The organism is Bacillus sp. JHAA (assembly GCF_036961585.1).
GTDB lineage: Bacteria > Bacillota > Bacilli > Bacillales > Bacillaceae > Bacillus > Bacillus velezensis.
Genome location: NZ_JBAMDE010000009.1, coordinates 1 through 57,671, shown reverse-complemented (window position 1 = coordinate 57,671; position 57,671 = coordinate 1). Strand labels below are relative to the sequence as shown.

Here is a 57,671-nt window from a genome sequence, read left to right as displayed (position 1 = left end):
TGTACCTAATGTGGCGGGGAATGGAAAGGGAAGCGGCCTGATTTGCCGTCCTGAAGTTGCAGCCGAATTAATACAGGCGGCGAAAGCAGGAGGTCTGCCGGTAAGTGTGAAGACCAGACTTGGCTACACGGATATAGACGAATGGCGCGGCTGGCTGACACACATACTGAAACAAGACATTGCGAATCTTTCCATTCATCTGCGTACAAGAGCGGAAATGAGTAAAGTAGATGCGCATTGGGAGCTCATCCCGGAAATCAAGAAACTTCGTGATGAGATAGCGCCGGATACCCTATTGACGATCAATGGGGATATTCCTGACCGTGAAACCGGCTTGAAACTCGCTGAACAATACGGTGTTGACGGGATTATGATTGGACGAGGCATTTTTACTAATCCATTCGCCTTTGAAAAGGAGCCGAGAGAGCATAGCAGTAAGGAATTGCTTGATCTTTTGAGATTGCACCTGGATCTTCATGATGAATATTCAAAAGCAGATGCTCGAGCATATAAACCGCTCCCTCGCTTTTTCAAGATATATCTCCGCGGATTCCGTGGAGCAAGTGAATTAAGAAATCAATGCATGAATACAAAGTCAACAGATGAAGTGCGTGCATTGCTCGATGACTTTGAGAGAAAGTATCTTGATAAGATGGAGCAAGAGTGACCTAAACAACTCTTCATCCGGCCCGGATTTCGGTTTGAATTCCGGGTCTTTTTGTGTGCAGTTTTTATCCAGACAGATCCATGGCCAGTTTCGTCATGCAGAAATAAACGAATCATGGTACATTGATAGGACATACATCATAAAGGGGAGAGAAAAATGAAACGACTGTGCATCATCCCCTGCGGCAAGAAAAAAATTTGGGATGTCCATTCAGATACAGGTCCGGTAAGGGCGGAAGACGCTTATCTCAGCCCGTTTCATCAGGCGTGCGAGCGATATGCGAAAGCATTTTTCGATGAGTGGGTGATTTTGTCGGCGAAGCACGGATTCCTTCGTCCGGATGATATGGTTCCCGGAAATTACGATGTCACTTTTGGAACCGGTCATCCGGAGATCATGGCAGCGGACGAGCTGCGCCGTCAATTTCATGAACAAGGCTTTTCCGACATCGAAGAGCTTGTCATGCTTGGCGGGAAAAAATACCGAAGCGTCCTAAACGCCGTCATCGGAGAGCATCAGCATATCACCTGGCCTTTGTCATCGTATAAAGGCATTGGCTACATGCTTCAAGCGCTGAATCGGGCTGTTGAAGAAAAGCATGAACTGCAGCACGTGGATATGAAAAAAAGAGTGTAACCACTCAATCGCCACGATAGACTGTATGCAGAAGAATGAAGCAATAAAAGATTTCCGAGGAAATAAATACGTCGATCATTGTCAAAGACAGGGTGATGCCCGGTCTTTTTTGTATGCCATAAAACGAGACAAAGGGAACAGATCGAGACAAAATGAGACACCTGTCTCAAACTGTCTCCATTGTAAAAATAAAAACATTCATTTTACGGGCTTCAAAGGCTGGCATGCTTCTTGCATTTATAAGTGTGAACCCTAAATAGAAGGAGGCGCACAAAATGGAATTGTTAAAACGAGAAGGCTTGTCATTAACTGAGGAGAAAGCGCTGTGGATGTACCAAAAGATGCTGGAAATCAGGGGCTTTGAAGACAAAGTGCATGAACTGTTCGCGCAAGGAGTGCTTCCCGGATTCGTCCATTTGTATGCCGGTGAAGAAGCGGTAGCTGCGGGGGTGTGCGCTCATTTAGATGATGGCGACAGCATTACAAGCACACACAGGGGACATGGCCATTGTATCGCCAAAGGCTGTGATCTGGACGGCATGATGGCGGAAATATTCGGAAAAGCGACCGGACTGTGTAAAGGCAAAGGCGGTTCTATGCACATTGCGGATCTTGATAAAGGCATGTTAGGCGCAAATGGAATCGTGGGGGGCGGATTCACGCTCGCATGCGGATCAGCGCTCACGGCTAAATATAAACAAACTAAAAATGTAAGCGTTTGCTTTTTTGGGGACGGAGCCAATAACCAAGGGACCTTCCATGAAGGGCTGAACTTAGCGGCAGTATGGAATCTTCCTGTCGTGTTCATCGCCGAAAACAACGGTTACGGCGAAGCCACGACATTTGAGTACGCATCAGCCTGTGATTCAATCGCCGATCGGGCGGCTGCCTACAACATGCCGGGGGTCACGGTGGACGGAAAAGATATTTTAGCAGTTTATCAGGCAGCCGGGGAAGCGATAGAAAGAGCAAGAAACGGCGGAGGCCCGTCTTTGATTGAATGTATGACTTACAGAAACTACGGCCATTTCGAAGGGGATGCCCAAACTTATAAAACAAAGGATGAAAAGACTGAGCATCTTGAAGAAAAGGATGCCATCCAAGGCTTTAAAAACTATCTTCTAAAAGAAACAGATGCAAATAAACTGTCAGACATCGAACAGCGTGTCAGCGAATCGATTGAAAAAGCCGTCTCGTTCAGCGAAAAGAGTCCATATCCGAAAGAGTCTGAGCTGTTGACAGACGTCTACGTGTCATATGAAAAAGGGGGAATGTGAGATGGCGAGAGTCATAAGCATGTCGGACGCGATCAATGAAGCAATGAAGCTTGCGATGAGAAAAGACGAAAATGTGCTTTTGATCGGTGAAGATGTCGCCGGGGGAGCGGCGGTCGATCACTTGCAAGATGATGAAGCATGGGGCGGTGTATTGGGGGTCACAAAGGGGCTCGTACAGGAATTCGGCAGAAGCAGGGTGCTGGACACACCAATTTCTGAGGCTGGCTACATGGGTGCGGCCATGGCTGCGGCATCCACGGGGCTGAGACCGATTGCGGAACTGATGTTTAACGATTTTATCGGAACGTGCTTTGACCAAGTGATCAACCAAGGGGCGAAATTCCGCTATATGTTCGGCGGTAAAGCGCAAGTGCCGATCACCGTCCGCACCACATACGGAGCCGGGTTCCGGGCAGCCGCTCAGCATTCGCAGGCGCTGTATGGCCTGTTCACCAGCATCCCGGGTCTGAAGACGATTGTGCCGTCCAATCCATATGACGCCAAAGGTTTGCTGCTTTCGGCAATAGAAGACAATGATCCGGTATTCTTTTTTGAAGATAAAACGTCCTACAACATGAAGGGCGAGGTGCCGGAAGATTATTATACAATTCCGCTCGGAAAAGCGGATATCAAACGCGAAGGCAACGACATAACACTGTTTGCGGTCGGCAAGCAGGTCAATACTGCGCTTGAAGCGGCTGCGCAGCTTTCTGAGAAAGGCATCGACGCCGAGGTGCTTGATCCCCGGAGTCTGTCTCCTTTAGATGAGGAAGCGATTTTCACATCGTTAGAAAAAACAAACCGGCTGATCATCATTGACGAAGCCAATCCGCGCTGCAGCATCGCCACGGATATTGCTGCGATTGTCGCCGATAAGGGCTTTGATTTGCTTGATGCGCCGATTAAACGGATTACAGCGCCGCATACACCAGTGCCGTTTTCGCCGGTGCTTGAAGATCAATATTTGCCGACACCAGACCAAATTGTCAGCGTCACGCTTGAATTGCTTGGCGAGCCGGCAATGAATTAAAGGAGGGATATAGAATGGCTGTAAAAGTAGTAATGCCGAAGCTGGGAATGGCGATGAAGAAAGGTGAAGTATCCGTCTGGAATAAAAAAGTCGGCGACCCGGTTGAAAAGGGAGAAAGCATCGCCAGCATCAACTCGGAAAAAATAGAAATGGAAATAGAAGCGCCTGAAAGCGGCACGCTTCTCCATATTAAAGTCAAAGAGGGAGAAGGAGTCCCGCCGGGAACGCCCATCTGTTATATCGGGGAAAACGGCGAAGAAGTGCGGGAGAAGGAGGCGCCGGCTCCTGAAAATGCAGGGAAACCGCAATCTGAACCTGAACATATTCCCGCTCCCAAAGCCGTGCAAAAGCGTAAACACCGCGTGAAAATATCTCCCGTTGCCCGAAAAATGGCGGAGAAAGCCGGGTTGAAAGTTGATACGCTGAACGGGACGGGGCCCGGAGGCAGAATCGTAAAAGCTGACGTCATCAAGGCCATGAAGACGGAATCTGAACCGCAGTCTTCGGTTCAGACGGCACAGCCGGAGGAAAAACCGGCTTCAGCGATGAGAAAAGTAATTGCAGACCGAATGCACAAAAGCCTGCAAAACAGCGCCCAGCTGACGCTGACGATGAAAGCGAACATTACGGAGCTTGTAAAATGGCAGCAGCAGCTCGCCGACAGCGCGAAAAAGCGGAGCGGTGTTAAACTGACGGTCACACATTTCGTATCCCGGGCCGCGGTGCTTGCGCTGAAACAGCATCCTGAGCTGAACAGCTCTTATCAAGAGGAGCGGATCATCACCTATCCATATGTCCACCTCGGGATGGCGGTTTCTCTTGAAAACGGTCTCGTCGTGCCGGTGATTCGGGATGCGGAAAAGCTTTCATTCCTTGAGCTTGCGGATCACATCAGCACATCGGCACGCCGGGCGCGGGAAGGCAATGCTTCCGGAGATGATCTGCACGGATCGACATTTTCTATTACAAATCTCGGGGGTTACGGAATTGAGCATTTCACCCCGATTCTTAATCCGCCTGAAGCCGGTATTCTCGGAGTGGGCGCAAGCTATGAAACGCCTGCGTTTAAAGGAGATGAGCTTGTCAAAAGCATCATGCTGCCGCTGAGCCTTACCTTTGACCACAGAGTATGTGACGGCGCACCGGCTGCGGACTTCCTGAAAACGGTCAAAGCGCTGCTTGAAGAGCCGGCCGGATTGATTTTATAGAGAGGGTGAAGAGATTGACACTAGCCATTATCGGCGGCGGGCCTGCCGGATATGCAGCTGCCGTGACTGCCGCGCGGAGGGGAGAAGAAGTCGTTCTGATCGACAAAGGGCCGCTCGGAGGCACTTGTCTCAATGAGGGATGCATCCCGACAAAGTCGCTTTTGGAAAGCGCGAATGTACTCGATAAAATCAGGCACGCAGATACATTCGGCATCGAACTGCCGCAAAACATTACACTCAATTGGGCCCGCATGCAGGGGCGCAAACGGCAAATCGTCAGCCAGCTCGTGCAGGGAATTCAATACTTAATGAAAGCAAATCAGATTAAAGTCATCAGCGGGACAGCCTCATTTCTCACAGAGCAGACATTGCTTGTTGAAGGAGAAGGAGGCGCAAAAGACATTCTGGAAGCGGATCGGATATTGATTGCATCCGGATCTGAACCGGCGGAGCTGCCGTTTGCCCCATTTGACGGCGATTGGGTGATCGACAGCAAAGACGCGCTTTCTTTACAGCAAATTCCTTCTTCTCTGCTTATTGTCGGGGGAGGTGTGATCGGCTGTGAATTTGCCTCTTTATTCAGCCGGTTTAAAACGAAAGTGACGGTGATTGAATCGGCTGACCGGCTGCTCCCGGCAGAAGACGGAGAAATCGCCGCCGTTTTCGAAGACTCTTTAAGAGACAGCGGGGCTGATATTCAGACGAAAGCCGCCCTTCAGCGGATTGACAAAGAAAGGAAAACCGCGGTGTGGACAAAAGACGGCAAAGAAATTGAGGCTCAGGCTGATCACGTTTTGGTTGCAATTGGGAGAAAGCCGCGTTTGCATGGCTTGAATCTGGAGCAGGCCGGCATCCGGTATTCTCCGCGCGGCATTGAAGTCAATGACCATATGCAGACCAATGTGCCTCATATATATGCGTGCGGCGATGCGGCCGGAGGAATGCAGCTCGCGCATGCCGCCATTCATGAAGGAATCACAGCCGCCGCGCATGCCTCGGGAAAGGACAGCAAAGTCAATATGCGGGCGGTGCCCCGCTGTATTTATACATCGCCGGAAATGGCCGCTGTCGGGCTGACGGAAACACAGGCGAGAGAGGCATACGGAGATGTGAAAATCGGAGAATGCTCATTTTCTGCTAACGGAAAAGCGTTAATTAAACATCAGCATGGCGGCAAAATGAAAATCATTGCCGAACCGGAATTCGGAGAAATCGTCGGCGTGTCAATGATCGGGCCGGACGTGACGGAATTGATCGGTCAGGCGGTCATGATGATGAACGGTGAAATGACGGCTGATATGTCGGAGCACTTTATCGCGGCGCATCCGACTCTGTCAGAAACGCTTCAGGAAGCCCTGCTGAATGTCACCGGACTTGCGGTGCATTCCGTATAACCGGAATACCCTTTCTCAGATGAGAAGGGGTATTTTTCGTTGAAAGCGCTTTATTTTTCCCCTACAATATATGAAAAGATGGTCTGAACAGGGGGGAGCGAATACAATGAATGTCATTCGGAATGATTTTAAAACCTGGAAGCGCTTTGTGAAAGAAGGCGTGCTTGATGAATCCCGTATTCAGAAGCGGGTGGCCGCCTCATGGCACCGCTGCAAAAAAGCCGACGTTAACCCTTATCTCGAAAAGGGGCCGAATGTAATGCCGGCAGATCATTTAGAAAGACAGGCCGAAAAGCATGCGTTATTTTTAGCGGCCTCAACGCCGTATGCAGAAAGAATGAAAACGGCGATGCGGGAAATGGAAATGATGGTTCTCCTGATTGATTCAGACGGCGTTGTCCATTCAGTTGACGGCCACCCGCGCACCATTCATGAAGCGAACCGCATCAATTTCTTAAAAGGCGCCCGCTGGACGGAAACAGCCGTCGGCACGAATGCGATCGGGACGGCTCTTTATACAAATGAGCCGGTCATGATACACGGTTCTGAACATTATTCGCTCGCTTCTCATCAATGGAGCTGTTCCGCCGCGCCGATCCGTTATGAAGACGGGCGGCTGGCGGGTGTCATTGATATTTCTTGCCCCGCCGCCCGCGCTCAGCCGTTTATGCTCGGAATTGCCTCCTCCATCGCTTATACGGCGGAACGGGAGCTTGCCCTAAAGATCAAAATGACAGAACTTGACATGATCAGCAAGTTCGCCGGGCTTACCCGGTCTCACGATCCGATCGTGCTTTGCAATGAAATGAGCCGGGTTATCGCCGCAAGCCGTCCCGTTCAGCATTTTACCGGACATATGCTGCGCGAGCTTGAGGAACATGGCTATCACATCAAGCAGGCGAAGCGGGAGGAGAACGGCTTCTCGTGCATTTACTTATCCAAACGAGAAGAAAAGCCGTCTTTTATATTCCATGGTGCGGCAGGCAAAAGCCCGTCATCCCGACATATGCTTCAGCAGCTGGAGCTTGTCGCCCGCACGGACGCAACCGTTTGTCTTACGGGAGAAACCGGGACGGGAAAGGAGGTTGCCGCCCGGGCGATTCATAACAACAGCTCCAGGAAAAACGGCCCGTTTATCGCCGTCAATTGCGGAGCGGTCCCCGAAAAGCTGATTGAAAGCGAACTGTTCGGCTACTCGGAAGGCGCCTTCACCGGGGCCAAACGGAAAGGACATAACGGCGCTTTGCAAAAAGCCGATAAAGGCACGCTTTTCCTCGATGAAATCGGAGAAATAGCACACTCCATGCAGGTCGCTCTGTTACGGGTGCTGCAGGAACGGAAAGTCACCCCGGTCGGCGGGACAAAAGAGATTCCCGTTGACATCAGAATCATCACTGCCACCCACACTGATCTGAGACAGCTTGTCGAGTGCAAAAAGCTGAGAGAAGATTTATTTTACCGGCTTCACGTCTGTCCGATCCACCTCCCTCCATTAAGAGAACGCACCGAAGACATTCCCGGCCTCTTCCTTGAATTTCAGCGAAATCGCGGCTGGCGCGGGGAGCTTCCTGATGACTTTTTAGACCTATTAAAGAGCCGGAAATGGCCGGGGAATATCAGGGAATTGTTTAATGTATTTGAACGTCTTTCCGTCATGTTCCCGGACGGACGGCTGTCAGAACGCCCCATCGCAGCCCTGCTTGAAGCGTCAGGTCTTAAAGAGGCGGCCGAGTCTTATGAACAGGAAGAAGCGCCCCCTGTCTCCATCCGGGAGCACATTCAGAAAAACATCATCGTAAACGCGCTTGAATCGGCGAAGGGGAATGTCACGCTGGCCGCCAAAATGGCCGGAATCCCGCGGAGCACGTTTTACAAACGTCTCAAAAAATTCAAACTCACCGCCGGACAATTGTAAGAAACAAGCATACTTCTCTTGGCTGCCGGACACGTTATGTGTGAGGCCTAAAGGAGGTTTGAGACGTGAATACACAGCGTGCGAAAGACATTTCAGAATCCGCCGCCATGGCGTATGTGACGTACGAAGGAGTTCCGATTTATATTCAGCATGTCAACGAAGACAAGGAAACAGCCAGAATTTTTCCGATCGGAAATCCGCAATTTGAGCAGGAAGTGCTGCTTTCTGATTTACAAGAGCATTTTTGAGAATGGGTCTGCTGATGACAGCAGGCCTTTTTCGTACCTGTGGGAACTTTCCCGCTTTTTGAGAAAAATAACTAAAATTGATTAAATGATCTAACTCCTCCAAACCCGGTACAGATCGGACCTTCTCATGATATAAATAAAATGAAAACGTTATCAGAGGAGGGCTTCACATGACAGACAAATCATTCTCAATCGTTATTGCAGGCGGCGGCAGCACATTTACCCCCGGAATTGTATTAATGCTTTTGAATCACCTGGAAGAGTTTCCGATCAGAAAGCTGAAACTTTATGACAATGATAAAGAAAGGCAGGAGCGGATTGCGGGTGCGTGTGAGGTATTTATAAAAGAAAAAGCGCCGGACATTGAATTTCTGGCGACTGATGACCCAGAGACGGCTTTTACGGATGTTGACTTTGTCATGGCGCATATCCGCGTCGGAAAATATGCGATGCGCGCGCTCGATGAACAAATCCCGCTGAAGTACGGCGTGGTCGGCCAGGAAACATGCGGGCCGGGCGGAATTGCATACGGCATGCGCTCTATCGGCGGTGTTCTGGAGATTCTTGATTATATGGAAACGTACTCGCCCGACGCATGGATGCTGAATTACTCCAATCCGGCGGCGATTGTGGCCGAAGCTACACGGCGCCTCAGACCGAATTCAAAAATATTGAACATCTGCGACATGCCGGTCGGAATTGAGGATCGCATGGCGAACATCCTCGGATTATCTTCACGAAAAGAAATGAACGTCCGTTACTACGGTCTAAATCACTTTGGCTGGTGGACGTCCATCACAGACCGGCATGGCAATGATTTAATGCCGAAGCTGAAAGAGCATGTCCGTGAATATGGCTACGTTCCGAAGACGGAGGCCGAACAGACTGAAGCAAGCTGGAATGACACATTCAAAAAAGCGCGCGACGTACAGGCGGCTGATCCGGATACGCTTCCGAACACATATCTGCAATATTACTTATTCCCGGATGATATGGTGAAAAAATCAAACCCGAACCATACGAGAGCCAACGAAGTCATGGAAGGGCGGGAAGCTTTCATTTTCAGCCAATGCGATATGATTACGCGCGAACAATCGTCGGAGAACAGTGAAATTAAAATTGATGATCATGCTTCCTATATCGTCGACCTTGCCCGGGCCATCGCTTACAACACAGGGGAGAGAATGCTGTTAATCGTTGAAAATAACGGCGCGATCGCAAACTTTGATCCGTCAGCCATGGTTGAGATTCCTTGTCTCGTAGGCTCAAACGGACCGGAACCGCTCTCAGTCGGGAACATACCGCAATTTCAAAAAGGCCTGATGGAACAGCAGGTGTCTGTTGAAAAACTGACGGCTGAAGCGTGGGAAGAGCGGTCATTTCAAAAGCTGTGGCAGGCGCTGATCCTGTCAAAAACAGTGCCGAACGCCCGTGTGGCAAGACTGATTCTTGAAGATCTGATGGAGGCTAACAAGGACTACTGGCCTGAGCTTGATGTAAGTCCGTCTCCTATTTCCTGATGACAATCTTCCCCGTTTTCTTTATCTGTTATTCTATATAATAGAAAGAAAACGGGGGGATTTTTGGGATGAGTCTTGAAGAACTGGTTAATCAGCATTACGCGAAATTAAATGACAACGATTTTTATATTTTAAAATATATATTGAATCATAAGCATACGTGCTATCATCTCGGTATCAATGACATGGCGAAAGCCTGCAATGTCTCTCGGTCTTCCATTCTGCGGCTCGCCCAAAAACTGGGCTTCAGCGGCTACAGTGAATTCCGGGTTTTTCTGAAATGGGAGGATCAGCCTGAAGAGGGCGAGAATATGACATTTGAAAAGCTACTGGATGATATTGAAGCCAATGTAAAATATGTGAAGTCAAAAGATATGACGGAGATGTGCCGGCTGATAGATGAAGCAAAACGGATTTTCGTTTACGGATCGGGGACGGCTCAGAGGGTGTGCGCCCGTGAGCTGCAGCGAATGTTTGTATCCCGGCGGAAGTATCTGATTTTAATTCAGGACATCACAGAGTTTGATATCATGTGTGATGATTTTAAGGTTGATGACGTATTCATCATTATTTCTTTATCAGGCGAAACACCCGAATTAATTCCGCAGGTAAGGACCCTGTCCGCAAAGGGAGTTCCGTTTATTTCAATCACCAATCTGAAAAACAACGTACTGGCGCAAACGACGCCGTATAATCTTTATGCGACCAGCAAGCCGGTGACGTTAAGCGATAAAACGGAAATCGTCGCATTCGCCCCGTTTTTTCTGGTGGGCGAAGCGTTATTCCGTGCATATGTTGATTATAAAGAGCTCGAAAATTTTGATAAATAGCGGGAGGTCACGTGAAATGATGCAAAAAGTCCAGCGCTTCGGCAGCGCGATGTTTGTGCCTGTTTTATTATTTGCATTTTCCGGTATTATTGTCGGTCTGAGTACGCTGTTTAAAAATAAAACGCTGATGGGGCCGCTGGCTGATCCTGACGGGCTTTGGTATCAATGCTGGTATGTCATTGAACAGGGCGGCTGGACCGTCTTTAATCAAATGCCGCTCCTGTTTGCGATCGGCATACCTGTCGCCTTAGCGAAAAAAGCGCAGGCGCGGGCCTGTTTGGAAGCGCTTACAGTTTATCTAACATTCAATTACTTTATCAATGCGATTCTGACGGTTTGGGGCGGGGCTTTTCATGTCGATATGACTCAGGAAGCGGGCGGAACGAGCGGGCTGACGATGATCGCCGGGATCAAAACGCTTGATACGAATATTATCGGCGCCATCTTTATTTCATCTATTGTCGTGTATTTGCACAATCGTTATTTTGATAAAAAACTGCCGGATTTTCTGGGGATTTTTCAAGGATCTTCCTACATCGTTATCATTTCTTTCTTCATTATGATACCGATTTCACTTGCGGTGGCATACGTATGGCCGATGGTTCAGTCCGGAATAGGCTCGCTGCAAAGTTTTCTCGTTTCTTCCGGGGCGATCGGCGTGTGGATTTACACGTTCCTGGAGCGGATTTTAATTCCGACCGGCCTGCATCATTTTATTTACTCTCCGTTTATTTACGGTCCGGCTGTGGCTGAAGGCGGTATCGTCACCTATTGGGCCCAGCATCTCGGGGAATACTCTCAAAGCGTCAAACCGCTGAAAGAATTGTTCCCGCAGGGGGGCTTCGCGCTTCACGGCAACTCGAAAATCTTCGGCATTCCGGGAATCGCGCTCGCTTTTTACGCCACGGCTTCAAAGGAAAAGAAAAAAATCGTCGCCGGCCTTTTGATCCCGGTCACCTTGACGTCCATTGTCGCGGGAATTACAGAGCCGATTGAATTTACATTCCTTTTTATCTCTCCGTTTTTATTTGCGGTTCATGCTTTGCTTGCCGCTTCCATGGCAACCGTCATGTATATGGCCGGCGTCGTCGGAAATATGGGAGGCGGTTTGATCGAAGCTGCGACCTTGAACTGGATCCCGCTGGCGTCAAGCCACGGCTTGACGTATGTATACCAGATCATTATCGGATTGTGTTTTACCGCTGTTTACTTTTTCGTCTTCCGTTTCCTCATTCTCAAATTCAACATCGCCACACCGGGCAGAGAAAAAGAGGAAGGGCAGGAAACAAAGCTCTATTCGAAAAAGGAGTACAGAGAACGGAAGCAGGCTTCAAAAGAAACAGCGGCGGCAGACGAAACACAGCGGGATACAGCCGCTTTGTATATTGAAGCGCTGGGCGGAAAGGACAATATTACGGAGATCACCAACTGCGCCACCCGTCTCCGCGTCACTGTCGCTGATGAATCAAAGGTCAAAAGTGACGCCGATTTCAGAGAGCTGGGAGCCCACGGCGTCGTCAGAAAAGGCAGGGCGCTTCAGGTCATTGTCGGATTAGGCGTTCCGCAAATGCGGGAGCGTGTCGAGAAAATATTGAACGGTTAAAATACTGCAGCAGCAGATTATGTGCAGAGCGCTTGTTAATCCGGCGCTCTTTTTATGTTTTGAAGAAATGTATGAATTTGTCATACCTTTGCCACCTGTACATGCAGGAGTGAAAATGAGAGGGTGCAAAAAACGAAATGACTTCTGCGGTATTTTAAATAGCAATTAACAAATAGGAGGCAAGACAATGACAAACTATACGACTTTCTTAGGACTTTACAAACCCGATAAAGCCGAAGGGATTGAAGTTGAAAGCATTGCTCAAAACTTTGAAGCGATTGACAGCAAAATCGGTGCTGCGCTTAGCAATGGCACGTCAACTTATGAAAATTTAAACGAAAGACTTAAAATGTATGAAAACAGATTTGAACATGTGACAGAGCGGAACGTTATGGATTTTGGAGCTAAAGGTGACGGCGTAACGGATGATACGCAGGCATTTCATGATGCCATGGCCGACGGAGGTTATGTCGTAACAGTTCCCGCGGGTGTATTCAGAACATCGGGATTGTTTGTTCCTTCAAATACAATGCTTGTCGGAGCAGGCAAGAAAAGAACGGTCATTAAATTATTAGACGAAGCACCGGTCGGCCATTCTGTTCTGACCAACAGTGATTATACGAACGGTAATGAAAATATTTATGTCGGCCATCTCACTTTGGATTGGAACAAGGATACGCGTCCTTCCGGCTGGAAGATTCCGAAAGGTCCCACTTCAAGCTGTTTGCTTTTTGCGAATGTTGACTATTCTTTTGTCGAGCATGTGTTTGCGAAGAACGCCGGCCTGCACGGCTTTGATTCTACAAGCCCGAACTATAACAGACATGGAGAAAAAGATGATCCAACTTATTATCAGCCCAACGGCTGTAACTTTGTAACGTTTTCACATTGTGAAGCAACAGGGTCCGGGGATGATAACTTTACTTGTCACTTTGGGAAACACACGACTTTCAGTCATTGCCTCTCTTATCATCCTATGGGGCTAAACGATGGAACTTCTAACACGAACTGTTTTGAAATTGATGACGGCTCTCAAGACGTAATGATTGATAGTTGTATCTCAATTGGAGGAGTCCGAGGCTTTGAGATTAAGGCACACGGTTATGCACCGGCTGCGAAGAGAGTACAGCTTGTTAACTGTCGCGCATACGAAAATGCCATTGGATATAGCATTCGCCATATCGGTCACCACACAGCAAGCGATCCTCAGTCAGCGACAGCCCATGATGTGCAGCTTGCGAATTGTATCGCATATAACCCTAAGCCGAATGATCTTTACAAAGGGGCGGGTCCAAACGCGTTGCAAATCTCCGGATATGATGGTGTGAGTGTTGTGAATTTCCATGCTGTTTGTGATGATAGTTCAATTGATTATAAGGGTAATTCGGTAGTCAGCGTATTTTATAAAGGACGCTTAATTAGCTTAAAGAATATAACCATTCGCGGATTTAAGACTGCAGACAATGATTTATATATTGTCGGCGGGGATAACTCAGTAGGGAAAGTAATGGTGGATGGTGTCACCTTGATTGACTCCGGAAAAAAAGGAGTTGCATTTGGCAGCGGAATGTACGAGTCTGTTGTTAGTAATGTTTGGGGACAGAGATCTCCAAAAAATAATAGCGGGACAGTTGGAATTTATTCCTCAGATCCAGATCTTAATGTATCCAATTGTGATTTTTCAGGTTATGAAACTGACTTTAACATTGGAGGAGCAGTCACTCCTTATTTCTTATTCAAACATAAAGGAAGCGGGGTCATTGGCTCCCGTGAATCTCACGCTACAGGCAATAATAATTTTGTGGCTGGTTCTGTTCGGGGAAGAGCAACCGGAGCGGCTCAATCTTCAGTGCTTTCTTCGTACAATACAATTAATCCGAATTCAGATTCTGTAGCACTTGGCTGGGGTGCCGGCAGCACTCCGTCATCAGCCAACAGAAAAATTGAGCTTCACGCAAAAGAAGGAACAATTAAGGCTACGGGAGGTGTAACAGGTTCCTCGACATTCTCTGACTACGCCGAGTATTTTGAAAGCCTGAGAGGGGAAAAGATTCCGACGGGAACACTTGTCACACTTGAAGGTGATAAGATCAGACCGGCTGAAAAAGGTGACCTCATGCTTGGGGTCATTTCCGAGACCGCCGGAGTGATTCTTGGTGAGTCGAGTTTTCACTGGTCGGGACGATACGTAAAGAATGAATTTGGCGGCTATGTTTATGAAGAACAGAAAGATGCGAATGGCCATACGGTCATGGCGCCAAAGGAAAATCCGGACTTTCGGCCTGAAGAAGACTACGCTTCAAGAGAAGAGAGAGACGAGTGGAACATTGTCGGACTCATCGGCCAGGTATATGTCAGATGCGATGAGACTGTGAAAGCGGGAGATTTTATTCACGCTCATAATGGGATTGCAACAAAATCTGATGCTCCAAACCAGCGCTGGCAGGTCATGAAAGTGATCAATGAGTTTGATGCTGATAAAGGATTCGGGGTCGCTCTCGTTTTTATTCGTTAAATGAAATGACACGGTATGAATGATCATCTGACTAGCGGACGTCTTTTAAAGGCTCCGCTAGTCATTTTAAAATAAAAGGCTCCGGTTCAGGAGCTGGTAAAAAGAAAAGATAAGACAGTCTCCATATATCTGCACGCCTCATTCCCACAATTTTTATCCTCAATGATATTTCCGTTTTTTTTACACAAAGTACATAATAAAAGTGCAGGTTCAAGGGTTAATCCTTTATTCATTTAAGACAAACAAATAAAATAAATATACATACATATTGAACAAAGGATTTGGAGGCTTACACATGTCAAAGGCTTTATCATATGTAAAACCGTATTCTCTTTTGGCGGGAATCGCTCTGTTTTTCATGCTCATCGAGCTTGCGGTAGAGCTGATACAGCCCCTGCTGATCGGGAAAATCATTGACGAAGGAATTTTAAAGCAGGATCTCGGAACGGTTTGGCTGTGGGGCGGCGTGATGATCGGACTGACCGCTGTTTCATTCGCATCGGGCATTTTAAATTCATTCTACTCCGCCCACATCAGCCAGAGCTATGCGTATGATACGCGAAAAGGGCTTTTTCAAAAAATTCAATCCTTCTCCTATTCGACGTTTGCGCAATTCTCATCCACATCGTTTATCACCCGGCTGACAAACGATGTGACACAGGTTCAGAATATGCTTTTCATGAGTCTCCGGTTTATGCTCCGGGCGCCGTTAATGATCGCGGGGGGCATTATTCTCTCGCTGACCGTCAATGCGAAACTCGGTTTTTTTCTGCTGATCACGGTGCCGATTTTGCTTTTGTTTTTGCTGTGGGTGCTGAAAAGAGGCGGCGCGCTGTTTCGGTCTGTGCAAAAGCGGCTTGATCAGGTCAACACGATCATGCAGGAAAACCTGACGGCGATCAAACTGATTAAAGCGCTCCTCCGTGCAAACCACGAAGTGAAACGTTTTTTGAAATCGAATACGAAGCTGATGGAAAAAACGGTCTCCGCTTTTCGTCTCGTGGAAGCGGCGATGCCGATTTTAATGCTGCTGATGAACATTTGTATTTTGTTTATCTTATGGTTCGGCGCCAAAAGCATTGCTCAGGGCGGAGCGCAGGTCGGCGATGTCGTTTCCGTCATTAACTATGCGACGCGGATTACAGGCGCGCTGTCCGTCCTTCCTTTTCTCATCATGGTATTTTCCCGGGCGAAGGCTTCCGGAGAAAGAATCGGCGAGGTGCTGGAAACAGAAGGCGGCGAGGGAACGGGGCAGGACCCGGCACGGGCGCTTGCAGGCGGGATTGAGTTTCGCGAAGTGTCCTTCCGCTATCCGGGCATGGAAAAAGACGCGCTGCATCACGTGTCCTTTTCTGCCAGCCCAAAAGAGACGGTTGCCATTATGGGCGCGACAGGCTCAGGAAAATCAACGCTTTTTCAGCTGATTCCGCGCCTGTACACGGCTGATTCGGGCAGTATTTTCATAGACGGCAAACCGATCGGTGAATTCTCCGCTTGCGGGCTGCGCAGGGAAATCGGCTATGTTCCGCAGGAAGTGCTTCTGTTTTCGGGCACCATCCGTGAAAATATCGCCTGGGGGCGGGAGGATGCTTCACTAGATGAAGTAATGGAAGCGGCCAAAGACGCGCAAATCCATGACACGATTATGAAGCTGTCAAACGGATACGACACGGTGCTGGGACAGCGGGGCGTCAATTTGTCAGGCGGGCAGAAGCAGCGGATTTCCATCGCGCGCGCTTTTATCAGAAAGCCGTCCCTCCTGCTGTTAGATGACAGTACGAGCGCGCTTGATCTTCAAACGGAAGCGAAGCTTTTACAAGCGATCAGATCCTATGAATGCACGACACTGATTATTACGCAGAAAATAACGACTGCGATGAAGGCTGACACCATCTTATTGCTTGAAGACGGAGAACTGCTGGCCAAAGGCACGCACAAAGAGCTGATGGCACAGTCTCATCTGTACCGGCAGATTTATGAATCACAATTCGGAAAGGAGGGAGCTGACAATGCAAAAAGACATTCGTAAACCTTTCCGATATCCAAAAATACCGCTCAAATCGAATGAAGGCGGCAGAAAACGCGCGAAAGCAAAAGATACAAAAGGCACGCTGCGCAGAATCTGGTCTTATGTAGCCGAGAAAAAAGGGCTTTTAACCCTTGTGATCATCATGGTAGTCATAAGCGCCATATTCGGCCTGCTCGGACCGTTCGTCATCGGGAAAGCGATTGATCATTTTATCGTCGGACAGACGACAGACGGATTGGCGGGGGTGCTGTTCATCCTGTTTGGGATTTACCTCGTGCAATCATTGTCCTTATGGTTTCAAAACTATTGGATGATCAATATCTCGCAAAGCACCGTGTTTAAAATGCGGAGCGAGCTGTTTACCCATCTGCATGAGCTGCCGATTCCGTTTTTTGATAAACAGCGGCTCGGGGACTTAATGAGCCGGGTCACCAATGATATCGAAAATGTCAGCTCCACTTTAAATACATCCGTCATTCAAGTGCTGTCGAGCGTCATTACATTCGTCGGCACAATCTCCGTCATGCTGTACATGAGTCCGCTTTTAACATTGATCACGCTTTTGATTATTCCGATCATGCTTTTGAGCATTAAATGGATCACCAACCGGACGGGATTGCTGTTTAAGCAGCAGCAGAAAAACCTCGGCGAGCTGAACGGTTTTATTGAAGAGTCGATATCAGGGGCGAAGGTCATTAAAGCCTATTCGAGGGAAGACCGCGTCATGGAACAATTTTTAGAAAAAAACGCGGCGTTACAATCATCGGGGTTTTGGGCGCAGACGATTTCGGGATTCATTCCGAAAGTAATGAACTCTTTAAACAATTTAAGCTTTACGATTATAGCGGCGGTCGGCGGGCTGTTTGCGCTGAAGGGGTGGATCTCGATCGGTTCCATCGTCGTATTCGCCGAATATTCGCGGCAGTTCACGCGTCCTTTAAATGATTTAGCCAATCAGTTCAATACGATGTTATCGGCCATCGCCGGGGCTGAACGGGTGTTTGACGTGCTTGATGAAAAGGAGGAGCGGGAAGATGAAGAGCATGCGCTGTACCAGCCGATCAAAACGGGAGAGATTGAATTCCGAGATGTCTCCTTCGGCTATCAGGAAGACAGCCTGATCTTAAAACACCTGTCCTTCAGCGTTCCGAAAGGACAGTCCATCGCCTTCGTCGGACCGACCGGAGCGGGTAAAACAACCGTTACGAGCCTGATCGCCCGTTTTTACGAGCCGAATAACGGAAAAATCCTCATTGACGGAACGGACATCAAAAAACTGACGAGATCCAGTCTGAGAAAAAACATGGGGTTTGTCCTGCAGGATTCCTTTCTCTTTCAGGGCACCATCAGGGAAAATATTCGTTACGGCCGTCTGGATGCATCTGATCAAGAGGTGGAGGCAGCCGCAAAAGCCGCCAATGCCCACGGATTCATCGAACGGCTCCCGAAAGGCTACGATACCGTCCTTACCCAAAACGGCGCGGGCATCAGCCAAGGACAAAAACAGCTCATTTCCATCGCGAGAGCTGTGCTGGCGGACCCGGTGCTGCTCATTTTGGATGAAGCGACGAGCAACATTGATACAGTGACCGAAGTGAAAATACAAGAAGCGCTCGGCCGTTTAATGACGGGCAGAACAAGCGTCATCATCGCTCATAGGCTGAACACGATTCAAAAAGCCGATCAGATTCTTGTGCTGAAAGACGGCGAAATGGCTGAAAAAGGAACCCACGCCGAACTTCTCAGCCAGAACGGGTTTTACCGGGAATTATATGAAAGCCAGTTCCGGGAATCGTAGATAGGGAAAAAGACCTCCGACAGAGTGCGGAGGTCTTTTTTTCGCGAAGGCAAATAGTACTTTTAAGTTATTTTCGTTAAATGTAACAAAATTACTTGACGTAAATAAGTTATGTATATATACTAGCTTACATAAAGTAAGTGATAATAATTTTCAAGGAGGATTTTATGAATAAATCATTCGAAACAGGAACACTGCTTTTAAGGGTTGTAACAGGTATTATCTTTTTTGTTCACGGTTTATCCAAGTTTCAAGGGTTGGAAGGAACTGCGCAATTTTTCCAGAGCATCGGGATTCCGGCCTTTATGGTCTATGTCATCGCGACGATTGAGCTTGTCGGCGGGGTTCTGATCTTTTTCGGTTTGGCAACGCGCATTATCGGCGTTCTGTTTGCCGTCACATTAGTCGGCGCCATCTTCACGGCGAAGCTTTCCTCACCATTTATGGGCGGATCGGAATTTGATTTCATCTTACTGGTTGCGTCAATTCACTTAGCGCTTTCAGGAAGCCGTCTGCTTTCATTGGATCAGCTCCTTTTCAAATCAAAAAAGGGAGAAACTTTTTCAGCATAAGAAAGAAGGCGTTCAAATGACCGGCATTCATCAAGATACGGCAATCGGTTATGTCAAATTGACCATTAAAAATATGGAACGCTCGCTCGGCTTTTACCGGAATGTAATCGGCCTTCAAGTCATCTCGCAGACAGATCGTTCAGCAAGACTGTCAGCAGACGGAAAACGCGTCCTGCTGGTGCTTGAAGAAAATCCAGGCGCCGTCGTTCTGCCGGAGCGGTCTGTCACCGGCCTTTACCATTTCGCGATACTTTTGCCTGACCGGAAAGAACTCGGCATCGCATTGGCCAGGCTGATTGAAAACGGCATCGCGCTCGGTCAGGGGGATCACGCGGTCAGTGAAGCTCTTTACCTGTCTGATCCGGACGGCAACGGTATTGAAATATACGCCGATCGTCCCCGCAGCACGTGGCGCCGGGATGCAGAGGGCAATTATGTCATGCAAACGGCGCCCGTCGATGTGGACGGGCTTTTGGAAGAAGCCGGAGCTGAACGGAAAAGCCGTCTCCCAGAAGGAACCGTAATCGGTCACATCCATCTTCATGTGACGGATTTACAGGAAGCCAAAGCGTTTTACACCGATATCCTCGGTTTTGACATTGTCGGCAATTACGCGGGCATGTCCGCTCTGTTTGTTTCGGCGGGAGGGTATCACCATCACATCGGTCTGAATATATGGGCCGGAAAACATGCGCCGCCGAAACCGGGAAACGCAAGCGGGCTGGATTATTACACCATCGCGCTGCCGCATCAAGAAGAGCTGTCACGTGTGACAAAAGCGCTGACCGATGCCGGCTTTGAGATCGAAGAAAAAGAAGAGGGCGTATTCGTCAAAGACCCTGTATCAGGGGCGGATATCGCATTTACACTGTAAGAAACAAACCTTGCCGTCTAACCGGCAAGGTTTTTTATTTTTCTGAAGTTTTCTTGGGAAGGTTCGGGAAAGAAGAACGTCGATTTGCAATATACACACGGCTTTTGTGTGACTAAAGAGAGCGAACATCTCAGTGAGGCGCAAAAATGACGCGTGGAGCCGCCATCGCCGGCCCGAGCTCAGAGCATCCGCCGGATTGAAAAAGCTGTATGGGCAGGATTTGAATAGAAAAAGGCAAAAGCCGCATCCGGTCACAAGATGCGGCTTTTTATACACAATTTACAATTGTGTGAAAAATGCTCAAAATAAATTGTGCTTCCTGATTCTTCCTGATATGATAAGCCGAAAAAGGAGAACCTGAACAAATGAACTCAAATGCAGCACAGACGGAACAGCCGATGAAACATAACGGAAACCGGATGACGGTCAAGGACTTTATCATTCTTGCCAAACCGGGGATTATCATCTCAAATTCACTCGCCGCATTGGGCGGATTTTGGATCGCATGGATTCAGTCAGAAAGGACGGGCGGAGGGCCCGGGATATTTGCCGCCATGGCGGTTGCCATGATCGGAACGGCGTTGGTCATGGCATCAAGCACTGTTTTTAATAACTTTTTTGACCGCGGCATGGACGCAAAAATGGCGCGAACCCGCACCCGCGCCAGCGTCACGGGAAAAATACCGCCGCCGGTCATGATCCTGTACGGCACATGTCTCGGCGCATGCGGATTCATCATGCTTGCTTCGCTTAATGTACTGACCGCCGTTCTTGGCTTGCTTGCATTTTTGCTGTATGCCGTCGTTTATACGCTTTGGTTTAAAAGACAATCCGTCTGGAGCACATTTGTCGGCAGTTTTCCCGGGGCGGCTCCGCCTTTAATCGGTTATTGCGCGCTGACCGGGTACATTGATATGCCCGCGATTTTGTTATACGCGATTATGTTTTTGTGGCAGCCGCCGCATTTCTGGGCGATTGGAATCAGGCGAAAGGAAGAGTATCGTGCCGCAGGCATTCCGCTTTTGCCGATCATAAAAGGCAACCGCGCCACAAAAATAAAAATGCTGCGCTATATCGCCGTTCTGACTGCGGTTTCGCTGCTCGTTCCTCTTTATATAGACGTCAGCCCGTTTTATACCGCGTCCGCTCTCCTGCTCGGAGCCATCTGGCTGTACCGGAGCGTCAAAGGCTTTCAGGCGGCGGATGACACGCAATGGTCGAAGGGGATGTTTTTTTATTCGATTGTGTATTTCAGTCTGCTTTTTCTTATTTTAATGGCTGATTCGTTTATCAATGCGGTTCTCAGAACGTAAACAGGCGGCTTGCAGATACAGAGCCGCCCCGTTTTGTTTATGCTTTTTTGATGAGAGCCAAAATATCTTCAAGCCAGGAAATATAATTCCGTTCCCGCTCAAGCGCTTTTGTCAGCACGAGATAATGGCCGAAATCAGGAGAAGAAAAAGAATCCGCCTCCGCGGACGATGTCATCAGTTCTTGATAACTGTTTTCCAGATCGGACAATTTCTCCTTCCGCTTTACGAGCTGATCGGTGAATAGCTCATCCGCTTCTTCCTGCGTCAAAGCTGAGATGAAATAAGCCTTCAGCATAAATTCATCCTTGACCGTTTCCGGAATCGGGTCTTTTTTCGTCAGCCAGGCAGCAAGCTCCAGATCTCCCTTGTCAGTCAGCGTGTACATTTTTTTCTCAAGCTTCGTTCCTTGAATCGCAGTGCGAAACGTAATAAATCCCTCAGCCGTCAGTTTTTTTAATTCCGGATAAATCTGGCTGTGCTTTGCGCTCCAAAACTGGCCGAGCTCTTCTTTAAAATAGCTCGATATATCATATCCGCTCAATTCGCCTTTTCGCAAAAGCCCTAAAATCGCGTACTTTAAAATTCTCATGTTGCCCTCCAAGCCATTCATTTGACAGCTAGTATACCATACGGCCGCTCAAAAACGCAGAAGTGCCGGATGCTTGTAATTGAATCTGCGGCGGCAAAATCAGCGAAAATATGCAGAAAGGGGTTATCGAAACGGCAGCAGAACTGGAAAAAGCCTTTCTCATGTCTTTGCCTCATTCATATGACAACATGATATAATCATTGTAAAAATTAAGAAATAATGGGAGGGACATATGAAGACGGTGATTGTGTATGCAAACCCGGATGAGAACAGTTTCAATGCGGCTCTCGTAAAATACGTCGTCATGGCTTTAAAGGACAGCGGCCAAAGCTATACGGTCATTGACTTATACGCCGACCAATTTGATCCCGTGCTGAAGTACGGCGGCGAAAAAAAGCGCTCTGACATGAACCGGGACGCTGAAACGAAGAAATACCGGAAACTGATGAAAGAAGCGGATCATCTCATTTTCATCTACCCGCTGTGGTGGGGAGGCGTTCCGGCGATTATGAAAGGCTTTTTTGACAGAGTGCTTGTCGCCGGAGAAGCCTACACATATGAAAACGGCCGCGTAAAAGGACTGCTCCGGGCAGAGACGGCACAGGTCTTTTATACGGCGGATTCCCCGGGCTGGTACTTAAAGTGGTTCCGGAAAAACTCGGACTGGATTACGCTGAAAAAAGGCATTCTGCAATTTTGCGGCATTCAAAAAGCCGAGCGGAACCTTTTTTCTGTCGTCAAAACGAGCACACCCGAGCTGCGGGAAAAATGGCTGCGCCAAGCATACGCTAAAGTCCGGCGCGCTTGTGAAAAAGGAGCGGCCGCATGCAGATAAAAGAAATTTTCGTGATTCGCTGCCTGTCCTGTTTAAGTGTGGTTCTGCTTCACGTAGTTTCAATGGTGCTGATGATTCAGGAAGAGTCCTTAGCCAGTGCCGCCCATACGGTTGATGCTTTTCGGACCCTGTTGATGTTCAGCACGCCGGCGTTTATCTTTATTTCGGAATTTCTGCTTGCCAGGTCATACCCGGGAGGCGTTCCCGCGGGTTTTTTAAAGAAAAGGGGCAAAGTCATTTTCGTGCCGTTTCTGTTTATTGCCGCGGTGGATGCCATTTTAATGAAAAGCGTGGCGGAAGAAGGAGCCGGCTTCGTTTCAGTGATCGGTAAATTTTTAGAAAATGTGTTTTTAGGAAACTTCATCGGCTACTTCATTCTTGTGATCTTTCAATTTTACATTCTCCATATGCTGCTGCACCGCTGGCTGAACAACAAATCTCCCATGTGGGTGCTGTCTGTGTCGTTTATCATCAACGCCGTCTATCTGGCTTACTTTTCCATCTTTCATCCGCCGGCATCATCGGGGCTTGATTCTATTTTTCCGTTCTTTTGGGTTCCGTTTCCGGGCTGGGTGTTTTATTTCTGTCTGGCATTTTATTGCGGAAAGGAATATCCGCGTTTTTTATCGCTAATCAATCAGTACCGTTATGCGGTTTACTTCAGTGCGGCCGTATCGGCACTATTGATTGTGGCCGTTTCATATATCAGCGGCGGCTCCATTTCCTCTAAGCGTCCGGATATTATGATTTACGCGGTCAGTATGATCTTTCTGTGTTTTCATCTGTTTTCAAAGCTCAAAAAAGTGCCCGCGATTGTGATGATGATCAGCAACTATTCGTTTTCAATCTATCTGCTGCACTCCTACTTTTTAATCAGCGGATATCTTCTGGAAGGCTATTTGCGATCAATGCCTTTGCCGGCTGCCATCCTTCTTTTATTTTTGATCTGCACGCTCGGTCCCATTTTCGTATCTTGGGTGTGCAACCATTTCAGATACGGATACCTGTTTGTCGGGAAAGTGTATCAGCCGAAGCAGACCAAAAGAAATACGGCGGCGCATCAAGGCCGCACAGTCTGAAAAAAAGGCGGCGTTTCAGCCGCCTTTTTTGATACGGAAGTTGTACATAACCTGCAAACGAAACCCCCCGCGGCAAGCCGGAAGCGAATGCCAGGCAAGCAGTATCGGGCAGCCTATCTCTAATTTTAATAGCGCTTTCACTGTAAGGCTGAAGACCACGCTGCGGCCGTTTTGACGGATGCATTTATGACAACATAACGCCATCGATTTTCTCCCTTGTGAAGACCGATATATTGTATACTTATAGGAAATACTTTCAAAAAAAGTGAAAAAGAGAAAAACTGTGAGCTTGGATGAACGACTAAAAAGGAGCGGGGACATTATGAATGACTGTGTCAAAACATTCGGAGAACTTCCGGACGAACTTTATTCCTTTGCGGGAGGAAAAGGAAGCATTCTCTCTAAAATGTATCAAAGCGGGTATCCTGTGCCTGAAGGGTTTGTGATTTTGCCGTCTGCCTTTCAGGACGGACAGCTGCGCCATCAGGCGAGAGAGGCTGTTGATCAATATGTGAAATCCATCCGCAGCCGCCATGCATCTGCGTTGTTTGCCGTACGATCATCCGCGCTGAGCGAGGATTCCGCTCAGGCTTCCTTTGCCGGAGAATTCGATACGGTGTTGAATGTCAAAACAGATCAAGATATGTCCAGGGCGATTGATGAAGTCCGCCGATCGGCACAGTCAGAAAGGGTAAAAGCGTACAGCGCCGTTCAGGGAATGGAAGATGAGCATGAAATCGCAATCGTCATCCAGCTGATGATACCGTCTGAGATATCCGGAGTGCTGTTTACCGCAGATCCGATTACGGGGAGCAGGCGGGAGATGACAGGCAATTACGTCTACGGTCTCGGGGAGCAGCTCGTTTCCGGGGAAGCCGATGCCTATTCTTTTAAACTGGCACGGCCTAAGAAAAAATATGACGGCCCCGGGGAATTTCGCAAATATGCGTCAAAGCTCTATAAACTGGCGAAAAAGCTGGAAAAAGATCTCGGAGGGCCGCAGGATATTGAATGGGCCGCCGCGGGCGGGACATTGTATATTCTTCAATCCCGCCCGATTACGACCTTACAAGCCGGAAATCTGGAAACCTATGAATGGAATGATTCTTTCAGCGGTGATTTTTTATGGACAAACACAAATATAGGAGAAGCGATTCCCGATGTGATGACGCCGCTGACATGGTCGCTCCTCCGGAATCTGGATGAAGAGTCGGGCATCATTCCGGGCTATTATGTCTGGTCCGGCAATATTTGCGGCAGAGCCTATAACAATATGAGCCAGCCTCTTTCCGTTCTCGCCGCTTTCGGTCTGAATCCGAAAGGCGGAAAAATAGGAAAAATGATGAGCGATACATTGGGAGAAATCCCGGCGGAAATGAAAATTCCCTTATATCCGTTCTCAAAGTATGAACTTTTGAAGATCATCTCGAAAAAACTGAAACCGTATCTGTCGAAAATGAAGCACGCGAAAAAAAACATGTCCTCCTACTTGGACGAATCGCCGGAGTGGTGCCGGAATATTGAGGAAAAGCTGAAACGGGCCGAAACGGAGCGGACATTATTAGCGATATGGAACAATGAGATCTATCCGTATTTATGCAACGCGTGGTTTGCGTTAATATCCGGCGGGCGTGATTCTGCGCAATCCTCTTCGTCGTTAACCTCTCAATTAACAAAACTCGCAGGGATAGAAGATGCGAATCTCCTGCTCTCCAATCTGAGGGGAAAAGGCGGCCTGGCCAGCCTGGAGCCGATTATCGGCATTGATCAAGTCATGAAAGGCCGTATGAGCGAGGAAGAATATCTCAGGAACCAAGGCCACCGTGGCCCGCATGAATACGAACTTTCCATACCGCATCCGGGAGAAAACCGGGATTGGCTGACGAAGCAGATCAAAGAACACAAGGAGTCGGGTATTGATGCCGAACAACTGCTTTTGAAACAGCAGCGGGCGCATGAACAGGCCTTCCGAAGATTTGAAGAAAAGTTTCCTCATAAGGTCAAATGGCTCAAAGCCAAAATGGAAAAAGCGTCAGAATACGCGAATATTAGAGAAACAACCAGATCCGAATTTGTCAGGGTGTACCGGACAGCCAGAGCATTCGCGCTCAGAGCGGCGGAAATGACCGGCATGAAGGACGATATTTTCTTCTTGTATCTGCATGAAATAACCGATCTGCTCGCGGGGAAAGAGCCGGCGGTTGCGTCGATTCAAGCGAGAAAGCAAAACTATGAAACCTATAAAAAACTGCCGCCGTTCCCATCCGTTATTAACGGAAGGTTCAATCCGTTTAAATGGGCTGAGGATCCTGACAGAAGAGCGGATTATTACGATGCTTTTATGCCTGCGGAAACTGATGATGCGCATACTTTAAAAGGTTTCGCGGGAGCGGCCGGGAGAGTGGAGGGCATTGTCCGTGTCCTTGATGCTCCGGAAGACGGGGATTCTTTTGCGGCGGGGGAAATTTTAGTGACGTCGACAACCAATGTAGGCTGGACCCCGCTTTTTCCAAGAGCGGCTGCTATCATAACGGACGTCGGCGCCCCTTTGTCCCACGCGGCGATCGTTGCCCGGGAACTGGGAATTCCTGCCGTTGTCGGGTGCGGAAATGCAACGTCAAAACTGAAAACGGGGGACAGGGTGGCCGTTGACGGCGGGCAAGGCATTGTCCAGCTGGAACCGCGGCAGACTCCGGTCACTTCTGAAGAGGAAAATGGTAAACTGATAGAATAAAAACATGGGAAAGGAGCCGCGCATGAATAAAGCAGTTATTAATGGGGAGCAAATCAGAAGTATGAGCGACCTGCACCAGACATTGAAAAAGGAACTTGCCCTTCCTGAATACTACGGTGAAAACCTTGACGCTTTATGGGATTGTCTGACCGGCTGGGTGGAATACCCCCTCGTTTTAGAATGGAGACAGTTTGAACAAAGCAAGCAGCTTACAGAAAATGGCGCCGAGAGTGTGCTTCAGGTCTTTCGTGAAGCGAAAGCGGAAGGCTGCGACATCACCATCATACTTTCATAATACGATCAACGGGAGAGGGACAAAAATGGAAAAACAAATCCTCAGCTATCCGATTGGAGAGTATCAGCCGGCTGAATCGATTTCGGCCGGACAGAAACAAGAATGGATCAATACGCTCGAACACGCTCCGGCCAAACTGAAACAAGCTGTCAGAGCGATGTCGGACAGTCAGCTTGATACGCCGTACCGCGAAGGGGGATGGACTGTCCGCCAAGTGGTTCACCATCTGGCGGACAGCCACATGAACGGCTATACCCGGTTTAAATTGAGCTTAACGGAGAATGAACCGGAAATCCGTCCTTATGATGAAAAAGGCTGGGCCGATCTTCATGATTCCAAAACTGCCGCTTGCGGGGATGCGCTTGAGCTGTTAACGATCCTGCACAGAAGATGGGCCGCTCTTTTGCGCTCCATGACGGAAGCCCAATTCAAACGGACATACTTCCATCCTGTATCTAAAGAGACGGTTACGCTGGAACAAGCGCTCGGGCTATATGTTTGGCACTCTGAACATCACATCGCCCATATTACTGAGCTTTCCCGGCGGATGGGCTGGCATCTGTCTTAGAGGATGCCGGCTTCCGGAAATACGCCAAAACCGCCGCAGACACAATCGTGCATAATGAAATGACGGCGGCTGCCGTATAAAGATGGTGGTAGCCGCTGGAAATGCCCGCTTCAATTGCATCAGAAACCGCTTTTTTGACGGCGGGAACGGGGATTCGGCTTACCTGCTCCTGCAACGAAGAAAGTCCGCCGCCGATATCGGGCATTTGCGCCTGATCAGCGGGAATGCCGCTTTTCGCTAAACGGTTTTTGATGTCATCTCCGATCCGGTCAAAGCCCGCTGTAATGAAGCCGGCATATAAAGCCGGAGCGAGCGTCAGCCCGACCTGCCTTACGAGTGACAGCGTGCCGAGCGCTGTTCCTTTGTTTTGGCCCGCCGTTTCTGATACAAGCACATTCAGCGGAGCCCCGAGCAGAAATCCGAAACCGATCCCCGCAATGACACTCGCTGTGACAAATTCCCATTTATCCGTCACCCATAACGGAAACAGGCTGAAGCCGGCAAATGCGATGGCGCCTGATACAACCGCGGAAAAGACCGGCCCTTTTTTATCCGTGATCGCCCCGCCGAGCCACGCTCCGATGCCTGACGCCAACGCGAGCGGCGTCATCCAATAACCCGCTTTCTCCGCCGATACGTGCAAATATTGCTCCGCATAAGAAGGAATAAAAATGACCGCAGCGAGCAGCCCTCCCGATAAAAATCCGATGACGAGCGTCCATTGAAACACTTTATTTTGCAGCAGCGAGTAGGCGAGAATCGGATCGCCCCCTCGGTTTTCAACCCGCTTTTCGACCTTAAGCAGCACCAGAAAGAGAAGTGCAGCTCCCAAAAGATACCCGTATACCTTTACGTCCATTATGCTTTCTGACAGCTTCGCCCCATCGAGATTCGTGATACCGATCATACAAGATAAGATCGCAAGAGACAGCAGCATTGTGCCGGCGAGGTCAAGCCGTTTCGCCTCAGGCTCTTTCGTTTCAGCGATAAACAAACCGCCGCACACAACCAAAGCGGCGGCAATCGGCAGGTTAATCAAGAACAGCCAATGCCACGATCCGGTTACATCAAGCAAAAAGCTCCCGATATTCGGTCCGAGGACGGCCGCCATACCGTTCATCGCCCCTAAAAGCCCGAGAGCTTTCCCTTGTTTCTCCTTCGGAAGCACGGCCAGCACATGCGAACTCCCGATAATAAAAATTCCGCCGCCGCCAAGCGCCTGAATGAGCCGTGCCGCCAAAAACATCGGGAAGCTCTGACTGAGTGCGACAAGCAAAGAGCCGAGTCCGAACAGCCCGACTTCAATCATAAACAGCTTTTTCCGCCCGTATCGGTCCGACAGCTTGCCGACAATCGGCACACTGACACTGAGTCCCAATGTGTAAAGGGTCACTCCCCACGATCCCCATGAAGGAGAAACATCAAAAGAGCTGTTAATCGTCGTCAGAGCAGCGGAAATAATTCCGTTGTCCAGCGCCGCCATGAACACACCGATCGTAAAGAGAGTGATGGCCCGGCTCTGGTTTTTTACTGTTTGCAATGGCTCCGGCATACTGATCAATCCTCCTGTTTTTAATTCACTTCGAATATATTATTCACTTCAAGTGAATTAAATGTCAAACAAAAAAAGGCCGCCGATACCGGCAGGCCTTTTTCATCTCTATCCCTGTTTGGAAGAATCAAGCGCTCTTGCCAAAATGGCAAGCCCTTGATTGACCGTTTGTTTTTCTTCAGCGGTCAGTGTTTCCAATGAACGCTTCAATTTTACATGTCCTTTTTGATAAAGGCTGCGGAAAATATCTTTCGCGTTTTCCGTTAATTGAACGACGACTGAACGGCGGTCTTCTTCTGACGGAGCGCGTGTAATGAAACATGATTTTTCTAAACGGTCAAGCAGCCCCGTCGTATTTGAAAGGGAAGCGCCCATTTTCTCCGCTATGTCACTCACCTTAAGCGTCCCGTGGTTGTTCAGAAGCATCAGCACCTTCATTTGCGGCATGCTCATATCAAGCTTCATCCACTCCGACACATCGCCGAGCCCCGCCGATGTCATCACTTTCATGTACAGCACCCAAATATCCCGTTCCTCAGGAGAAAAAATATCGCCGCTTAATACTGTTGTATCATGCAGATTATAATCCATCGTCTCACTTCCTCATTTATACTCCTGCATACCATATTACTGATTTTAATCAGAGAAAGAAAGTTGCAGACGAGTTTTGTTTGAATGTGAGGTGGTAGTGTATAATATGTTGGAGATTATTGGGGGAATTATAATAAATAAGCTATTTTATGATGATTGGAGAGAACATTGCTGACTAAAAAGAATGCCTTATCGATATTAAAAGTATTATTTCCTATTGCAGTTTTGCTTTTAGTCATTTATCAGTCCAAAAAGGAATTGACAGACCTTTCTTTTAAACGAACGCTGTACATTATTAACGGGATTGAGCGTTACGATTTATTTATTCTCGTTCTGCTCGGCCTTCTTGCCGTCAGCGCAATGTCCTTTTATGACTTTGTGCTGAAACGGACGCTTCGCCTCAACATTCCGAATTGGAAAGTATTCAGGGTCTCCTTTATCGCCAATTCCTTTAACAATGTCCTTGGATTCGGCGGTCTGGCGGGTGTCGGGCTGCGGACGATGCTATACAAAGAACATACGAATGACGTAAAACGCCTCGTCGCAGGCATCGCCTGGCTTACGTCCTCAGCGCTGCTCGGGCTGTCCGTCTTCAGTATCCTGACCATCGCCCGGGTTCTGCCGGTTGGAGAGATTACGGGTGAGAAACCGTGGCTGTGGGCTGTTATCGCCGGAGTGGCGCTTATAGTGCCGGCAGCCTTAATCGCCGCTGGGATCAACAATAAAAAAGCTGGCGCAGAAGACGGTGAAGCAAAACCGAGGCATCCGGTTTTTTCTTACATCGGGGCATCGTTTGCTGAATGGTTTGCGGCGGCCGTCGTCATGTATTATTCCCTGTATGTCATGGGGATTCACGCGGATGTCCGCCATGTATTCGGTGTATTTGCCATTGCCGCTATCGGGGGAATCATCAGTCTTGTGCCGGGAGGATTCGGTTCGTTTGACCTTCTGTTTCTGCTCGGCATGCAGAATATGGGCTTTCCGCAGGAGGCGGTTGTGACATCCATCGTCATCTACCGGATTGTGTATTCATTTATTCCGTTTGTGTTCGGGCTGTTCTTTGCGGCTGGCGATTTAACGGAAAATACGCTTAAACGGCTGGAATCAAATCCGAAGATGGCGCCTGCCGTGGAAACGACGAACGTGCTTCTCGTATTCCAGCGCGCTATCTTAATCAGGGTGCTTTACGGTTCGCTGTCGCTTTTGGTTTTCATGGCGGGAGTCGTCGTGCTGGCGTCCGTCGCCCTGCCGATTGACAGGGAGACGGTCATCCCGCATATTCCGCGCCCGGCGCTCCTTGCGTTTAACGCGTTATCGTTAAGCGCGGCTTTGATTCTTTTAATCTTGCCGATTGAATTATACAAACGGACGAAACGTTCTTATTCAATGGCGGTTGCCGCGCTGGTCGGCGGTTTTGTGTTCAGTTTCTTAAAAGGATTGAACATCAGCGCGATCTTTATTCTGCCTGTCGTCATCGTATTGCTTGTGCTGTTAAAGCGGCAGTTTATCAGAGAGCAGGCTTCGTATACGCTCGGCCAGATGATTTTTGCGGCCGCTCTGTTTATTATCGCCTTGTTTAACTACAATCTCATTGCCGGCTTTATTTGGGATAAAATGAATCGGCTGCTGCGCCACGATTATTTCGTCCATAACAATTCGCACATTACATATGCCACGATGACGGCCATTATTGTTGTGCCGCTGTTTTTCCTTTTGTTTACGTTCTTTTATCATAAAAGATCGAAGCCGATCGGAGAAGAGGCCGATCCTGAACGGCTGAAGTCCTTTTTGGCGGAAGAAGGCGGAAATGCGCTCAGCCATCTCGGCTTTCTCGGGGATAAGCGGTTTTATTTCTCAAGCGACGGCAAAGCGCTTTTATTGTTCAGCCAGATTTCCAGAAGGCTTGTCGTGCTCGGTGATCCGTCAGGACAGAGAGACTCTTTTCCGCTTGTGATTGAGGAATTTCTGAATGAAGCGCATAAGCAGGGGCTGAGTGTCATGTTTTATCAGATCGAACGTGAAGATCTGGCGCTGTACCATGACTTCGGCTATAACTTCTTCAAGCTTGGAGAAGAAGCGTTCGTGGATATGGAGGCCTTTACGCTCTCAGGTAAGAAAAAAGCGGGGCTGCGGGCGATTAACAACAAATTTGACCGCGAAGGCTACACATTTCATGTCGGGGAACCGCCGTTTTCCTCCGAGTTTATCGCCAAGCTGAAAGACATTTCGGACGAATGGCTCGGACCGAAAAAAGAGAAAGGTTTTTCTCTCGGTTTCTTCGACCGGGATTATTTGGAACAGGCGCCGATTGCTTACGTGAAAGACGCGGAAGGGGAGATCATCGCTTTTGCCAACCTGATGCCGATGTATCAGGAAGGCGAGATATCCGTCGACTTGATGCGTTATCGGAAAAGCGCGCCGAACGGTATTATGGACGCGCTTTTCATCCGTCTGTTTCTCTGGGCGCAGGAAAAAGGCTATACTACCTTCAATATGGGCATGGCGCCTTTGTCAAACGTAGGAACGGCTTTTACTTCTTTCTGGTCGGAAAGAATCGCGGCCGTCATCTTCAACAACGTCCGGTATATGTACAGCTTCAGCGGGCTGCGGGCCTTTAAAGAAAAATACAAACCGGAGTGGCGCGGGAAATACTTGGCGTACCGCAAAAACAGATCGCTGTCCGTCACGATGATCCTCGTCACCCGCCTGATCGGAAAAACCAAAAAAAGACGCCGTTAAAAGGCGTCTTTTTTTTGAATAATTGACTAAAAATTCTAATTTCACTCTGTTATACTGAATAACATGATCATAAGGTGAAAGGATGGCTGATGAATGAAACAGGCAACCGTGTTTAAATATGAAGCGTTTTCCGATATTCCGGATTTGGGAAATCCCGCGGGAATCGTCTTTAACGGAGATGATTATTCAGATGAAGAGATGCAGATGATCGCCGAAATGGCAGGGTACAATGAAACCTCATTTCTCTGTAAAAGCGGAGAAGCCGATCTGCGCATCCGCTATTTTACACCCGGCCACGAAATGAATTTATGCGGACATGCTACCGTCGCCTCTCTTTACGCATTAATTGAAAAGGGAAGGCTTCAGGCTGATCAGACATATCAAATTGAAACAAAAGCCGGCATTCTTCCCGCAAAAGCCGCTGAACGAAACGGCCGGGTATACATCACACTCGAACAGGCTCCCCCGCAATTTCTGCCGTTTACGGGTGACAAAGAAAAGCTTGCCGCCTCGCTCGGGATTACGGCTGAGGATTTTCACAGCGGGCTGCCGATTGTTTACGGATCAACGGGGATCTGGACACTGATTGTTCCGCTGAGATCACTTAAAGCATCACGGAATATGGTGCCGGACAACGCACAATTTCCCGCTATTTTGCGCGATCTTCCGAAAGCGAGCGTTCATCCGTTTTCTCTGGAAACCGTCCATCCGGAAAGTGATCTGCACGGACGCCATTTTTCTTCCCCTTTCTCCGGAACGACCGAAGATCCCGTCACGGGAACCGCTTCAGGCGTCATGGCAGCCTATATGCGGCAATACGGAGGCTCCGAAGCCGAATGCCTCACGATTGAACAAGGCCAGGAAATCGGGAAAGACGGAAAAGTGGAAATCAGGATCACGGAGGAAAACGGAGAGATGAACATCAAGATGACGGGAACGGCCGTGTATGCCGAAACAATCAATTTTCAGCTTCCGTAACGGTTTACAAAAGCCGGTCGTATCCGTTATATTATAAATGATAATCATTTTCATTTGGATAGGAAGGTGAATCGGCATGCCGAAAACCGAACAATTACAGCAAAACGAAAGTCTTGCACATACAATCAGAAACAGAAGATCCATCCGGTCGTTTAAACCGGAAACCGTACCTTCTGAAGTCATATTAGATATGCTTGAAACGGCCGTTTACGCACCGAACCACAGACTGACGGAGCCATGGCGTTTTATCTACGCAGCAAGCGAAGCGGGAAAAGCAAAGCTTGCGGACAGCTACGTCTCATTTTTCAAAAAGATAAAAGATGATTTCAACGAGGAAAAAGAGCGGAACATGAGAAAAAACCTCAGCGCCGTTCCGGGATTTTTGCTGGTCGTCTTAAAAGAAGATGAAAATGAATTTACGAGAAACGATGATTTTGCGGCGCTGAGCGGCATGATTCAAAACCTTCAGCTCCTCGCACATGAAAACGGCATCGGCATGGTCTGGAAAAGCGGCCGCATTATGTATGACAAACAGGTGCATCAAGACTTCGGCCTTGCTGACAATGAGCGCTTTGCCGCCATCATTCAAACGGGCTATCCGGATGAACAGCCTAAGGCGAAAGAACGGACGCCGGCAAAAAACCTGTTTACCGAACTGTAAAAAAAATCCCCGTCTCTATACAGAGGCGGGGATTTCGTATTAGCGGGTTTTGCTTTTAGCTCTGTTGTCAGCGGCTTTCATCCGCGCCTGCGCTTCACGGTCAGCGGAGTCAGCAAGCTCGCTTGAATATTCCTCATATGTGCCGTCTGTTTCGCGTTTCAAAGCATCCGGAACTTGAGGAAGTTTTTGTTTGTTTTTATCACGGTTTTTGTGAGTATGATTTCTGCCCATATCAATCGCCCCCTGAAAAAAGTGATATCAAACAAACATAGTATCTGCCCAATCCCGATCTTTATTCAGTTTATTTCCGTTTGGCTGCTCTTTCCGCTTTTTTGAATTCACCGGAATAAAGGACTTCCTGCATTTTTTTCAGATTGGCTCCCTGCTGATGTTTTTCGCGCTTCTTTTCCATAAAAGAAGACCCTCCTTCAAAACAGAATACCAATAGGATTGGCTTTTATTTCCGTTTTTATGCAGATAAGAGATCCTTTAAAGCGGAATCAAGTTCTTCATACGTAAATTGAAAACCGGATGTCAGCGCCTGCTTAGGCAGGGCGCGCTGGCCTTTTACGATCAACAGGCTCATTTCTCCCAAGGCCTTCTCCAGAAAAAGTTCCGGTACGGGAATCCAATGGGGGCGGTGCAGGACGCCTGCGATCGTCTTTCCGAATTGCTTCATTTCCACGGGGTTCGGCGATGTCACATTCATGGGACCGGACAAGTCATCATGCTCCGCCGCAAAAGCGATGAGTTCCGCGGCGTCATCCACATGAACCCATGACAGCCACTGCCGTCCAGAGCCGATGGTGCCGCCGGCTAACAGCTTATAAGGGAGAACCATGAGCGGCAGGGCGCCTTTTTCACCGAGCATCACCCCGAATCTGGCATATACCGTCCGGATGCCGAGCGCTTCAATTTTCTGGCCTTCACGTTCCCACATATGAGCCGTATGACTGAGAAAATCTTCATTTGACGTATCTGACTGTTCGGTGAACGTTTTTTCTGTGCTTGTGCCGTAAATGCCGACGGCGCTGGCCTGAATCAAAGCCCGGGGTTTTTTCGGCTGCTGCTTCATAATCCGTCTGACTTCTCTCGTCGCTTCTATTCTGCTTGAGATGATTTGTTCCTTCGTTGTGTCCGTCCAGCGGTCAAAGATGGATTTGCCGGCGAGGTTCACCCATACATCAATAGGGGGAAGCTCGCGCTCAGGCGCCGCGTTTTCGGCCAGCCATTGAACATATGTCACATTTTTTTGTTCGGTTTCTCTCTGTTTTCTTGATAAAATATAGACATGATGTCCCCGGCGGGTAAACACACCTGTCAGATGCCGGCCCAGAAAACCAGTGCCGCCTGTCATCGCGATATTCATATCCATCTCTCCTTACACGTTGATACATATACTGTACCTCATTTGCCAAAAAGAAAAACGCCTGAACATCGGGGCGGGAAAGGAGACCGGGATGCCCTTTATTACAAAAATATCGACCCAAAAGAAAAATACCGAGCGCTTCAACATCTTTCTTGATGAGAAATATGCATTCAGCGTCGACGCCGACGTGCTTGTGCGTTTTGACCTGAAAAAAGGGAAAGAACTGGACGAGCTTGACATTCTTGAAATCCAGTACGGCGATGACGTGAAAAAAGCCTTTAACCGCGCCGTAGAATTTTTATCATACCGGATGCGCTCTGAAAAAGAAGTCCGGGATCATCTGAAGAAAAAAGAAACACCGGACATGGTCATTTCTGAAGTCATCCATAAACTGTACGATTACAGCTACTTAAATGACAAAGAATTTGCCGAAGCCTATGCGAGCACCCACAAAAAAACAAACGGCAAAGGCCCTGACGTCCTGTTCCGCGAGCTGAAAGCGAAAGGAATAGACGACGATACCATCAAGGAGACGCTCAGTGCGTTTACATTTGATGAGCAGATACAAGAAGCGCTGAAACATATCGGCAAAATCCTGAAAAAAGACAAAAAGCTGTCCACAAAAGAGATCAGACAGCGGGCGCAGATGCAGCTTCAGCGAAAAGGTTTCCCTTTCGACGTCATCAATGCCGCTCTGGAGCAGACGGAGTATGAAAATGATGATGAAGCCGAGATGGAAGCTCTGAAGGCTCATGCGGAAAAAGCGATCAGGAAATACCGTTATGACGGCAGTTATGAAAGCGGAATGAAGGTTAAACAGTACTTATTCAGAAAAGGATTCTCGATTGACGATATTGATCAATTCTTGCAGGAAGAGGAGTAAACTGAAATGGACAAACGATACAGTCAAATGACGTCTCATGAACTACAGACAGAAATTGCGGGACTGACGGAAAAAGCGCGAAAAGCGGAACAGATGGGCATTGTAAATGAACTGGCCGTGCTTGAACGGAAAATTACGATGGCCAAAGCTTACATGCTGAACCCGGAAGACTTTCGGCCCGGCGGGGTGTATCAGATAGAAGGTTCTGATGACACTTTCCGCATTGATTACATCAACGGCGTATTCGCCTGGGGACACAGATCTTCCCCGTCTGACGGGGAAGAAGCACTGCCGATTTCCGTTTTAAAAGAAAAAAAATAACAAAAGAGGCCGGTTCCGGCCTCTTTTTCTTTTCGGGCACATTCGTTTCATACTTTCAGTAAAAAATGATTGAATTCATTTTTGATATCTTTTAAGATGGAATTCGTTGTTTTTTAATAAAAAGGAGGCGATTTGCGTTGAATATCAAAATGAAACAGCCATCAGTGAAATTAATGATTTTTGTTTTAATGATTTGCACATTTTCCATCGGGTATACGGAATATGCTGTCATGGGTATTCTGACGTCGATTGCCGATGACTTTCATATACATGTATCTTCAGCGGGCATGCTTGTTACGGCGTACGCGGCGAGCGTCTGCCTGACGGGCCCGATCGTAACCATTATCGCGGTTAAGCTGCCAAGAAAGCCGGTGCTGCTAGGGTTAATGGGCATCTTCGTCCTTGCCAACCTGATGAGCGTCTTTGCGCCGAACTTCGCCGTGCTGGCGATTTCCAGAATTTTATCCGCATCCATCCACGGAGCTTTTTTTGCGATCGCCATGGTGTTTGCGAGTGAAATGGTGCCGCCTGAAAAACGTTCCGCCGCCGCGGCTTCCATGAACGGCGGATTAACCGTGGCGCTGATGCTCGGTGTCCCGTTCGGCTCTTATTTAGGGGATGCCCTTAACTGGCGGGCCGTCTTTTTCATTATTTCCGTTTTAGGCATGATCGGGCTGATCGGACTGATGCTGGTCGTACCGAACCGGAAACCGAAAGTGATTCCGATGCTGATGAATGAATGGAGTGTCTTTAAGCATAAACAAGTGATTTTTTCCTTTGCGATCACCATTCTCGGCTACTCAGGCGTATTTATCGCTTACACGTTTATTGAGCCGATTTTAAGAGATTCAGCGGGGTTCGGCACAGTCGGCATCACAGGTGCGTTATTTGCCTACGGTCTCGGCGGAGTGGCGGGGAATTTCTTCGCGGGGAAAGTGCCGCTCAAACTGCTGACACGCACGATGATCGGTGTGATGATCGGCTTGATCGGCGTCTTGGCGATTTTCCCTTATATCGCTGTTTTTCCCGCCGCCGCCGTTTCAGCGACATTTTTATTCGGCGCATGTGCGTTCGGCACGCCGCCGCTTTTGCAGACCAAGGTTATTTCTTCCTCAGAAAACGGCACGACAATCGCCGCTGCGGTGAGCGTTTCCGCCTTTAACCTGGCAAACGCGCTCGGCGCCTGGATCGGCGGATTGATTCTCGGGGGAACGGGATCTTACTCATGGCTGTTTGCCGGCGGTGCGCTGATGACGGCTCTCGGCCTTGTGCTTTCCACGTTCGCTCATCTGTCTGAGAAGAAAGATGTCTATGAATACCAAGTGCATAAAGGATAACAAAAAGCTTGCAGGGGATATTCCGCCTGCAAGCTTTTTTCAGTGCTTCAATGTAATGCTGATCACCGTATGTTTATCACTCTCAGCTAAGGACATATTCCGGGTTTCCGGTACTCCGTCTTTTTCAAAAACGACGGCATAGGTTCCTTTCGCGCCGCTTTTCCATGCAATCTCGCCGTGGTGATCAGTCTTGCCTATTATCTCTCCGCGGTCTATATTCGGCTGATGATCTGACTCCGCCGCTTTCATCACGGTGACCGTCACACCGGCCGCCGGTGAACCGTCTGCATCCTCAACATGGAGCGTAACGGGCAATGCTTTTTTGGCGGCGGAATCGTCCGCTTTGCCGCATCCGCATAAAACGGCCGCCGCGAGAAAGAAAACAAAAGCTTTATTGATTTGACCAATATTGAATGTTGTCGAATACACTGTTTGTCACCCTTGTTCCCAGATTGTAAGACGACCCGCCGTTTGTATGAATGGCAATGGCGGTCTGGCCGGTGTCGCTGTAATTGCGGTAAACGGGCGATCCGCTCTGGCAGCCGAACGTATCTGTCGTGTAAGTGAGTTTATATGTCTCGGCAGAACGAATCGGCTTGCTGTCCGACCACATGGAACCGGACACTTTGTCGCACGGATATCCTGTCACGGTTGAGGAAAGCCCGGCCGGACTGGAACTGTTGGTCGTCCGGTAGCCGTACCAGCCGACGGTATTCCCGGGCGACCCGTTTACTTTGATTGCGCCGTAGTCGTAGTTTGTGTCACCGTTTTCTGTCCACCCTTTGACACTGTAGAATGTCTTGCCTGAATAAGAGCCGTACGGGTACGATGATCCGTTGCGGCCGGGAGCTGCCGTAATTTTCGATGCCCAGCCGTTTTTCTGGTCATACACGCAATGTCCCGCCGTAACGATCGTGTCGGCATTGACAAAAAAACCGGTGCATCCGTAGGTGCTTGTGCTGCCGCTGTATGTAACGGTCAGCTGTGCTGTCGCTCGATATGGAAATGATGTTGTAGGAGAAATTCTGATTCGTTCGTCTGTCCCAATAATACTGGAAGGCTTTAATGACTTGATGTCAGCTTTGCTGTTTTGTGCAAGCTGTCTTTTGGTGAGGCCCGTTCCTTCATAAGCGGGGGATGTCTGTGTTGTTTGTACAGGCTGATTCTGATGTGCGTCAAACTCCTCACCGCTGTTTGATACAGATGTCTGCGGGCTGCCCGCTGCTTCAGCTGAAACAGCAAATAATGAAACTGACAGTAAGAATGCGGTAAGGCTCAGCAATCGTTTTGAAACTGTCTTCATTTTATAAAACCCCTCCTTTTTTGTCTACCGGCTTTCGTTTTAACATTTAACATATTATGGAATTTATTTAGCGTTATGACCGCAAAAGGATGTTTTTTTCCGCAAAAAAAAAAGACCGGGTCATTCCCGGTCTCTTACGGTGTGTGTGTTATCGTCTGCCTGAAGCTCTCATGCGTTCTTGCGGGTGCGAATTAATTGAACCGTCCGCCCGTTTAGAAGCGTAGTCATCCTTTGCCCGCGGTTCGCCTTCAAACTTATTATTGTTCTGATTAGGAAATCCTTTTGCCTTGTTCCGGACCATTTGTTTTCCCCCTCGGCCAATATCAAAAGGTTGCGCCTTCTGGACTGAAGACGTAAAGTTAGTATATGCCTGTGACAAGCTGCGTAAAAGCAGCAGGTTTTCCCAAGGAAAGGAGACAGAGACATGAATACATATATCGACAAACTGACGAATTTGCTGCTTGAGAAAAATGACATGCTCAGCTATTTGCAAGCGCGAACTTGGGTTGAGCTTTTATGGGGAGATTTCGAAGCGACTTACGCAAAAGCCGGCCGCCCGTATCAAGGAGAGCAAATGACAGAACGCGTCGTCAAGGAATGGATCGAATCATACGGCAGCAAGCTCCATATGTTCCAGAGCGTTCGGGAAGACGTTTCTCATTATTTGGATCAAAGCAGGGGTCTCCTGCATTAACATAGCAGTTCGCCCGCCGGATACAAGTCCGGCGGTTTTTACTTTTTATAAAAGAAATAGAAAAATCATGTTTGGCGACCGGCGGAATGTGGAAATGTGTAATAACTTATAAAATAGCGGGGAGGAACCACAATGAACATGAAAAAGGGGTTAACCGCATTTATTCCGGCCGCAGGACTTTGTTTATTTTTAGCCGCAGGCACCGTTTTTTTCGATCCGGCAGCGAATGCCGCAGCAGTTCACCAGACAAAAATAGACACCGCAGCAGATACATATATCGTGAAAGCAGGAGAACTTAACGTCCGCAAAGAACCAAATAAACAAGGGTCGATTATCGGCACGCTTCGTTCAGAGGATTCCGTAAAGGTTAAACGGCTTCAAGGAGCAGATTGGGCTGAGATTGACTACAAAGGGCACAAAGCCTATATCTCCACACATTTTCTGATGAAGCAGCCGGTGAAGGCGGTGACGGCGAAACAAACCGCTTTTTATACGCCGACTTTGGAAACCGGCAAAAAAGGGTCCGTTAAAGCGGGTGAAACCGTCAATGTGCTCGGCTGGGGGTTCAGCCATGACGGAGGATTTGACCGTAAATGGGCGTACGTCACATACGGCGGGAAAGCAGGTTATGTGAAAACGGCCGACTTAACTCAAAAATAAAGATTCAGGCAGGCGAATGAGCCTGCTTTTTTTCTGAAACCTTCCGTCTTTCCTTTCGTAAAAGATGAAAAGGAGAGTGACGGATATGATAATGGTAATCGGCGGCCTTCTGATGGCTGCGGCCGGCATTTCAGTCACATTTTTTCCGCCGAAGTCGATCAACAGTCTGTACGGATATCGGACGAAGCGCTCTATGGCGGATGAGTCGCAGTGGAAAGAAGGCAATCGATTCAGTGCGCTCCTCATGATTTTGTTCGGCCTTATATCGGCGGCAGCTGGATTTGCGGGCAGCCTGCTTATCCGGCTGACTCAGCCGTTCGCCCTGATCGTTCAGGCCGTATTATTGATTGCGATCAGCGTACTGATCATCGTCTTAACAGAAAGAAGATTGAAACAAAAGGGGAGGAGAATCGATGAATGACATTACGTTTCACATGATCGAAACAAACGGAGTGACGCTGCACACGGCTTCAGCCGGTCCGAAAGACGGTCCTTTGGCGGTGCTGCTGCACGGGTTTCCGGAATTCTGGTACGGCTGGAAAAGCCAGATCAAACCGCTGGCGGATGCCGGATACCATGTTGTCGTGCCTGATCAGCGCGGCTATAATCTCAGTGACAAACCGGAGGGCATTGAAAACTATACCATTGATACGCTCAGAGACGACATTATCGGGCTGATCACTCATTTTACAGATGACAAAGCCGTCGTCATCGGACACGATTGGGGAGGAGCCGTGGCCTGGCATTTGGCATCCACGCGGCCGCAATACGTTGAAAAATTGATCACGGTCAATATCCCGCACCCGGCGGTTATGCGGAAGGTCACACCGTTCTACCCGCCGCAGTGGAAGAAAAGCTCTTATATCGCGTTCTTTCAGCTTCCGGAAAAGCCGGAACGGAGATTGTCTGAAGACAATTACCGCGTATTGGATCACGCGATCGGCTTATCCGAACGCCCGGCGCTTTTTTCACGGGAAGATGTCGACAGCTACAAAGAAGCTTGGGGCAGAAAAGGAGCGCTCACGGCGATGCTGAACTGGTACCGGGCGATCAGAGCCGGCGGTTTAGGCCCTGCCGTTCCGCTTAAAATGCCCGTTCCGTACCGATTAATATGGGGCGTCAATGACCGAGCGCTGAGCAAAAAGCTCGCCAAAGAAACAAAACGGATGATTCCAAACGGCGACTTAATCTTCATAGATGATGCCTCACATTGGGTCATTCACGAAAAACCGCGCATCGTCAGCCATTTGATTCATGAATACCTTCAGCAATAAAGTCTGTCCCGCGTACAGACTTTTTCTTTTTTTTCTCATATCTGCCGAAAAACATGACAAAATATAAACCATATGCAGAAAAAATTTTCTTTCCCTGTAACAAAAAAAGGGTTTAAACGTCATTAAAAAAAGGAAAAGCCTTACTGAAGTTTTGCGGACAATTCCTTAAGGCAGTCCTAAAAAAAGAATAATACAAAGAAGGTGCCTTCATGAAACAAAGGTTAATCTCAATTATTATTCCGTCTTACAATGAAGGGAACAACGTCAAGCTCATCCATGAATCTTTAAAAAAAGAGTTTCAGACGATTCATTATGACTATGAAATTTTCTACATCAATGACGGAAGCGCGGATGACACCCTTCAGCAGATTAAAGAACTGGCCGCCAGAAACCATCGCGTCAAATACATATCTTTTTCCCGCAACTTCGGGAAAGAAGCGGCCATTTTGGCAGGATTTGAACACGTGCAGGGCGAAGCGGTAATCGTGATGGACGCCGATCTGCAGCATCCGACCCATCTGCTGAAAGACTTCATTCAAGGCTATGAAGAAGGGTATGACCAAGTCATCGCGCAGCGCAACCGAAAAGGGGACAGCCCCGTGCGTTCCGTGCTTTCTTCCCTGTATTATAAATTTATCAACAAAGCCGTCGAAGTGGACCTGCGTGACGGGGTCGGAGATTTCCGCCTGCTGAGCCGGCAGGCCGTTGATGCCCTTTTGAAGCTGAGTGAAGGGAACCGTTTCTCGAAAGGGCTGTTCTGCTGGATCGGGTTTGACCAGAAAATCGTATTTTATGAAAATGTCGAAAGGAAGAACGGCACGTCCAAATGGTCATTCAGCAATTTGTTCAACTACGGAATGGACGGTGTCGTCTCCTTCAACAACAAGCCCCTTAGGGTATGCTTTTTCACCGGTATTCTGATATTGCTTTTGTCGATGGTGTATATTGTAACGACCTTTGTTCATATTCTGACACACGGCGTGTCCGTACCCGGATACTTCACCATTATTTCCGCCGTGCTGTTTTTAGGGGGCATCCAGCTTTTGAGTCTCGGCATCATCGGAGAATACATCGGCCGGATTTACTATGAAACAAAAAAACGCCCGCACTATTTAATTAAAGAAGCGAATATAACGTACGGAGAACAAAATGAAACGAATTATACAAAAAAGCGCAAGTGGAACCATTAAACAGCCGCCGCTGTGCGCAGGGTCTGGGGACGTTGTATGAAAAAAAATAAATGGATCTTGCCGGCAGCCTGTGTGCTGGCTGCGGCAGCCGCTCATATTTTTTTCTTAAAAGAGTGGTCGGCAGGCCGCTATATGACGGGGTCTGGAGACGGGATCGCCCAAATGGCGGTCTTCAAAAAGCTGCTGTTTGATCAATATATGAACGGCAGGCTGTTTTACAGCTATTCGTTCGGACTGGGCGGGGGCGTGTACAGTCAGCTCGGCTATTATTTCTCTACTTCTTTTCTATTCCTGTTTATCTCCGCCGCTGTCCGCTTTTTGCAGCTTATTCAGCTGACGGGTGAGGCTGATGCGCTGTTTTGGGCGCAGGCCTCCGTTTTTATCAGCATTGCCAAGCAGAGTTTTATCATATTCACGGCAGCGTGTGTGTTCCGTTATTTCGTCAAACGGACGGTGCCTGCTTTTGCGGGCGCCGTGTTGTACGGGGTCTCGATTATTTACTTCCGGCATGAGGTATATTGGGACTTTTTCACTGACAGTATGGTGTGGCTGCCGTTGCTTGTGTTGGGCGCGGAAAAAATCATCCGGGAAAAAAAGCCGGCGTGGTTTATCTTCGCCTGTGCGCTGACATTGATCAACAACTTTTATTTTGCGTATATTAATCTGATTTTCATCGGCATTTATATCTTATTCAGGTGGGTGATCCCCCTTGAAGGCAATGAGGCGAAAAAGCTCACTCAATGCAGGATATTTATTCTGTCGGGCCTTCTCGGGTTCGGCATAAGCGCAGTTTCCTTTATTCCTGTCGTATACGGATACCTTCATAATCTGCGGCCTCCGTATTCAGAGCATATTGCATGGCTTGATTTTTCCGACAACATTTTATTTTCTAGCAGGATAATCATCCTGCCGGCGGCTTTTTTGCTTTTTCTATTTACATTTACTTTATACAAAAACCGCTTGTTCCGGCTGTTTGCGGGAATCAGTCTGCTGTATATTCTGTTTCACTTCAGTCCGTTCGCGGCAAGTGCCTTTAACGGTTTTTCAGCTCCGCAGAACAGGTTTGAATACGTCCTGTGCTTCACGATTGCCGGAACGGTTTCAGCCGGGCTTTCTAAGCTTTCAGACATCAGCATGAAGAGTATGCTGATGTCCGCCGTACTCGTCGTTCTGCTCTATTGGAGCCAGGTGAGGCGGTACAGTCTGGATATGTCTGATCACGCCAACCTGCCCGTCATCCTTCTTCTGGTGCTGAGCATAGCCGCTTTCTTTGCAGCAAAGACAAGACTGAAAGGCGCGGTGCCCGCCGTCTATGCCGTCATTTTGCTTACAGCTGTGCTTACGGCTAATACATATGAAAAATATGCTTTATCAGAAGGCGGGAAGATTTATACGGTATCGCATACATTTATGACGGGTGCTCACTATAAAGGCAAAGAACAATCAGAGCTCATTCAGCGTCTGAAAGAAAAAGACCCTGATCCGTTTGCCCGTTTAGATTGGATGAACGGTGTTTTCAATAACACCCCGATCATATACGGGTTCAACGGATTCAGCGTATACTCAAGCATACTGAACCGCAATCTGCTGTCCTTTTACTGGAACGACCTCCAGATTGACATGGGCAGAGAAAGCGTCAGCCGCTATGCCACATTAGGAAACAGGGCTAATTTATACAGCCTGCTTTACGGAAAATATTATATGACGGAAAAAACAAACGAGGCCGGCGTGCCGTACGGGTTCAAAAAAATCATGGAATCAACCCATTATGCGGTTTATCAAAATCAATATATGCTTCCGTTCGTACGGACAGCCGATCGCGTATATAACGAGGGCGGCCTGAAAAAAGCGCCCGCCCTTGCCAGGGAACGGGCAATGCTTGACGGGATCGTCATGGAATCAAGCACAACCAACACGAAAAAAGCGCCTGAGGCGAAAAATATGATCCGCCATGCAGAGGTAGCGGCCGAACATGGCGATTATCATAACGGCATCCTGACGGTAAACGAAGACGGCGGCGGCCTGGTCATTACGCCGCAAGCCGCTAAGATGGACGGCGGCGATTATTACGTCAGCTTTTATTTGAAGAATAAAGCGAAGGACCAGGGCTTTACATTAAAAGTGAACGATTACACGACAACGAGAAAATCGAATCAATCCATTTACAAAACAGGTGTCAACGATCTTACTGTCAGAGTGCCGAAAACAAAAAACATCCAAATCCGTCTGCCGAAAGGGTCGTATCAGCTTGACAGACTGGCGCTTTATGAAGAACGGTACGATACGCTGAAAAGCGCATACCGAAAAGCGGAAAAAGAACCGCGGGCCGATCTCAGCTGGCGCGGAAATACGCTTCATATCTCGTATGATAACAAAACCCGCGCGCCGTATATCATGCTTCCGATTCCATATGAAAAAGGCTGGGAGCTGAAGATAAACGGCAGAAAAGAGCAGATTGAAAAAGCGGATTATTCCTTTATCGGATTTAAAGCGCAAAAAGGAAAAAACGATATTCAATTAACGTATTTCCCGCCGTTTTTTAAACCCGCGGCCGCTCTATCGGTGATCAGCCTCGTGTTTGCGGTTATATATGTGAGAAGACAAAAAAAGCCCGGCTCTTAAACAGAGCCGAGCTTTAATTTTTTCTGCAATTTTTCCTCGCTGAAAATCCAGCCCGTGTAAGAAGAGAGAAGCTCTAAATCATGACTGAGGTGGACGATGGCGACAAAAGGATAGTGGCCTTTGCTCCGGTAGCGTAAATCAATAAAACGCACCTCATAATGATCTTTAAAGGTATCGACCTCCCACCTGTAAACGGGGGAAAATGAAAGAAAGGCTGCAATATTTTCGTCCTGTTTTGCGGCCTTCATCACATCGGTTTCCGGAACGGGCACGCGGTTGAATGTATCCAATATCACGACATGGCCGTCAAGGCTTCTGCCGACATAAAAGGCATGCGCCGTCGTCACGGCGATACGCCACTGCCTGAATTTCATCGTCGGCGAAATAATGATGGTTTCAATCTCCTCTTCAATCATTTCGCGCAGCCTTCGCTTTATCCGCAGCTGCATCAAAAACCGGACGGCGTAATATCCTGTGAGGATGATATAAAGCATCAGAAATGTCACGCCCGGATGACCTCCGATATACCACACGGCAATCGCGGCCAAATGGCTGACGAAAATAAACGGATCAAAGGTATTGATTAAACCGAGAGCGATCCATTTTCTCGAAAACGGGCGGATGGCCTGCGTGCCGTACGCGTTAAAAATGTCAACAAACACATGCAAAACGACAGCGAGAAGCGTCCACAGCCACAGGTGCAAAAAGTTCGCTTCCGGATAAAACATAAACAAAATACCCGGAATCAGAACGGACCAAAATAAAACGGCGGGAATGGAGTGCGTGAACCCTCTATGATTTCGAATATAAACGGCATTATTTTTCAGCTTCAATATGGTATCAATATCAGGTGCCTGAGAGCCGGCAAGAGCGGCGATCATAACTGCCTGAGACATGGGGGTGTGCATGCCGACGGCAGGATCAAGAGTTGCGATTCCGCCAAGCGCGATACCCATGACAACGTGAGTGCCAGTATCCATTGTTGACCTCCTAGCAGGCGTTAACAATCAGTCGCCCGCATATTTCGCATTATAAGATATTCCCCATTTTCTGTTTGCCCAATCATGGCGTTTATCCGCCGTTCTCATATGTTTCCGCTTTTTCTTTATCACTATTTAATGTAACATATTATCGTAACGTGCCCTAAGTTTACACCAAAATACGGTGTCAAGAAAAGCGGAACCCGAAACATCTGAGGAGAAGATATGAACGCACTTGAAGAAAAAATGAAACAAAAAGATATAGACAAATTTCGCGAGGACTTAATTACATGGTTCGAAAGAGAACAGAGAATTCTGCCGTGGAGAGAAAATCAGGACCCGTATCGGGTGTGGGTGTCAGAGGTGATGCTGCAGCAGACGCGCGTAGAAACCGTTATCCCTTATTTCCGGCGGTTTGTTGAGCAATTTCCGACCGTTTCGGCGCTCGCTGAAGCCGATGAGGAAAAAGTGCTCAAAGCCTGGGAAGGGCTAGGTTATTACTCCCGTGTAAGAAATCTGCAAAGTGCCGTAAAAGAAGTGCATGAGCGGTACGGGGGAGTCGTCCCTGCCGAGGAAAAGGAATTTGGCGGACTGAAAGGCGTCGGCCCTTATACAAAAGGCGCCGTGCTCAGCATCGCATACAACAAACCGATTCCCGCCGTAGACGGCAATGTGATGCGTGTCATGTCGAGAATTCTTTCCATATGGGACGATATCGCAAAACCTAAAACCAGAACCATTTTCGAACAGGCGGTATCCGCTTTCATTTCTCATGAAAAACCATCTGAATTCAATCAGGGTTTAATGGAGCTCGGCGCGATCATCTGCACCCCGAAATCGCCGTCCTGCCTGCTTTGCCCCGTACAAAAGCACTGTTCGGCATTTGCGGAAGGGACAGAGCGGGAGCTGCCCGTTAAAAGCAAAAAGAAAAAGCCCGGAATAAAAACAATGGCAGCCGTTGTGCTGACAGACGATCAAGGCGATGTCTATATTCATAAACGGCCGCCAAAAGGCTTGCTCGCCAACTTGTGGGAGTTTCCGAATACCGAAACCCAGAAAGGAATCAAAACCGAAAGAGAGCAGCTTGAAGCCTATTTAGAAAAAGAGATGGGAACAACCGCTGAAATCGGGGAGCTGGAAGGCATCGTAGAACATGTTTTCACCCATCTCGTATGGAATATTTCGGTCTTTTTCGGTAAAGTAAAACAAGTGTCGGATACAACGGAATTCATACGGGTCACAAAAGAGGAGCTCGAGGAATACGCATTTCCCGTTTCCCATCAAAAGATATGGAAAATGGCGGAAGAAAGCGGCCGCCTGTAAAAAGCGTCAGTCATAGCTGACGCGAGTGCCGTGGCCGTAATCCGCTTCATTCCGTTTCAGTCCGCCGCGGGCTTCGATTTCCTGAATCAGTTCCCGGTATTTGGACTGGCCTTCTTCGTTTAAATACGGCATAATTTGCTGGAAGGCATGATGGAAATAGGCGAGCTCTGAATCTCTCCAATCTTTTTTGGGCATCATGGCCAATTCGCCCATATCACGTCCGACATACATATAAAAGACCCCTTTCAACACATATTGCTTTTATTGTTTGTTGAATGAAAAGAACTATACACAGCAAGGAGCTGAGGAAAAATGGAACAAAATAAATGCGCACTGATCACGGGAAGCAGCCGCGGCGTCGGGAAAGCAGCCGCCATCAGACTCGCGGAAAAAGGATACAACATCGTCATCAATTACGCCCGCAGTAAAAAAGCGGCATTAGAAACCGCCGAAGAAATTGAAAAACTCGGCGTTAAAACGCTCGTCATTAAAGCCAATGTCGGCCAGCCGGCAAAAATCAAAGACATGTTCCGCCAGATTGACGAAACATTCGGCAGACTGGACGTGTTCGTCAATAATGCGGCTTCAGGCGTGCTGAGACCGGTCATGGAACTGGAAGAAACACACTGGGACTGGACGATGAATATCAATGCGAAAGCATTGCTTTTCTGCGCCCAGGAAGCAGCAAAGATGATGGAGAAAAACGGAGGCGGCCACATCGTCAGCATCAGCTCGCTCGGCAGCATCCGCTATCTTGAAAACTATACGACGGTCGGTGTCTCAAAAGCCGCTTTAGAATCGTTAACCCGTTATCTGGCGGTTGAGCTGTCTCCGAAAAATATCATCGTAAACGCGGTGTCAGGCGGAGCGATTGATACGGACGCGCTGAAGCATTTCCCTAACAGAGATGAACTGCTGGAAGATGCCCGCCAAAATACGCCGGCCGGCAGAATGGTCGAAATTAAAGATATGATCGATACGGTGGAGTTTTTAGTTTCTTCAAAAGCGGACATGATCCGCGGCCAGACCATCATTATTGACGGCGGACGTTCTCTGCTTGTATAAGTTTTAAAAAAAGATGAATAGCCTTATCATCTCCTGCGCATTCTAAAGTGCGTGGAGGTGATAACAATGGCAAACTCAAAATACAGCAAAACAGACGTTCAGCAGGTGAAAAAACAAAACCAGCAATCAGCTTCCGGTCAGGGTCAATACGGCACTGAATTCGGCAGTGAAACTGATGCGCAGCAGGTTAGAAAGCAAAACCAATCTGCTGAACAAAACAAACAGCAAAACAGCTAATCACTGAAACGAAAAAGCACTTCATCTTCGGATGGAAGTGCTTTTTTCTGTTGCCAAAACGACAAAACTTGTGATTCCTCTACAGAATGAGTCAAAGGGTTTTCCGACGTAAAATCGAAATGGTAAGGAGTATCAACCTAAAAGCCTAAGGAGGAACCCGATGTCAGAGTTTGAAAAGCTTGTAAGTGAACAGATGAAAATCATGGATCAGCTTCTCGAGCTGCAGTCAGAACTTGACCGCTGCCGGCAGGTGGAAGCGGAACTCATCAGTCTGGAAAGAGATGCAAAGCTGGACAATGTACAGGACGAAATTGCGACAAAGCGAAAAGACCTGGCCGGCATACAGGAGTTATTCCAAAGGCAGACAGAGCAAGTCATCCAGTCTTATCGCAGCACGGAAAAGCCGTCTTCCTATGTGCAGAAATGAATGTGCCATTCCGGAAGCGGAGTGGTTCTTTTATTTTCATTTTTTAATTCGTAACGTTATAATAGTGAAAAGACTTGTCGGAAAGCAATTGCGGCTGCATTGACTGCAGGGCTTTACAGAAAGTAGGGGAGAAATATGGGATATCCCAAGGAAGGAGAAACCATTCAAATTCACAGCTATAAGCATAACGGGCTGCTTCATCGAATTTGGAATGAAACGACGATTTTAAAAAGTACGGAATTGTGTATCATCGGAGCCAACGACCGGACAATGGTGACGGAATCCGACGGACGGACGTGGGTGACGAGAGAACCGGCGATCTGCTACTTTCATGCCCGTCAGTGGTTTAACGTCATCGGAATGCTGAGAGATGACGGGGTACACTATTATTGCAACATCAGCTCGCCGTTCGCTTATGACGGAGAGGCCATCAAATATATTGATTACGATTTGGATGTCAAGGTGTTTCCGGATATGACGTATAACATTCTTGACGAGGATGAATACGATGACCACCGCAAATCAATGAATTACCCTAAAGAGATCGACAGCATTCTGAAGGAGTATCTGAATACGCTGCTGCACTGGATTCATCAGCGGAAAGGACCGTTTGCTCCGGAATTTGTTGATATGTGGTATGAACGGTATCTGCGCTATACAAAATAAAGAATACAATAAAAAACCTGTTGGGGTGTCAACAGGTTTTTCACATGGGCTCACACGCCTTAAAGAGAGAGGGGGATAAAGTGTGGGCGTAATCAGACGCTATATGCAATTTGTAAAACCTTATAAAAAACAAATTTTTATCACAGTGTTAATCGGCATCATCAAATTCTCCATCCCGCTGGCTCTCCCGCTGCTGTTAAAATACGTGGTCGATGACATTATTCAAGGGAGCGGAACGGCAAGCGCTAAAACATCATCGCTATTCACGATCATGGGTATCATGTTCGTGCTGTTTTTAATTCTGCGTCCCCCGGTAGAGTACTATCGGCAATATTTCGCGCAATGGACGGGCAGCCGGGTGCTCTATGATATCAGGGGAGTATTGTTTGATCATATTCAAAAATTGAGCCTGAGGTTTTATGCCAACACGAGAACGGGCGAAGTCATTTCCCGGGTGATAAATGATGTCGAACAGACAAAAGACTTTGTCATAACCGGACTGATGAATATCTGGCTTGATATGATGACGGTGCTGATCGTCATCTGCATTATGTTTACACTCGATGTCAAGCTGACATTGATATCTGTCATTTTGTTTCCGTTATACGGAATTTCAGTGAAATACTTTTACGGCCGCCTCCGAAAACTGACACGTGAGCGTTCTCAGGCACTCGCCCAAGTTCAGGGACATTTGCACGAACGAGTTCAGGGGATGCCCGTCATCAGAAGTTTTGCCATTGAAGATTATGAACAAGCCAATTTTGATGAAAAAAACGGACATTTTCTGGACAGAGCGATCCGTCATACGAATTGGAACGCAAAAACGTTTGCAGTCGTGAATACCATTACGGATTTGGCGCCGCTGCTCGTTATCGCGTTTGCGGGTTATTTTGTCATAAACGGTCCGCTGACGGTAGGGACGATGGTTGCGTTCGTCGGCTATATTGACAGAATGTACAATCCGGTCAGAAGATTGATCAACTCATCGACGACGCTGACCCAGTCGATCGCTTCAATGGACCGCATATTTGAATTTATCGACGAGCCGTATGAACTGACTGATAAACCGAATGCAGTAAAAGCTGACGGCATTAAGGGCGAAGTTGAATTCCGAAATGTCTCGTTCCGTTATGAGGAAGGAAAAGAAACGATTTTGCAGGATGTTTCCTTAAAGGTGACAAAAGGGGAAACCGTCGCGCTCGTCGGGATGAGCGGCGGCGGTAAATCGACGCTTGTCAGCCTCATACCGCGTTTTTATGATGTATCCGGCGGCAGCCTGCTGATTGACGGCACAGATATTCGCGATTATGAAGCGAGAAGCCTCCGCAATCAAGTCGGAATGGTGCTTCAGGATACGTTTCTGTTCAGTGAGACGATTCGTGAAAATATCGCCATCGGTAAACCGGGAGCGTCTCTGGATGAGGTGGTTGCGGCTGCGAAAGCGGCAAATGCCCATGAATTTATTATGAATTTCCCAGAAGGTTATGAAACCAAAGTCGGCGAACGGGGCGTCAAATTGTCAGGCGGGCAGAAACAGCGGATTTCCATCGCGCGTGTATTCTTAAAAAATCCGCCGCTGTTAATCTTGGATGAAGCGACATCGGCTCTTGATCTTGAAAGTGAACACTACATTCAGGAAGCGATGGAAAAGCTTGCGAAAAACCGGACGACTTTTATCGTCGCCCACAGGCTGTCCACGATTACGCACGCGGATAAAATTGTCGTCATGGAAAACGGCGCCGTCGTCGAAACCGGCACGCACGAGGAATTAATGGCCCAAGGCGGCCAGTACAGACACTTATTTACGATTCAGAATTTGAACTGATACAAAAACTTATGCCGTCCGAATGGGCGGCATAAGTTTTTTTGAATGCAAAAAAACCCGGTTTTACGGAAGCACCGGGTTACTCTTCGTCTGTTTCTAATTCGCTGTCTTTCGGGTGGTATGTCTGAAAACTCGTAATTAATGTATCGAGATGCTCCAGCTGCTCGCGGTATTCCGCAACCGCAGCCATAATGCTGAGCATATTGTAATCAAGCAGTTCATCCTCGCAGTTCTGCTGATTTTTCAAGAAAGACTTCGTCAAAAGCTGTTTATATCTTATGCTTTCTTCAGCATCGTCATCATGCGGTTTGATCTTGCCGACCGTCCGCATCAGAATCCTTTCATGCCAATGAAGCAGATAATCAATTTCTTCTGTCAGCGTCTCCTGAAATTCCTCCGGCATATGATAAATCTCGTTTTCATAGCGGTGCAGCTTTTTCAGCGTATCAAGCGCCCGATTCGCCGTAATAATCGCCTGTCTGAACAATACAAGCTTGCGCGACTTTACATACGTCGTTTTCTTAAAGTAGCTTCTCTCCTCTTTATAAAGAAGGTACGTATGATCAAGCTTCATCATCTTTTCCTTCAGCTTCTCAATATCCTCTTTCAATATCGAGTGTTCCGTGGACTGACGCATCGTCAGCCTGATCCATTTCATGATCTCATCGGTATATTCAACCGTATGATGAGTCAGCTTCGTTTCGTATTTCGGCGGAAGAAACACAAGGTTCACAATAAAAGAAGACAGCACGCCTAAAATAACGGTGCTTGTTCGTATCAGAGCGAACGTCAGGAAGCTGTTTCCCGGTGTTTCTAAAATTGCGATAACCGTCACGAGCGCAATCGAAATGGTGTGTTCAATTTTCAGTTTTAACATGATCGTGATGACAATCACTGCGGTCAATCCGATCATAATCGGACTCGGTCCGAAAATCAGTCCGAATGCCGTAGCGATGACAGCGCCGATGATATTTGCCTGAACCTGATCAATAATGATAAGAAAAGACCTGTAAATAGAGGGCTGTATGGCAAATATAGCTGCAATCCCGGCAAAGATCGGCGACGGAAGTCCGATCCATGATGCTAAGTAGAGTGCGAGCGTAATCGCAATCCCTGTTTTAAAAATGCGGGCACCAAGTTTCATTGGTTTGTGCGTGCATTCCTTTCTCTAATAAATTATGTGCCGAACGAACGGCTGACACTTACATTTCCCTGTCGGCTGATTTGCTAAACAATAAAGTAATATACAGGGATCATACCAATTATTCAAGGTCTTTTTTTGAAAAAACCATTATCTCACAAATCGGACAAAAAGAAAAAGCGGAAGCCCCGGGCTCCCGCTTGTTTCAGCAGTTATTTTTTCATATGTCTGAACGCATCTTCAACGGCCTGTAAAGTGGCGTCGATATCCTCTTCAGTATGTGCGGTTGTGATAAACCAAGCTTCATACTTCGATGGAGCGAGATTGATGCCGCGCTCAAGCATCAGCTTGAAGAACTTGGCGAATGCTTCTCCGTCCGTATTTTCCGCCTGCTCGTAATTGACGATCTTTTCATCAGTGAAGTAAACCGTGAGCGCGCCTTTTAAACGGTTGACGGTGATGGTAATGCCGTGTGTCTCCGCATGGGCGAGAATGCCTTGCTCAAGTCTGGCGCCGAGCTCATCAAGCCGCTCATAAACGCCTTCTTCCTTCAGCACTTCCAGGCAGGCGATGCCTGATAGGATAGATGCCGGGTTTCCGGCCATTGTGCCGGCTTGATATGCCGGGCCGAGCGGAGCAACCTGCTCCATGATCTCTTTTTTGCCTCCGTAAGCGCCGATCGGCAGGCCGCCCCCGATAATTTTACCGAGCGCCGTTAAATCAGGCTTCACTTGAAGAAGATCCTGCGCGCCTCCGTACATAAAACGGAACGCCGTGATCACTTCATCATAAATGACGAGCGCGCCCGCTTTATGGGTCAATTCATTTACCTGTTCTAAAAATCCTTCTTCAGGTTCAACGATGCCGAAGTTGCCGACGATCGGCTCGACGAGAACCGCTGCAATTTCTGAACCCCATTTATCCAGCGCGGCTTTGTAGCTTTCAATGTCATTGAAAGGAACGGTAATCACCTCATTGGCGATGCTTTTCGGCACGCCGGCGGAATCAGGAGTGCCGAGCGTAGACGGACCGGAACCCGCAGCGACAAGTACGAGATCAGAATGGCCGTGATAGCAGCCGGCGAATTTAATGATTTTTGTCCGGCCTGTATAAGCGCGTGCAACCCGGATCGTTGTCATTACCGCTTCAGTGCCTGAGTTTACGAATCGTACTTTATCAAGTGAAGGAATGGCCTCCTTCAGCATTTTGGCGAAAGTGACCTCATGTTTGGTCGGCGTCCCGTACAGCACGCCGTTTTCAGCCGCTGTTTTAATCGCTTCAGTAATATGCGGATGGGCATGTCCGGTAATAATCGGGCCGTAAGCCGCTAAATAATCGATATACTGATTCCCGTCTACATCCCAGAAATAAGCGCCGTTCGCTTTTTCCATCGCAACGGGTGAACCGCCGCCTACCGCTTTATAGGATCTGGACGGGCTGTTCACGCCTCCGACGATATGCTCTAACGCTTCCTTATGAAGTTCAACTGATTTTGTATACAAAAAATGACCCTCCTAATATCTCCTTACATCATGTTCTATTGTAGCATGCTTCATTGCGAGCACAACGGTTCATGCTTCCAGAAAAGAGCGGGGGGATAACGGTTGTAATCTTAACGTGAATTGGATACGCTTAATAAAAAACCCGGAGGTATAAGAAATGACGATTGAAATCGGACAAACAGCACCGGCTATGAAATTAGTGAATGACAGCGGTGAAGAAGTAGCATTGACGGATTTTAAAGGGAAGTACGTCGTTCTCTATTTTTATCCGAAAGACATGACACCCGGATGCACGACGGAAGCATGTGATTTCCGTGATCAGCACGAAAGTTTCGCGGGACTTGATGCCGTTATCATCGGAGTAAGCCCTGACAGCCGTGACAAACATGAAAAATTTAAGCAAAAACACGATCTTCCTTTCCAGCTCCTCGTTGATGATGAGCACAAATTGGCGGAAGCTTTTGATGTGTGGAAGCTGAAGAAGAATTTTGGGAAAGAATATATGGGTATCGAGCGATCCACTTTTTTGTTAGACAAAGAAGGCCGTCTTGTGAAGGAGTGGAGAAAGGTAAAAGTGAAAGATCACGTTGCCGAGGCGCTTCGCGAATTGGAACAAATTGCGTCTAATTAATGGACAAATGCTGAACTCACGGGGTTTTCTTCAGATTACATTTGACAGGAGACCGGAAAAAGATGTACACTAATTATAAACATTATAAAGTAAGAATCTTTTTTAGAAGAGAGGTGCATGACGGATGGCTGCACATGAATTAAAAGAAGCCTTAGACACGTTGAAGGATACGGGAGTCCGGATTACTCCTCAACGTCATGCCATTCTGGAATATCTCGTGGATTCTATGGCACATCCGACAGCGGACGATATATATAAAGCCTTGGAAGGGAAATTCCCTAATATGAGTGTTGCGACAGTGTATAACAATTTGCGTGTATTCCGGGAAGCGGGGCTTGTAAAGGAACTGACGTACGGAGATGCGTCCAGCAGATTTGACTTTGTCACCTCTGACCATTATCACGCCATTTGTGAAAGCTGCGGAAAAATCGTAGACTTCCATTATCCCGGGCTTGACGAAGTAGAACAGCTTGCGGCTCACGTCACGGGGTTTAAGGTAAGCCACCACCGTTTGGAGATTTACGGCGTCTGCCAAGAATGTTCCAAAAAAGAAAACCACTAAACGAAGCTGACCGCTTTGATACGGTCAGCTTCGTTTATTTTACACTGTTTTTTCTGTTATAAGACTCATCGAACGCTTTGCCTTCCAATCCTTTATCCAATGTAAGCGGCTCTCTGCAATGCATGCACATATCCACTCTGCCCAGAATCTTCGTTTCTTTCTCGCAAGCGGGGCACATCACCCGGACCGCTTTTGTGGACAGCATGCCGATCCAAAAATAAACGGCGGTGCTGAGCCCGATCGACAGCAGGCCGAGAATCATAAACAAGCTGGCAAGCAAAACAGACTGCTTAAAGAACAGCCCGATGTACATAATGATAAACCCAACGAAAACCAAACTTAACGCAAACGTTCTGATCTTATTAATTTTGCTTGAGTATTTCGCCATGTCCATCCCCCTCTCGTTTAACTATAGCACAAAACAGATGGCATATTCTTCATGTTTTCGTAAGAAAAGGGAAGAATAAATATGGCACCTGAAAGGAAATTTGTTATAATAGTGCAATGTGTTTAGAAAAAAGGACTTTCATGTTTTATCATAGAAATGTAGAAACAATAGCTAGTGAAACAATCGCATTGGAGGAATCGTAATGGACAATCTTCTCCGTCCAATTTACCAAGAAAGAGCAAGTCATCCCGATACGCTGGCCGTCCTTATGATTGAGAGAAGGAGTAAAGCATCATCCATCACGGATAACTTTGATGCGGTCATGCTTGTCATTGTCAAACAGGCTGATGAACCTCTTTTTATAAAGCATTATGAATTCGAACAAAAAACCGCTTCTTTACATATTGTAACGGATGCTCTGCTTCAGGAATGGATTCTGCTTGGGACCAATAGAAGAGTCATAGATTGGATCATCAACGGCAAAGTGCTGTTTGACCGCAATGAATATATATCTGAACTCAATGACCGGCTCAGCACTTTTCCTTTCGCCGAGCGGAAATTAAAGATCGGAATGGAATACGGCAAGCTGATCAGAAGATTTGTAGAAGGAAAAGCGTTTTTTGAAGCTGATCATTTTCTGGATGCATATTATGCGGTAGTGCATGCTCTTCACCACTTGGCCCGCATAGAAGTGATTGACCGGGGGTTTTATCCCGAAACGACAGTCTGGAACCAGGTCCGTCACATTGAGCCGCAGGTATATAAGCTATATTCCGAACTTGTCGAGAGTCACGAAAGTTTGGAGAAAAGACTCGAATTATTATTCTTAGCAAATGATTTTCTCATCCATTCAAAAGCTGAAATCGGTTCTGCGCACCTTTTTCAAGTGATGAAAGAAAAAGAAATGTGGCAGTTTGGAGAATTGCTTCAGCACCCTGAACTGGTGCACTTCACCCAAGATCTTGGTGTCATGCTTGATTACCTGACGGAAAAAGGCTTTGTTGAAGTATCTCAAATAGAGACCAAAGGGCAGGAAGTATATCATCGAGGATATTCTTTCAAAAAAAGTGTTGACGCTGAATCATAGGCATGGTATATTATTAAACGTCGCTGATGCGCTTCAACAAAAAGCTCACAGCGGCGGAGAAATAAAAATAAAAAAACATTTGACAGCAACTCGCTGAAATGTTATACTAAAAAAGTCGCCTCGAGATGAGGTTG

General features: G+C 47.8%; 56 protein-coding genes and 1 pseudogene (1 of these 57 running past the window's edge). 43 read left to right on the top strand and 14 right to left on the bottom strand.

Annotated features, from left to right (window positions below; all coding sequences use genetic code 11):
* From V7728_RS18375 to cyoE, 17 genes are all read left to right on the top strand, one after another.
* Positions 1-667: the 3' portion of a tRNA dihydrouridine synthase gene (locus V7728_RS18375; protein ID WP_060562266.1), read on the top strand. It extends 317 nt beyond the left edge of the window; only the last 667 of its 984 coding nucleotides appear in the window; its start codon lies off the left edge, out of view; the stop codon is at positions 665-667.
* 156 nt (positions 668-823) lie between these two features.
* A complete protein-coding gene (locus V7728_RS18370) occupies positions 824-1,303 on the top strand; it encodes a DUF6884 domain-containing protein (protein ID WP_099566499.1) in 480 nt (159 codons plus the stop codon).
* A 275-nt stretch (positions 1,304-1,578) separates the two neighbouring features.
* Entirely contained in the window at positions 1,579-2,580 is a 1,002-nt protein-coding gene (acoA, locus tag V7728_RS18365; RefSeq protein WP_003155540.1) for an acetoin:2,6-dichlorophenolindophenol oxidoreductase subunit alpha, read from the top strand.
* 1 nt (position 2,581) lies between these two features.
* On the top strand, positions 2,582-3,610 hold the full coding sequence (gene acoB, locus V7728_RS18360) for an acetoin:2,6-dichlorophenolindophenol oxidoreductase subunit beta (protein WP_309194442.1): 1,029 nt from the start codon (positions 2,582-2,584) through the stop codon (positions 3,608-3,610).
* Between the two features lie 14 nt (positions 3,611-3,624).
* Entirely contained in the window at positions 3,625-4,818 is a 1,194-nt protein-coding gene (locus V7728_RS18355; RefSeq protein WP_099566500.1) for a dihydrolipoamide acetyltransferase family protein, read from the top strand.
* Positions 4,819-4,832: 14 nt separating this feature from the next.
* Positions 4,833-6,212: a dihydrolipoyl dehydrogenase gene (gene lpdA, locus V7728_RS18350; protein WP_099566501.1), complete on the top strand. Its 1,380-nt coding sequence runs from the start codon at positions 4,833-4,835 to the stop codon at positions 6,210-6,212.
* A gap of 106 nt (positions 6,213-6,318) precedes the next feature.
* A complete protein-coding gene (locus V7728_RS18345; protein WP_043020678.1) occupies positions 6,319-8,127 on the top strand; it encodes a sigma-54-dependent Fis family transcriptional regulator in 1,809 nt (602 codons plus the stop codon).
* 65 nt (positions 8,128-8,192) lie between these two features.
* Entirely contained in the window at positions 8,193-8,375 is a 183-nt protein-coding gene (locus V7728_RS18340) for an H-type small acid-soluble spore protein (RefSeq protein WP_003155535.1), read from the top strand.
* Between the two features lie 170 nt (positions 8,376-8,545).
* A complete protein-coding gene (gene glvA / locus V7728_RS18335) occupies positions 8,546-9,895 on the top strand; it encodes a maltose-6'-phosphate glucosidase (RefSeq protein ID WP_007610111.1) in 1,350 nt (449 codons plus the stop codon).
* A 68-nt stretch (positions 9,896-9,963) separates the two neighbouring features.
* Positions 9,964-10,725, top strand: a complete 762-nt coding sequence (locus V7728_RS18330; protein ID WP_007408530.1) for a MurR/RpiR family transcriptional regulator — start codon at positions 9,964-9,966, stop codon at positions 10,723-10,725.
* 16 nt (positions 10,726-10,741) lie between these two features.
* On the top strand, positions 10,742-12,328 hold the full coding sequence (locus V7728_RS18325) for an alpha-glucoside-specific PTS transporter subunit IIBC (protein ID WP_082999105.1): 1,587 nt from the start codon (positions 10,742-10,744) through the stop codon (positions 12,326-12,328).
* Positions 12,329-12,515: 187 nt separating this feature from the next.
* A complete protein-coding gene (locus V7728_RS18320) occupies positions 12,516-14,843 on the top strand; it encodes a peptidase G2 autoproteolytic cleavage domain-containing protein (RefSeq protein ID WP_099566502.1) in 2,328 nt (775 codons plus the stop codon).
* 295 nt (positions 14,844-15,138) lie between these two features.
* On the top strand, positions 15,139-16,872 hold the full coding sequence (locus tag V7728_RS18315; protein WP_015239413.1) for an ABC transporter ATP-binding protein: 1,734 nt from the start codon (positions 15,139-15,141) through the stop codon (positions 16,870-16,872).
* Positions 16,853-18,670 (top strand): ABC transporter ATP-binding protein, encoded by a 1,818-nt coding sequence (locus V7728_RS18310; protein WP_085341830.1) that lies wholly within the window; start codon positions 16,853-16,855, stop codon positions 18,668-18,670. The genes V7728_RS18315 and V7728_RS18310 overlap by 20 nt, the downstream gene beginning before the upstream one ends.
* A gap of 167 nt (positions 18,671-18,837) precedes the next feature.
* Positions 18,838-19,242 (top strand): DoxX family protein, encoded by a 405-nt coding sequence (locus tag V7728_RS18305; RefSeq protein ID WP_012117101.1) that lies wholly within the window; start codon positions 18,838-18,840, stop codon positions 19,240-19,242.
* A gap of 16 nt (positions 19,243-19,258) precedes the next feature.
* Positions 19,259-20,116, top strand: coding sequence for a VOC family protein (locus V7728_RS18300; RefSeq protein WP_085341831.1), 858 nt, complete (start codon positions 19,259-19,261; stop codon positions 20,114-20,116).
* A 365-nt stretch (positions 20,117-20,481) separates the two neighbouring features.
* A complete protein-coding gene (gene cyoE / locus V7728_RS18295; protein ID WP_060562252.1) occupies positions 20,482-21,429 on the top strand; it encodes a heme o synthase in 948 nt (315 codons plus the stop codon).
* 37 nt (positions 21,430-21,466) lie between these two features.
* On the opposite strand, the gene V7728_RS18290 is transcribed toward cyoE, so the two are convergent.
* The gene (locus V7728_RS18290; RefSeq protein ID WP_015239418.1) at positions 21,467-22,018 is read right to left on the bottom strand and encodes a PadR family transcriptional regulator; all 552 of its coding nucleotides are present in this window, start codon (positions 22,016-22,018) and stop codon (positions 21,467-21,469) included.
* A gap of 232 nt (positions 22,019-22,250) precedes the next feature.
* Here V7728_RS18290 and V7728_RS18285 point away from each other — a divergent pair, with 232 nt between their 5' ends.
* The 5 genes from V7728_RS18285 to bstA all read left to right on the top strand — a co-directional run bounded on the left by V7728_RS18285 (position 22,251) and on the right by bstA (position 27,529).
* Entirely contained in the window at positions 22,251-22,853 is a 603-nt protein-coding gene (locus V7728_RS18285) for an NAD(P)H-dependent oxidoreductase (RefSeq protein ID WP_007408540.1), read from the top strand.
* Positions 22,844-23,932, top strand: coding sequence for an acyltransferase family protein (locus V7728_RS18280; RefSeq protein WP_099566504.1), 1,089 nt, complete (start codon positions 22,844-22,846; stop codon positions 23,930-23,932). Before V7728_RS18285 ends, V7728_RS18280 begins: the two co-directional genes overlap by 10 nt.
* A 322-nt stretch (positions 23,933-24,254) precedes the next feature.
* On the top strand, positions 24,255-26,666 hold the full coding sequence (locus V7728_RS18275) for a PEP/pyruvate-binding domain-containing protein (protein ID WP_043020686.1): 2,412 nt from the start codon (positions 24,255-24,257) through the stop codon (positions 26,664-26,666).
* A 22-nt stretch (positions 26,667-26,688) separates the two neighbouring features.
* Complete coding sequence (locus tag V7728_RS18270) at positions 26,689-26,961, top strand: ribonuclease inhibitor Barstar (RefSeq protein ID WP_007408543.1); 273 nt, start codon at positions 26,689-26,691, stop codon at positions 26,959-26,961.
* Positions 26,962-26,986: 25 nt separating this feature from the next.
* Complete coding sequence (bstA, locus tag V7728_RS18265) at positions 26,987-27,529, top strand: bacillithiol transferase BstA (protein WP_047935463.1); 543 nt, start codon at positions 26,987-26,989, stop codon at positions 27,527-27,529.
* Here the strand turns inward: bstA and V7728_RS18260 are convergent.
* The gene (locus V7728_RS18260; protein ID WP_099566505.1) at positions 27,489-29,081 is read right to left on the bottom strand and encodes an MFS transporter; all 1,593 of its coding nucleotides are present in this window, start codon (positions 29,079-29,081) and stop codon (positions 27,489-27,491) included. The genes bstA and V7728_RS18260 overlap by 41 nt on opposite strands.
* Positions 29,082-29,189: 108 nt before the next feature.
* Entirely contained in the window at positions 29,190-29,672 is a 483-nt protein-coding gene (locus V7728_RS18255; protein ID WP_012117110.1) for a MarR family transcriptional regulator, read from the bottom strand.
* Positions 29,673-29,840: 168 nt separating this feature from the next.
* On the opposite strand from V7728_RS18255, the gene mprF reads away from it, so the two are divergent.
* The 3 genes from mprF (at position 29,841) to V7728_RS18240 (ending at position 34,050) form a co-directional block, all read left to right on the top strand.
* On the top strand, positions 29,841-32,411 hold the full coding sequence (gene mprF, locus V7728_RS18250) for a bifunctional lysylphosphatidylglycerol flippase/synthetase MprF (protein WP_012117111.1): 2,571 nt from the start codon (positions 29,841-29,843) through the stop codon (positions 32,409-32,411).
* Between the two features lie 93 nt (positions 32,412-32,504).
* Positions 32,505-33,389, top strand: coding sequence for a PhzF family phenazine biosynthesis isomerase (locus V7728_RS18245; RefSeq protein WP_025284444.1), 885 nt, complete (start codon positions 32,505-32,507; stop codon positions 33,387-33,389).
* A gap of 76 nt (positions 33,390-33,465) precedes the next feature.
* On the top strand, positions 33,466-34,050 hold the full coding sequence (locus V7728_RS18240) for a nitroreductase family protein (protein ID WP_082999099.1): 585 nt from the start codon (positions 33,466-33,468) through the stop codon (positions 34,048-34,050).
* A gap of 39 nt (positions 34,051-34,089) precedes the next feature.
* Here the strand turns inward: V7728_RS18240 and V7728_RS18235 are convergent, their stop codons facing one another.
* The 3 genes from V7728_RS18235 to V7728_RS18225 form a co-directional block, all read right to left on the bottom strand.
* Positions 34,090-34,281 (bottom strand): YfhD family protein, encoded by a 192-nt coding sequence (locus V7728_RS18235; RefSeq protein ID WP_003155508.1) that lies wholly within the window; start codon positions 34,279-34,281, stop codon positions 34,090-34,092.
* 70 nt (positions 34,282-34,351) lie between these two features.
* Entirely contained in the window at positions 34,352-34,462 is a 111-nt protein-coding gene (locus V7728_RS18230) for a YfhE family protein (RefSeq protein WP_003155504.1), read from the bottom strand.
* A 57-nt stretch (positions 34,463-34,519) separates the two neighbouring features.
* On the bottom strand, positions 34,520-35,419 hold the full coding sequence (locus V7728_RS18225) for a TIGR01777 family oxidoreductase (RefSeq protein WP_025284445.1): 900 nt from the start codon (positions 35,417-35,419) through the stop codon (positions 34,520-34,522).
* Between the two features lie 91 nt (positions 35,420-35,510).
* Between V7728_RS18225 and recX the strand changes: the two genes are divergently transcribed.
* The 3 genes from recX (at position 35,511) to V7728_RS18210 (ending at position 37,960) form a co-directional block, all read left to right on the top strand.
* Positions 35,511-36,302, top strand: a complete 792-nt coding sequence (gene recX, locus V7728_RS18220) for a recombination regulator RecX (RefSeq protein WP_015239427.1) — start codon at positions 35,511-35,513, stop codon at positions 36,300-36,302.
* A gap of 6 nt (positions 36,303-36,308) precedes the next feature.
* Positions 36,309-36,623, top strand: coding sequence for a YfhH family protein (locus tag V7728_RS18215; RefSeq protein ID WP_032867739.1), 315 nt, complete (start codon positions 36,309-36,311; stop codon positions 36,621-36,623).
* Positions 36,624-36,766: 143 nt separating this feature from the next.
* On the top strand, positions 36,767-37,960 hold the full coding sequence (locus tag V7728_RS18210) for an MFS transporter (RefSeq protein ID WP_025284446.1): 1,194 nt from the start codon (positions 36,767-36,769) through the stop codon (positions 37,958-37,960).
* A gap of 39 nt (positions 37,961-37,999) precedes the next feature.
* On the opposite strand, the gene V7728_RS18205 is transcribed toward V7728_RS18210, so the two are convergent.
* From V7728_RS18205 to V7728_RS18195, 3 genes are all read right to left on the bottom strand, one after another.
* Positions 38,000-38,389 carry a DUF2606 family protein gene (locus V7728_RS18205; protein WP_043020687.1) on the bottom strand — a complete coding sequence of 130 codons (390 nt, stop codon included), beginning with the start codon at positions 38,387-38,389 and terminating at the stop codon, positions 38,000-38,002.
* A complete protein-coding gene (locus V7728_RS18200) occupies positions 38,352-39,263 on the bottom strand; it encodes a trypsin-like serine peptidase (RefSeq protein ID WP_015239429.1) in 912 nt (303 codons plus the stop codon). Before V7728_RS18200 ends, V7728_RS18205 begins: the two co-directional genes overlap by 38 nt.
* Before the next feature lie 148 nt (positions 39,264-39,411).
* Positions 39,412-39,564, bottom strand: a complete 153-nt coding sequence (locus tag V7728_RS18195) for a small, acid-soluble spore protein K (RefSeq protein ID WP_003155495.1) — start codon at positions 39,562-39,564, stop codon at positions 39,412-39,414.
* A gap of 123 nt (positions 39,565-39,687) precedes the next feature.
* Here V7728_RS18195 and V7728_RS18190 point away from each other — a divergent pair, with 123 nt between their 5' ends.
* The 6 genes from V7728_RS18190 to V7728_RS18165 all read left to right on the top strand — a co-directional run bounded on the left by V7728_RS18190 (position 39,688) and on the right by V7728_RS18165 (position 45,703).
* Positions 39,688-39,957 carry a YfhJ family protein gene (locus tag V7728_RS18190; RefSeq protein WP_003155492.1) on the top strand — a complete coding sequence of 90 codons (270 nt, stop codon included), beginning with the start codon at positions 39,688-39,690 and terminating at the stop codon, positions 39,955-39,957.
* Between the two features lie 132 nt (positions 39,958-40,089).
* Complete coding sequence (locus tag V7728_RS18185) at positions 40,090-40,617, top strand: SH3 domain-containing protein (protein WP_015417063.1); 528 nt, start codon at positions 40,090-40,092, stop codon at positions 40,615-40,617.
* An 85-nt stretch (positions 40,618-40,702) separates the two neighbouring features.
* Complete coding sequence (locus V7728_RS18180; protein ID WP_043020688.1) at positions 40,703-41,038, top strand: SdpI family protein; 336 nt, start codon at positions 40,703-40,705, stop codon at positions 41,036-41,038.
* Positions 41,031-41,891 (top strand): alpha/beta fold hydrolase, encoded by an 861-nt coding sequence (locus tag V7728_RS18175; protein ID WP_020955529.1) that lies wholly within the window; start codon positions 41,031-41,033, stop codon positions 41,889-41,891. Before V7728_RS18180 ends, V7728_RS18175 begins: the two co-directional genes overlap by 8 nt.
* A gap of 209 nt (positions 41,892-42,100) precedes the next feature.
* Positions 42,101-43,081 (top strand): glycosyltransferase family 2 protein, encoded by a 981-nt coding sequence (locus tag V7728_RS18170; protein ID WP_003155484.1) that lies wholly within the window; start codon positions 42,101-42,103, stop codon positions 43,079-43,081.
* Between the two features lie 36 nt (positions 43,082-43,117).
* A complete protein-coding gene (locus V7728_RS18165; RefSeq protein ID WP_099566506.1) occupies positions 43,118-45,703 on the top strand; it encodes a YfhO family protein in 2,586 nt (861 codons plus the stop codon).
* On the opposite strand, the gene V7728_RS18160 is transcribed toward V7728_RS18165, so the two are convergent.
* Positions 45,700-46,683, bottom strand: a complete 984-nt coding sequence (locus V7728_RS18160; RefSeq protein ID WP_012117123.1) for a metal-dependent hydrolase — start codon at positions 46,681-46,683, stop codon at positions 45,700-45,702. The genes V7728_RS18165 and V7728_RS18160 overlap by 4 nt on opposite strands.
* Positions 46,684-46,908: 225 nt before the next feature.
* On the opposite strand from V7728_RS18160, the gene mutY reads away from it, so the two are divergent.
* Positions 46,909-48,006, top strand: a complete 1,098-nt coding sequence (gene mutY, locus V7728_RS18155) for an A/G-specific adenine glycosylase (RefSeq protein WP_012117124.1) — start codon at positions 46,909-46,911, stop codon at positions 48,004-48,006.
* Between the two features lie 6 nt (positions 48,007-48,012).
* Here mutY and V7728_RS18150 read toward each other — a convergent pair whose 3' ends face one another.
* A complete protein-coding gene (locus V7728_RS18150; protein ID WP_007408563.1) occupies positions 48,013-48,237 on the bottom strand; it encodes a hypothetical protein in 225 nt (74 codons plus the stop codon).
* An 81-nt stretch (positions 48,238-48,318) separates the two neighbouring features.
* On the opposite strand from V7728_RS18150, the gene fabL reads away from it, so the two are divergent.
* The 5 genes and pseudogenes from fabL to V7728_RS18125 all read left to right on the top strand — a co-directional run bounded on the left by fabL (position 48,319) and on the right by V7728_RS18125 (position 52,226).
* Positions 48,319-49,071, top strand: coding sequence for an enoyl-[acyl-carrier-protein] reductase FabL (fabL, locus tag V7728_RS18145; protein WP_003155478.1), 753 nt, complete (start codon positions 48,319-48,321; stop codon positions 49,069-49,071).
* A gap of 84 nt (positions 49,072-49,155) precedes the next feature.
* Positions 49,156-49,308, top strand: a pseudogene (locus V7728_RS18140) (gamma-type small acid-soluble spore protein); the annotation flags it as partial.
* A 160-nt stretch (positions 49,309-49,468) separates the two neighbouring features.
* Complete coding sequence (locus tag V7728_RS18135) at positions 49,469-49,735, top strand: YgaB family protein (protein ID WP_003155476.1); 267 nt, start codon at positions 49,469-49,471, stop codon at positions 49,733-49,735.
* Positions 49,736-49,870: 135 nt separating this feature from the next.
* Positions 49,871-50,401, top strand: a complete 531-nt coding sequence (gene ntdP / locus V7728_RS18130; protein ID WP_003155475.1) for a nucleoside tri-diphosphate phosphatase — start codon at positions 49,871-49,873, stop codon at positions 50,399-50,401.
* Positions 50,402-50,483: 82 nt separating this feature from the next.
* On the top strand, positions 50,484-52,226 hold the full coding sequence (locus tag V7728_RS18125; protein WP_014417243.1) for an ABC transporter ATP-binding protein: 1,743 nt from the start codon (positions 50,484-50,486) through the stop codon (positions 52,224-52,226).
* A gap of 79 nt (positions 52,227-52,305) precedes the next feature.
* On the opposite strand, the gene V7728_RS18120 is transcribed toward V7728_RS18125, so the two are convergent.
* Both V7728_RS18120 and V7728_RS18115 read right to left on the bottom strand, forming a co-directional pair.
* Positions 52,306-53,370, bottom strand: coding sequence for an aromatic acid exporter family protein (locus V7728_RS18120; protein WP_007610190.1), 1,065 nt, complete (start codon positions 53,368-53,370; stop codon positions 52,306-52,308).
* Positions 53,371-53,579: 209 nt separating this feature from the next.
* Complete coding sequence (locus V7728_RS18115) at positions 53,580-54,869, bottom strand: glutamate-1-semialdehyde 2,1-aminomutase (RefSeq protein WP_007408567.1); 1,290 nt, start codon at positions 54,867-54,869, stop codon at positions 53,580-53,582.
* A gap of 157 nt (positions 54,870-55,026) precedes the next feature.
* On the opposite strand from V7728_RS18115, the gene bcp reads away from it, so the two are divergent.
* On the top strand, positions 55,027-55,500 hold the full coding sequence (bcp, locus tag V7728_RS18110) for a thioredoxin-dependent thiol peroxidase (protein WP_099566507.1): 474 nt from the start codon (positions 55,027-55,029) through the stop codon (positions 55,498-55,500).
* Between the two features lie 124 nt (positions 55,501-55,624).
* Complete coding sequence (gene perR, locus V7728_RS18105; protein ID WP_003155465.1) at positions 55,625-56,062, top strand: peroxide-responsive transcriptional repressor PerR; 438 nt, start codon at positions 55,625-55,627, stop codon at positions 56,060-56,062.
* Positions 56,063-56,096: 34 nt separating this feature from the next.
* On the opposite strand, the gene V7728_RS18100 is transcribed toward perR, so the two are convergent.
* Positions 56,097-56,450, bottom strand: coding sequence for a YgzB family protein (locus V7728_RS18100; protein ID WP_007408568.1), 354 nt, complete (start codon positions 56,448-56,450; stop codon positions 56,097-56,099).
* A 202-nt stretch (positions 56,451-56,652) separates the two neighbouring features.
* Here V7728_RS18100 and V7728_RS18095 point away from each other — a divergent pair, with 202 nt between their 5' ends.
* The gene (locus V7728_RS18095) at positions 56,653-57,537 is read left to right on the top strand and encodes a nucleotidyltransferase-like protein (RefSeq protein ID WP_007408569.1); all 885 of its coding nucleotides are present in this window, start codon (positions 56,653-56,655) and stop codon (positions 57,535-57,537) included.
* Positions 57,538-57,671: the final 134 nt, after the last annotated feature.

Excerpts from the sequence above, each read along its gene's own strand:
- V7728_RS18370 (WP_099566499.1), top strand. The coding sequence starts at position 824 with ATGAAACGACTGTGCATCATCCCCTGCGGCAAGAAAAAAATTTGGGAT.
- acoA (WP_003155540.1), top strand. The coding sequence starts at position 1,579 with ATGGAATTGTTAAAACGAGAAGGCTTGTCATTAACTGAGGAGAAAGCG.
- acoB (WP_309194442.1), top strand. The coding sequence starts at position 2,582 with ATGGCGAGAGTCATAAGCATGTCGGACGCGATCAATGAAGCAATGAAG.
- V7728_RS18355 (WP_099566500.1), top strand. The coding sequence starts at position 3,625 with ATGGCTGTAAAAGTAGTAATGCCGAAGCTGGGAATGGCGATGAAGAAA.
- V7728_RS18345 (WP_043020678.1), top strand. The coding sequence starts at position 6,319 with ATGAATGTCATTCGGAATGATTTTAAAACCTGGAAGCGCTTTGTGAAA.
- glvA (WP_007610111.1), top strand. The coding sequence starts at position 8,546 with ATGACAGACAAATCATTCTCAATCGTTATTGCAGGCGGCGGCAGCACA.
- V7728_RS18330 (WP_007408530.1), top strand. The coding sequence starts at position 9,964 with ATGAGTCTTGAAGAACTGGTTAATCAGCATTACGCGAAATTAAATGAC.
- V7728_RS18325 (WP_082999105.1), top strand. The coding sequence starts at position 10,742 with ATGATGCAAAAAGTCCAGCGCTTCGGCAGCGCGATGTTTGTGCCTGTT.
- V7728_RS18320 (WP_099566502.1), top strand. The coding sequence starts at position 12,516 with ATGACAAACTATACGACTTTCTTAGGACTTTACAAACCCGATAAAGCC.
- V7728_RS18315 (WP_015239413.1), top strand. The coding sequence starts at position 15,139 with ATGTCAAAGGCTTTATCATATGTAAAACCGTATTCTCTTTTGGCGGGA.
- V7728_RS18310 (WP_085341830.1), top strand. The coding sequence starts at position 16,853 with ATGCAAAAAGACATTCGTAAACCTTTCCGATATCCAAAAATACCGCTC.
- V7728_RS18305 (WP_012117101.1), top strand. The coding sequence starts at position 18,838 with ATGAATAAATCATTCGAAACAGGAACACTGCTTTTAAGGGTTGTAACA.
- V7728_RS18300 (WP_085341831.1), top strand. The coding sequence starts at position 19,259 with ATGACCGGCATTCATCAAGATACGGCAATCGGTTATGTCAAATTGACC.
- cyoE (WP_060562252.1), top strand. The coding sequence starts at position 20,482 with ATGAACTCAAATGCAGCACAGACGGAACAGCCGATGAAACATAACGGA.
- V7728_RS18290 (WP_015239418.1), bottom strand. The coding sequence starts at position 22,018 with ATGAGAATTTTAAAGTACGCGATTTTAGGGCTTTTGCGAAAAGGCGAA.
- V7728_RS18285 (WP_007408540.1), top strand. The coding sequence starts at position 22,251 with ATGAAGACGGTGATTGTGTATGCAAACCCGGATGAGAACAGTTTCAAT.
- V7728_RS18280 (WP_099566504.1), top strand. The coding sequence starts at position 22,844 with ATGCAGATAAAAGAAATTTTCGTGATTCGCTGCCTGTCCTGTTTAAGT.
- V7728_RS18275 (WP_043020686.1), top strand. The coding sequence starts at position 24,255 with ATGAATGACTGTGTCAAAACATTCGGAGAACTTCCGGACGAACTTTAT.
- V7728_RS18270 (WP_007408543.1), top strand. The coding sequence starts at position 26,689 with ATGAATAAAGCAGTTATTAATGGGGAGCAAATCAGAAGTATGAGCGAC.
- bstA (WP_047935463.1), top strand. The coding sequence starts at position 26,987 with ATGGAAAAACAAATCCTCAGCTATCCGATTGGAGAGTATCAGCCGGCT.
- V7728_RS18260 (WP_099566505.1), bottom strand. The coding sequence starts at position 29,081 with ATGCCGGAGCCATTGCAAACAGTAAAAAACCAGAGCCGGGCCATCACT.
- V7728_RS18255 (WP_012117110.1), bottom strand. The coding sequence starts at position 29,672 with ATGGATTATAATCTGCATGATACAACAGTATTAAGCGGCGATATTTTT.
- V7728_RS18245 (WP_025284444.1), top strand. The coding sequence starts at position 32,505 with ATGAAACAGGCAACCGTGTTTAAATATGAAGCGTTTTCCGATATTCCG.
- V7728_RS18240 (WP_082999099.1), top strand. The coding sequence starts at position 33,466 with ATGCCGAAAACCGAACAATTACAGCAAAACGAAAGTCTTGCACATACA.
- V7728_RS18235 (WP_003155508.1), bottom strand. The coding sequence starts at position 34,281 with ATGGGCAGAAATCATACTCACAAAAACCGTGATAAAAACAAACAAAAA.
- V7728_RS18230 (WP_003155504.1), bottom strand. The coding sequence starts at position 34,462 with ATGGAAAAGAAGCGCGAAAAACATCAGCAGGGAGCCAATCTGAAAAAA.
- V7728_RS18225 (WP_025284445.1), bottom strand. The coding sequence starts at position 35,419 with ATGAATATCGCGATGACAGGCGGCACTGGTTTTCTGGGCCGGCATCTG.
- recX (WP_015239427.1), top strand. The coding sequence starts at position 35,511 with ATGCCCTTTATTACAAAAATATCGACCCAAAAGAAAAATACCGAGCGC.
- V7728_RS18215 (WP_032867739.1), top strand. The coding sequence starts at position 36,309 with ATGGACAAACGATACAGTCAAATGACGTCTCATGAACTACAGACAGAA.
- V7728_RS18200 (WP_015239429.1), bottom strand. The coding sequence starts at position 39,263 with ATGAAGACAGTTTCAAAACGATTGCTGAGCCTTACCGCATTCTTACTG.
- V7728_RS18195 (WP_003155495.1), bottom strand. The coding sequence starts at position 39,564 with ATGGTCCGGAACAAGGCAAAAGGATTTCCTAATCAGAACAATAATAAG.
- V7728_RS18190 (WP_003155492.1), top strand. The coding sequence starts at position 39,688 with ATGAATACATATATCGACAAACTGACGAATTTGCTGCTTGAGAAAAAT.
- V7728_RS18185 (WP_015417063.1), top strand. The coding sequence starts at position 40,090 with ATGAACATGAAAAAGGGGTTAACCGCATTTATTCCGGCCGCAGGACTT.
- V7728_RS18180 (WP_043020688.1), top strand. The coding sequence starts at position 40,703 with ATGATAATGGTAATCGGCGGCCTTCTGATGGCTGCGGCCGGCATTTCA.
- V7728_RS18175 (WP_020955529.1), top strand. The coding sequence starts at position 41,031 with ATGAATGACATTACGTTTCACATGATCGAAACAAACGGAGTGACGCTG.
- V7728_RS18170 (WP_003155484.1), top strand. The coding sequence starts at position 42,101 with ATGAAACAAAGGTTAATCTCAATTATTATTCCGTCTTACAATGAAGGG.
- V7728_RS18165 (WP_099566506.1), top strand. The coding sequence starts at position 43,118 with ATGAAAAAAAATAAATGGATCTTGCCGGCAGCCTGTGTGCTGGCTGCG.
- V7728_RS18160 (WP_012117123.1), bottom strand. The coding sequence starts at position 46,683 with ATGGATACTGGCACTCACGTTGTCATGGGTATCGCGCTTGGCGGAATC.
- mutY (WP_012117124.1), top strand. The coding sequence starts at position 46,909 with ATGAACGCACTTGAAGAAAAAATGAAACAAAAAGATATAGACAAATTT.
- V7728_RS18150 (WP_007408563.1), bottom strand. The coding sequence starts at position 48,237 with ATGTATGTCGGACGTGATATGGGCGAATTGGCCATGATGCCCAAAAAA.
- fabL (WP_003155478.1), top strand. The coding sequence starts at position 48,319 with ATGGAACAAAATAAATGCGCACTGATCACGGGAAGCAGCCGCGGCGTC.
- V7728_RS18135 (WP_003155476.1), top strand. The coding sequence starts at position 49,469 with ATGTCAGAGTTTGAAAAGCTTGTAAGTGAACAGATGAAAATCATGGAT.
- ntdP (WP_003155475.1), top strand. The coding sequence starts at position 49,871 with ATGGGATATCCCAAGGAAGGAGAAACCATTCAAATTCACAGCTATAAG.
- V7728_RS18120 (WP_007610190.1), bottom strand. The coding sequence starts at position 53,370 with ATGAAACTTGGTGCCCGCATTTTTAAAACAGGGATTGCGATTACGCTC.
- bcp (WP_099566507.1), top strand. The coding sequence starts at position 55,027 with ATGACGATTGAAATCGGACAAACAGCACCGGCTATGAAATTAGTGAAT.
- perR (WP_003155465.1), top strand. The coding sequence starts at position 55,625 with ATGGCTGCACATGAATTAAAAGAAGCCTTAGACACGTTGAAGGATACG.
- V7728_RS18100 (WP_007408568.1), bottom strand. The coding sequence starts at position 56,450 with ATGGCGAAATACTCAAGCAAAATTAATAAGATCAGAACGTTTGCGTTA.
- V7728_RS18095 (WP_007408569.1), top strand. The coding sequence starts at position 56,653 with ATGGACAATCTTCTCCGTCCAATTTACCAAGAAAGAGCAAGTCATCCC.